Source organism: Methylophilus sp. 14, from assembly GCF_015354345.1.
Classification (GTDB): domain Bacteria; phylum Pseudomonadota; class Gammaproteobacteria; order Burkholderiales; family Methylophilaceae; genus Methylophilus.
Map to the genome: position 1 here is coordinate 1 of NZ_JADKYS010000008.1, position 57,671 is coordinate 57,671.

Below are 57,671 nucleotides of genomic sequence, written 5' to 3' on the forward strand. Positions count from 1 at the left end.
ATCAACTCGCTCCCGCAGAGTTTGAACGGCGGTATTTCGAGAGGCTCGAAAATATCTAGGCTAGCCGGGTCGATTCAAAGTTGTAGGGTCTTTTTATAAGTTAATTTATGATTTGGCCGAAAACGAATTAAAACAAACTCAATTCATTATTATAGATAACGAGTATGTTCCACCAAAATCTACTTTGTCAGTACCAATGAATGTAAGGCATATGATGAACGGAAGTGATGAGAATCCTCCGTTAATACCATATTTGTTTAGTGCTGTAGCTGATAATACCGACTGGGCTGATTTCTCCTAGTTTTTTCACGTTTTGTTGCCTTGTAAAAGCACTATGGTTCGTTAGATATTATTTAGTTTATTACTGTAGTCTCAGCAGATTAATGTCTATTTCATATTCGTGAAACCCCAGTCGTCCTCCTCACATATGCATCCACGTAATCTGCACCAAACTGGTTATGACTTCTCTGTGCTGATGCAAACACATCCAACACTCTCGCAATACGTCCGCCCAAATGCGTATGGCGATGCCTCAATAGACTTTGCTAATCCGCAAGCCGTCAAAGCCCTTAATCAGGCTTTGCTCAAGCAATACTACGGCGTGGCGGTATGGGATATTCCAAAGAATTACTTATGCCCGCCTATCCCTGGGCGGGCGGATTATGTGCATTACCTGGCGGATTTATTGGCTGAGAGCGGCATCACTCAACAAGTGCGCCTGCTGGACATTGGCACGGGTGCGAATCTGGTTTATCCGCTGATTGCTTCGCATGCTTATGGCTGGCAATGCGTGGGTGTGGATATTGATGCAAAAGCCTTGCGCAATGCGCAGCAGATCATTGAGGCGAATGGGTTGCAGCAGCAGATTAGTGTGCGTCAGCAGCCTAACCCCAGCTTAATTTTTAAAGGCATGATTTTGCCGGCCGAGCAATTTACCGTCACTTTATGTAACCCACCTTTTCATGCATCCGCTGAAGAAGCGTTGGCGGGTACGCAGCGCAAATGGCGTGGCTTGGGTAAAAAGCCACCGCAAGCGCTGAATTTTGGCGGGCAGTCTAATGAATTGTTCTGCGAGGGCGGTGAGGCGGCATTTTTAACCACGATGATTAACGAGAGTCGATTATTTGCCAAGCAGTGTGTGTGGTTTACCACGCTGGTTTCCAAGGCGAGTAATTTGCCGCTGGTCTATCGCCAGTTAAAGAAGGTGCAGGCGGTGACGGTGAAAACGGTGGAGATGGCGCAAGGGCAGAAGCAGAGCCGTTTTGTGGCGTGGACGTTTCAGGCGGCTTTGCCTGATTCTGCGCATAAAAGGGCCTGATGCGCCGTTAATTGGATTGCTGATATAAGTGATGCTGCTGTATGTAGAGCAGCACCTGTGGCGGTATTTCAGCGATTGTGGCCTGGTGGTTGTGGGCGAGTTGCTCGCGGATGCGGGTGGACGAAATGTCTGGCGGCGTGACGGGTAAAAAGCTGATGAGGCCGTTGGCTTGCTGCGCAAACGCAGTCGGTGCCGTGGAGATGTCGATTAACTTGCCTTCATGTTCTGCATGCAGCAATAAAGTTTTGTCACGGTCTGCCCGGTGTACAACCAGCAGGTGGCAATAGTCTAATAGCTCCAGCCAGCGGCGCCAGGTCGGCAGTTTCTGGTAGCTGTCTTGCCCCATCATTAAGCATAGCGCCTGGTCTGGGAAACGCTGGCGTAGCAGGTGCAGGGTTTCTATGCTGTATGAGGTGCCCTGGCGTTCTAACTCGCAGGTGTCTAGCACCAACTTCGGGTGATCTTGTATCGCCAGTTGTACCATCGCAGCACGGTGTTGTTCAGTGACGGCGGGGGTTTCTTTATGCGGCGGCACAGCCGCGGGGATAACGCGGATTTGCGTGCAGTGCAGGGTGTTGAGCACCGTTTGTGCGAGCACCAAATGCCCGTTGTGGATGGGGTTGAAGGTGCCGCCAAAGATACCTATGATTTCCATTCTGGCTTTAATAATTTTTTCGGCGGATCGCGGTGTTGCGCGGTGCTCGCAAACTCGCTGTACTAGCTAGTACTATCTCGTTTTCTGCGCTCCGTGCGCCTTGCGCTGCATCCGAAATGATCATTAAAGATTTATTAGGCGCGAACGTGGCCGTCGCCTAACACCACATATTTCAACGAAGTTAATCCCTCTAAACCGACCGGGCCGCGTGCATGCAATTTGTCGGTAGAAATACCGATTTCTGCGCCAAAGCCGTATTCAAAACCATCGGCGAAACGTGTAGAGGCGTTGACCATGACGCTGCTGGAATCGACCTCACGTAGAAACTGGCGTGCTTTGGTGTAGTTTTCGGTGACAATTGCCTCGGTGTGCTGGCTGGAGTGCTGGTTGATGTGCTCAATCGCTTCATCGACGCCGCTCACCACTTTGCAGGAGATAATCGCTGCCAGGTATTCGGTGTAGTAATCTTCTTCTGTCGCGGCAATCGCTTGAGGTACCAAAGCACGTGTTTCGTCGCAACCGCGGATTTCTATGCCTTTGCTGGTTAGCATTTCGGCCAGTTTAGGCAGGGCGGTGTTGGCGATGCTACGTGCAACCAGTAACGATTCGGCGGTGTTGCAGGTGCCCAGGCGTTGTGTTTTGGAATTTTCCAGGATACGCAGGGCTTTGTCCAAATCGGCTTCGTCATCCACATACACATGGCAGTTGCCATCCAGGTGTTTGATGACTGGAATACGCGCGTCGTTGCTGATGCGCTCAATCAGGCCTTTGCCACCGCGTGGCACGATGACATCGACATATTGCTTCATAGTAATGAGTTCACCCACGGCAGCGCGGTCTGTGGTCTCGACTACTAGCACGGCGGCTTGTGGCAAGCCCGCTTGTTGCAGGCCTTGATGCACGAGCTTGGCCAGCGCCTGGTTGCAATGAATGGCCTCAGAGCCACCACGCAAAATACAGGCGTTGCCAGATTTAATGCACAAGCCAGCGGCATCGACGGTCACATTCGGCCGTGCTTCGTAAATAATGCCGATGACACCCAGTGGCACACGCATCTGGCCAATCTGGATGCCGGAAGGGCGGTATTTGAAGTTGCTCATTTCGCCAATTGGGTCTGGCAGGCTGGCGATTTGCTCCAAGCCTTCTGCCATCGTCGCCACAGACTTTTCGCTCAAGGCGAGGCGGTCTAGCATGGCGGCTTCCATACCGTTGGCTTTGGCGGCATCCAGGTCTTGCTGGTTGGCGGCCAGCAGCGCTTTTTCGTGTTGACGAATCAAGGCGGCGATATTGCGCAGCGCCTGATTTTTGGTATTGGTGTCAGCTTTTGCCATCAAACGGGAGGCGGCGCGTGCCTGCTCACCAAGTTGTTTCATGTAGTGTTGAATGTCCATAACCATCATTCTATCTTAAAATCTTAACGAGACCTTGCGGCAGTTCTGTTGGATTTGTTGGCTGCCATGCGGGCAATGCCGCTGCATAAGCGCGAAAGCTCCAGCCAGGCATCACCATCGCCCACGCCTTTTGCCATGCGGTCTATGTCAGACAATTTCTGCAAAGCAGCTTCGATATGTTTTTGCGGCAAAAATTCCAGTGCGCGTTTGACTAATTGCTGGCGGTCACCAAATAACCTGGCCTGGCTCATGGCGGCCTGCACCGCCTGGCCGTTTTGCATGGCGAGCCGCACCTGCAATAAAGGGCGGAACAACCACACCAGCGGGTTCATCACCGCCACCGCCGTTTCGCCTTCTTCACGCAGGCCTTCAATAATACGCATAACACGGCTGGGGTCGCCTTGCAGCATGGCTTCGCCCAGTTGTGAGACATCAAAACGCGCCACATTGAGCACACATTGGCGGATGGCTTCTTCGGAAAGCTGGCCCGGCGGATACAGTAATCCTAGCTTCTGGATTTCCTGGTGCGCGGCGAGTAAGTTACCTTCTACCTGTTCGGCAATAAAACGGCGTGCGGCTTCATCGGCGGTTTGTTGCTGCATGCCGAGGCGTTGCGCAATCCACTCTGGTAGTTGCGCCAGCGGCACCTGGTTAAGCACCAACAGCACGCCATGTTGTAACAGCGCTTCATACCAGGCGCTGCTGGTCATGTCGCGGTCAGGCGTGGGCAGGGTAATGATAATGGTGGTATCCGCAGCAGGCAGTTCGGCCAGTTGTTGCAAAGCCTTAGCGCCTTCTACGCCGGGTTTGCCGGTCGGGATGTTGATTTCGAGGATACGTTGCTCGGCAAACAGCGAGAAACTTTGCAGAAACTGGCTGACTTGCCCCCAATTAAAATAACGCTCTACGCTAAAGCTGGCACGCTCTTGTGCGCCATGCTGACGGGCCGCGGCACGAATCTGGTCGATGGCTTCAGTGATGGACAGTGGCTCGTCACCCGCTAACACAAACAAGTGCTGTTTGGGCGGCAGGTGTTGAGCCAGTTGCGCAGCCTGGATGCGCATGGTTATTGCGCTTTTTTCAAGGCTGACAGGCGGCGCAGGATGCCATTAAGCACATCGGTGCGCATGGTTTGGGTCAGGCGCTTTTCTTCTGCCAGTTTGGCCAGCAAGTTAGAGTCATTGTAAGTATAGTCGCGGCGGCTTTCCATGATCAGAGGTAGGCCCCATGTTGGCTCATCGCTGGCTTTGGTGCGGTATTGCACACGATAATAAAGCTCGTATTCCCGTACCACACCGGTGCCGCTCAAGGACAAAATGCGTTTTTCATTTTCTTCATGGATCAGCTCCACTTGCAGCTCAGCTTCTTCTGCCGTTTCTACCAACTGAATATTTTGCTCTTTTAGGCTCTTTTTAAGCGCAGACGTAATCTGGGTATTGCCTTGCAGTTGAATCGATTTAAATGACACAGGGTTAGGTTGCCTGAGCTGGAAGCCACAGGAGGATAACGCTGCGATCAGCAATAGCCAGCCACTATTTTGCCAAAAGCGCTTTGGCAGAAATGGTGTCAGGTGTGAAAGCAGCATGGTCATCCTTTCTTTAAGCAACCACAATGTTAATCAGTTTGTTAGGCACTACAATAATCTTTTTCACGCTGCCTTCGTTGAGGAATTTTTGCACAAAATCCTGATTAACGGCAGTGGCTTCAATTTGCTCTTTGGCCATGCTTTTAGGGATGCTGATGCTGCCGCGCAGTTTGCCGTTTACTTGCACGACGTATTCCACTTCGTCTTGCACCAGGGCGGCATTGGCTGGCTCAGGCCATTTCGCCGTGAGGATATCTGCACCCAGTTTCAGGCTTTGCCACATGACTTGTGTCACGTGTGGCGCAATCGGTGACAGCACGCGCAACAGGATGCTGTAGCCTTCAAACGCCACGGCTTGCCAGTCCTTCTCGGCTTCTTTTTGCACTTTTTCCAATGTGTTGAGCATCTTCATACAGGCAGAGGCCACGGTATTGAATTGCAGTTTGGCCAAGTCTACATTGGCTTGTTTCAACACTGTGTGGATTTCGCGTCTGTGGTTGGCAAGTTCGCCGGTCAGCTTGTTTGGCAAATCGGTTGGCTGGATTTGAGACAGTGCGTAACCAAAATTCCACACACGTTTCAAGAAACGGTGTGAACCTTCGACACCACTATCTGACCATTCCAGCGTTTGCTCCGGTGGTGCGGCAAACATCATAAAGAAGCGCGCGGTATCAGCGCCGTATTGCTCGATCAGCGATTGCGGATCAACACCGTTGCGCTTGGACTTGGACATGGTGCCTATGCCTTGATAATCAATGGCAGAGCCATCTTTAAGCAATTTGGCGCCAGTCACTTTACCGTTCGCGTCTTGTACCAGTTCGACTTCTTCTGGCGCGAAGTATTCAATGCCGCCTTTGGCCGTGCGACGCGAGAAGATATGGTTGAGCACCATGCCTTGCGTCAGCAAGTTGGCAAACGGCTCGTCATAGTTGACCAGGCCGAGGTCACGCATGACCTTGCTCCAGAAGCGTGAATACAGCAGGTGCAAAATGGCGTGCTCAATGCCACCGATGTATTGATCGACAGGCATCCAGTGGTTAGTTTGTGCATCTACCATGGCGTCAGGGCTAAAGCCGGAAGCATAGCGCGCGTAATACCAACTGGAATCAACAAATGTATCCATGGTGTCGGTTTCGCGCTTGGCTGGCTGGCCACATTTCGGGCAGGCACAGTTCAGGAAGTCTTCGCGTTTGTTGAGCGGATTGCCTGAGCCATCGGGTACGCAGTCTTCCGGCAATTTGACCGGTAACTGGTCGTCCGGCACTGGCACATCGCCACAGCTGTCGCAGTGGACGATGGGAATCGGGCAGCCCCAGTAGCGTTGGCGAGAAACACCCCAGTCACGCAGGCGCCAGTTGGTTTGCTTGCCACCAAGCTCTTTGTCGGCCAAATCAGCGGCTACGGCATCTACAGCCTGTGTATAGGTCAGGTCATTATATTTGCCTGAATGGATACATACGCCTTTGGCTTTGTCGCCATACCATTCTTGCCATGCACCCAGGTCAAAGCTTTGATCGACGACGCTAATCACTTGCTTGATCGGCAAGCTATATTTTTTAGCAAAGCCAAAGTCACGTTCGTCATGCGCGGGCACGGCCATCACGGCACCTTCTCCGTAGGTCATGAGCACGTAGTTACCCACCCACACTGGTACTTGTTCACCGGTGATTGGGTGCGCTACTGTCAGGCCAGTGTCCATGCCTTCTTTTTCCATGGTTGCCATATCGGCTTCCATGACTGAGCCTTGCTTGCATTTCTCAATAAATGCTTGCAGCGCAGGATTGTGTTGTGCGGCATGCGTAGCTAATGGATGCTCGGCAGCCACGGCACAGAAGGTGACGCCCATGATGGTGTCAGCACGTGTAGTGAACACCCACAGTTTGCCGTCATCAATCAGGTTGCCATCGTTATTTTTGATCTCATGCGTAAAGGCAAAACGTACGCCTACGCTCTTGCCTATCCAGTTGGCTTGCATGGTTTTCACACGCTCAGGCCAACCTGGTAATTTGTCCAGGTCATCCAGCAATTGCTGGGCGTAGCCGGTGATGTGCAGGTAGTAGCCAGGAATCTCACGCTTTTCAACCACTGCGCCAGTACGCCAGCCGCGGCCATCAATCACCTGTTCGTTAGCCAACACAGTTTGGTCGACCGGATCCCAGTTCACCACTTGGGTTTTTTTGTAGGCAATGCCTTTTTCCAGCATACGCAAAAACAGCCACTGGTTCCATTTATAGTAATCTGGTTGGCAGGTGGCCAGTTCGCGTTGCCAGTCAATGGCAAAGCCTAGTGATTTCAACTGCTTGCGCATGTAGGCAATGTTGTCATACGTCCATTGCGCAGGCGGCACATTATTTTGAATCGCAGCATTTTCAGCAGGCAGGCCAAACGCATCCCAGCCCATCGGTTGCAAGACGTTAAAGCCTTTCATATGGTGATAACGGCTTAATACGTCACCAATAGTGTAGTTACGTACATGCCCCATATGCAATTTTCCACTGGGGTAGGGGAACATGGACAAGCAGTAGTATTTGGGCTTGTCGCTCTCGGCCTTGGCCTGAAAGCTCAGGTTGGATTCCCAATGTTGTTGTGCCTGTTGTTCGACTTCTTTGAATGGATACTGCTGTTGCATGTGCGTGGCTTGAAAGTAACTAAATGAAGCGACAATTATACCCGAGAACTGATAGGCATGTTTTGCGTTGCGATGTGTTGCCAACGGCATTCAGGCGTCATCTTGGTTTATATCAGCCAATATCATTCAAAGTGGGTTGATATGAACCGATTGCCGTCTTCTCAAATACACTGGAAATGGCATTATTATTTATATAAATATAATTTATGTAGTTAAAACAGCGAGATAACTGTTATCGTCATCTTTCTGGTATCAATATTGCAGCACCACTCTCTGTTTTTTATAACAACAGAAACAGAAGAGGGTGTGACACATGAAGAGAAAGAGTTTATTGATGGCTACCGTGCTGGCGTTTAACCCAGCCATGGAGGTGTTTGCTGAAGAAGACAAAGAGCGGCAGGATGCGACACTGAATATTGCGCCCGTGGTGGTCAAAGGCATTTTGCCTGACCGTTTGGAGTCAGTGCCTGGTTCTTATTACCTGGTGGATGAAAAAGCGCTGGAGGAAAGGCGCCCGTTCTCCATTCAGGAAGCATTGAATAATGTGCCTGGCGTGCATGTGGTGGGTGAAAACAGTTTTGGCCTGGGGGTGAATATTGGCGTGCGTGGCTTAAACCCGCGTAGAACGGCGCGCACTTTGCTCATGGAGGATGGCATGCCCTTGTTTTTGGCACCCTATGGTGACCCGGCGGCGCATTACACAACGCCTTTGGAGCGTGTGCAGCGCATTGAGGTCGTCAAGGGCTCTGGCCAGATTTTATATGGCCCACAAACCGTGGGCGGCATGATTAATTTTGTCACACGTCCGGTGCCGACGGATGGCCAGGTGCATGGTAATGTCACGGCCACGCTGGGTAACAATGACTTTACCAGCCTCTATGGCAATATTGGCGCCGGTGACGAGCGTGGCGGCTTGATGATTGATGCCTTGCATAAAAAAGGCGACGGCATTCGTGATAACCATGATTTCGAGATTCAGGAATACACTGCCAAAGGGCAATTAAATCTGTCTGACCGCCACACCCTGATTGCCAAGGCCAGTTATTTCCGTGAGAGCTCTCATGTGTCTGAAACCGGCTTGGGCCTGGTCGAATACCATGAAGACAAATACCAGGCGCCGACTGGTAAAAATGATGTATTCGAGCATGAGCGCACGACGTTTCAATTACAGCATCTGTTTCAGATTAATGCACAGGCAAAGCTGAGTACGCAAGCTTATTATGCCAAGTCTGAGCGGGCTTCATTCCGGCAAATTAACGACCCGGGTGGTTTGGGTGGGCGCTCGGTGATGGACCGCTGTACCGGCTTGGGCGTCGCCACCGAAGCCAATGCCGAGTTGTGCGGCGGCCGCTGGCGTCCACGTGAGTACGAATATTGGGGCATAGAGCCGCGCCTGGATTTGCAACACAGTTTGTTTGGCGTAGAAAGCAATGCCGTGCTTGGATTCCGCTATCACCGTGAAGATATTCAGCGTAACCAGTTCCGTGGTGGGGATCCTCGTATCCAAAACCAGGGCTATGCAGAAGCTTTTGGCGATCACCGCGAGCAGATTCATACGGATGTAGAGGCCAAGTCCTACTATGCACAAAACACCTTTTATGTAGGCGACTGGACATTCACGCCCGGTTTGCGCATAGAGGACTTGCGTATCAGGACCGATATTTTGCGCGCAGAAGGTGCGGTGCAGAATAACCCGCAATCCAAAGATACCAACCATCAGAGCAAAGTATTGCCTGGCTTTGGCCTCACCTGGAACGGCATAGCAAGAACCACTTTGTTTGCCGGTGTCCACAAAGGCTTTGCGCCACCGCGTCCAGACCGTGATATTCATGCACCCGGTGGCGCCAATACTGCCGTGGTGGTCAATACCAAGCCCGAAGAAAGCACCAATTGGGAGTTGGGCGCGCGTTCCAACTACATCAAGGGCGTGACATTTGAAACCACTTTGTTCCATACGATTTTTGACGATATTGTGGTGGCTGGCCCGACTTCCGGCTCGTTTATCAATGGCGGGCAATCGCAGCAAAGCGGGGTGGAGTTGGCTGGTCGCATTAACTTTGGCCAGATCTATGACTCTTCGCACAATATTTATCTCGCCGGGTCTTATACCAACCTGTTTACGGCCAAGTTCAAAAAAACCAATGCAGCAGCAGATGTATTCAGTGGCGACCGCTTGCCGTATGCGCCTAAGCATCTGGCATCACTGAGCTTGGGGTATGAGCATCCTGTCGGCTTTGATGCACGCATAGGTGTCGATTATGTCAGTGAGCAGCAGGAAGACGTCTCTTACCGCGTTGGCCGCTCAGAGGAAGATGTACTATCTGGGCGCACTGGTCGTATTCCGTCTTATGCACTGCTCAATGCCAGCTTGAATTACCGACCTGTCGGCAGCCAAGTGTCGTATTTTGTGAGCGCTTACAATCTGGCCGATAAAGAGTACCTGACTAGCCGCGTGGATGGCATGGTGGTAGGTCGTCAGCGCCAGGTATTTGGCGGCATCCGTTACAACTTCTAACCGTCATTAGCACCCATAAAAAAGCCCGCATGATGCGGGCTTTTTTGCTTGAGCGCGGTTATTTCAATGCGCTAAAAATCTCTTCTTTAATCGTATTCAGTTCACCTAGGCCGTTGACCTTGACGTATTGTGGCGCGCCGCTAACGCCAGATTTGGCCCAGTCGGAGTAATAGCCGATCAGTTGCTCGGTCTGATCATGGTATACATGCAGACGTTTTTGCACGACTTCTTCCTTGTCGTCATCACGTTGTACCAGGTCTTCCCCGGTGACATCGTCCTTACCTTCGGTTTTAGGTGGATTGAATTTGACATGATAAGTACGGCCAGAAGCCGGGTGGCTACGGCGACCGCTCATGCGCTCAACGATAGCTGCATCCGGCACGTCGATTTCGACCACGTAATCAATGGCCACACCCGCGTTTTTCATGGCTTCGGCTTGTGGAATGGTGCGTGGAAAACCGTCGAAGAGGAAACCATTGGCGCAATCAGCATCTTTAATGCGCTCTTTGACCAGGCCGATAATCACTTCATCGGGTACCAAACCGCCTGCATCCATGAATTTTTTGGCTTCTAAGCCCAATTGAGTGCCTGCTTTGACTGCTGCGCGCAACATATCGCCAGTGGAAATTTGCGGAATATTGAATTTTTCTTTAATAAAGGTGGCTTGTGTCCCTTTACCGGCACCGGGGGCGCCCAGCAGAATCAAACGCATAACATGCTCCAAAAGTTTGGGTTTTAGTGAAAACAGGATTATATCAGGCTAAACTTTAAATCAGGTTAAGCCCGCGCGGCTTTGCGCAAGTTCGGCTTAAGCCTCATTGACTTGTGACTGGTCCGCCAGGTAGTTGCTGATGGCGACAAACTCGGCCACGCTCAGGTTTTCGGCACGTAGCTGTGAGTCGATATTCAATGCAGTAAAACCGTCATCATCCAGCAGGCCTTTAAGCGTATTACGCAAGGTTTTGCGGCGCTGGCCAAAGGCCGCCGTGACCACTTTGGCAAACAAGGCTTCATCGGTGGCCGGGTAAGGCAGGGTGGCATAAGGCACGCAGCGTACAAAAGCAGATTCGATTTTAGGCGCCGGGTCAAACGCCTCAGGCGGCACAGTGACCATATATTCCATCTGCAAGCGGTATTGCAGCATGACAGACAAGCGGCCATATTCTGAGTTTGAAGGGTCGGCGACCATGCGCTCAACCACTTCTTTTTGCAGCATAAAGTGCATGTCTATGATCTGCGCGGTGTTTTCCAGCAGCTTGAATAGGATAGGGCTGGAAATGTTATATGGCAGGTTGCCCACCACGCGGATGCGTTCGCCTATGGTCGCGAAATCAAACTTCAACACATCTGAATTGTGGATGGTGATTTTCTTGGGCGGATAAAACCCCTGCATCCACTGGATAATGTCGCGGTCGATTTCGACTACGTGCAAATGATTTAGGTGTTTGATCAAAGGCTGCGTCATCGCGCCCAGTCCTGGTCCGATTTCAACCATCAGGTCATCCGCTTGCGGATGGATGGCATTGATCAGGCTTTGGATAATCGCTTGGTCAATTAAAAAGTTTTGACCGAATTTTTTCTTGGCAATGTGTTTCATGTATTTGAATGGTTGCGTGTTTTGGACAGCGTAATGGCCAGTTGTATGGCACTGAGCATGCTGCCGAGATCGGCTTTGCCGCTACCGGCGATATCCAGCGCCGTGCCATGATCGACTGAGGTACGGATAATCGGCAAGCCCAAGGTGACATTGACGCCTTCGCCAAAACTGGCGTGCTTGAGCACGGCCAGGCCCTGGTCATGATACATGGCCAGAAACGCATCAGCCTGCGACAGGTTTTTTTGCGAAAACATGGTGTCGGCAGGCAAGGCACCGATGAGTTGCATGCCTTCGGCGCGTAAATTTTCCAGCACCGGGTTGATGGTGTTGATTTCTTCCATACCAAGATAGCCGTTCTCACCTGCATGCGGGTTGAGCCCGGCGACAAAGATACGTGGTTGCGGAATACCAAACTTGTGCACCAGGTCATGATGCAGAATACGGATGGTAGTGGTGAGACTGTCAGCCGTAATGGCCGCACTGACCTGCGTGAGCGGTAAGTGGGTAGTGGCCAGCGCAACGCGCATGCCGCCACCGACCAGCATCATGACAACCTGTTCAGTATTGGTTTTTTCTGCCAGATATTCGGTATGACCGGTAAATGCAATGCCCGCATCATTAATCACCCCTTTATGTACCGGCGCGGTGACCATGGCATCAAACTCGCCGGATTGGCAACCAGCCAACGCACGGTCCAGCATAGATAATACGGCTGCGCTGTTGGCTGCGTTGAGAGTACCAGCGACAACGGGAGCAGCGGTTGGCACGGGCAGCACATACAGGCTGCCGTCACCTGCATGCGGTGCGAGTCTATCTGTAAGTCGGTCTGTATAGGTGTGCAGTACTAATGGCGTGCCTAACTGAGCGGCTCGGGCTTGTAACGCTGCTGGGTCTGCTAATACCACTAGCGCTGCAGGCATGGCGGTGTGGGCCAGTTTGACGCAGATGTCCAGCCCGATCCCGGCGGGTTCGCCAGCGGTAATGGCAATGCGTGGCAAGTGGCTCATGCGGTTAGAATTTGTCTTCTAAGCGCATTTCAACAAAGGCTTTGTCACGCAGCTCGTGGATCCAGTCGTTATAAGATTCTTCCGCTTTGCGGGCGCGGATTTCCTGGCGTGCTTTTAAACGTTTGGATTCTTTAGACATATCCTGTTTGCGGCGTTCCAGGACCTGGATAATATGCCAGCCAAACTGGCTGCGGATAGGCGCACTGACCTCGTTGACAGCCAGTTCGGCCATAGTTTTTTCAAACACCGGTACGGTGTCGCCGGGGCTGATCCAGCCCAGGTCGCCGCCGCTGGAGGCGCTGCCATCGTCTGAGTATTGACGTGCCATGTCCTGAAATGGCGTGCCGTGGTCTATGCGCTCCTTGATGCCATCAATTTTTTGCTTGGCTTCTTTGTCTGACAGTACTTCATTCGGTTTTAACAGGATATGGCGCACATGCGTTTGATCCACAATCAAGGTGCTGGCGCCTGCGCGTCTGTCGTTCAGTTTGAGAATATGCACCCCGGTGCCACTGCGGATAGGACGTGACACGCCGCCTGCTTGTAGGGGTTTAACCAGTTCCAGAAACTGCGCGGGCATTTGCTGGCCACTGCGCCAGCCCAAGCCGCCACCGTCCAGCGCATTCGGCGCGTCAGAAAAGTTGGCAGAGGCTTTTTCAAAGCTCATGCCTTCAGCCAGCGCTTTGGTCACTTGTTCAGTACGGGCTCTGGCCTTTTGAATATCTTCGGGTGAACTGTCTTCTGGCAAGCGAATCAGAATTTGCGAGATATTAAACTCATCCAGGTCGCCTTCTTTTTCTTGCGTCGCTAAATAGTTGTCAATTTCGGCTTCGGAAATATTCACCTTGTTGTCGACATCGCGTTCGCGCAAGCGGGCAATAATAATGTCATTGCGGATATCTTCACGAAATTTATAAAACTGAGTACCGTCTTCTTCGAGGGCTTTTTTGAAGGCAGGTAAAGTCAGGTTATTTTGTTCGGCAATCCGTTCTATGGTTTTATCCAGTTGCGCATCTTCTACCTTGATGCCGGTTTGAGCGGCCAGTTGCAGTTGCAGGCTATCGACAATCAAGCGTTCCAAAATCTGCTTTTGCAGGACCTCGTCAGGTGGGACTTCGACGCCTTTTTTAATCATTTGCGCCTTGACCGACTCCATGCGGTTAAGCATTTCCCGTTCTGTAATCACGGATTGGTCGACCACGGCGATGATACGGTCCATTTTTTCGATGGGGCGTTTGTCTGCGGCGAATAATACGGTGGAAGGTGATGCGCAAAACGCAAACACCATCGTGGATAACAACAGGTTGGATAAACGGTTCATCATTGCGAGTTCTGGTCTCTGTAAATTGCCGGGATGTCGTAGGTGCGCATATAGCTTGGAATATTACGCTTGATCACATTTAACGGGTTGGCACCAATGGAGGTCAACCCACCGAGTTCGAGTTGGAAAAACATGGCATAGTTCGCGTCCGCAGTCGCTGTTTGCACGCGTTGCATGACTGCGCGCGCCTGCCAGCATCCGGCATCGTATTCCAGCCCGCCCAAAAACTGCACAGCGTTGCCATCGCGGATGGAGTAGTTGAGGCGGCTGATACCATACCAGCCAGCGCCCAGTGGCCATTGGGCAGAAGTGTCGAATTGCTCAAGCGTGTTGGCGGTGTAACGGTAGCCAAAGCTGAACGACTTGCCTGGTTCCGGGTTGTAACGCAGCAAATAGTTGTTGCGTTCCATATTGCCGCGGTCTGGGTCATATTGCCAGAATGTGTCTAGGTTCAAGCGGCTGGAAAGACGGGCGGTAAACCCGGCCAAAATGTCAGAGGATTTGCGCGTGCTGGCTGACGTGTTTGGCAAAGATACTTTTTGGTCTTCGAAATAAAAACGTTGTCCTAATGTGGCACTTAAACGTTCAATGCCTGTTTCAGCGTCAATCAGGCGACTGGTAATTGCTACTGTGGTCTGATTGGCATTGTTGATGCGGTCGCCGCCAATAAATTGGTTCTCGGTAAAAATAGAGTCCTGGTTTAAGGTTGCCAGTGCAGTGTCAAAAATCGGTATTTTGCTTTGATCCCGGTAAGGGATGTAAACGTAATAAGCTCTGGGTTCCAAGGTATGGGTGTAGTTTGTCCCGAAAAAGTTAGATTCGCGATCAAAATACAGGCCTGAGTCCAGACTGAAAATGGGTAGCGTCCGGCTCAACTGGTTGTACTCCTCAGAATAGCCAGAGGGCACATTGTTACTCAGACTGTATTGGGTAGTATTGACGCCGAACTTGGGCGTGACAAAGCCGTAAGAGCTTTTCATCGGGTAAGACAAGGATGGATAAAAGTTTAGCCTGGAGCCCGTTGCGACCTTGCCCATCTCCTGCATGCTGTCAAAAAATACATATTGCGCCGCCGTTTGCGTTGTAAAGCCGTTCCAGCTGTTGTCATAATTAACGGTCAGTTGGGGCAGCCGCTGGTACACATAAGACTTGTTGTCCAAGTTTTGGTAGCGTTGCACTGAGCCATTGAACGTCCAATTGTCATCCTGGTAGTCGACAAAAGCAGTCTGTTGCAAGTTAACGCGGGAGGTGACCTGAATCCTGGTAGCCATTTCCGAGAAATACTTGTCATCAGATACTTTTTCGAGATTGTATCCGCCAGACCAGTGCTCACTAAACCGTTGAGCGTGCGACAGCTTTGCATAAAACCGTGTTTCACCGGTCAGGCTGTCTTTATCCAGATATTCAAAGTTGTTAATCCCTGAATAGTCTTCGCCCAGGTAGCGGAATTCACCTTGCAGTTGCGTACCGCGTTTACTCAGGAAGCGGGTGGCAATGGTAGCGTCCATATCCGGGCGGATATTAATGTAGTATGGCGTGAGTAACTCAAAGCCGCTTCTGGAGGTAGTTCCCCACAACGGTGCCAGCAAGCCACTTTTGCGCTGGTTGTTATAAGAAAAACTCATCCACGGCGTGTAAAGAATAGGCACGCCTTTAAACTCAACAAAGGCATTGGTTGCTTCACCCGTGCGCGTGTAATCATTGAGCTCAAGGTTGTTAGTTTTGATATACCAGTCGTCCACATCGGCAGCACAGGAGGTGTAACTGGCCTTTTTCAAACGCTTGATATTTTGGCCTTCAAACAGCACTTGCTTGGCCGTGGCGCGGATATTTTCAAACGAAGTATTGTTGCTTTGAGCGCTGTATGACTGGTCATCTTCCAGATAGCGTTTAGGGTCGCTGAGCAAAATCGCCTGGTCGCTTAATAGCGGGCTGCTGTCCTGGTTGCTGGGCGGCGGCGGGCTGCTTTTAAACTCAATGGTGACATCACGCATTTCACCAATATTTTCGCTCATGCGCATACGCAGCATGGGGCCGGTGATTTTGGTTTGTCCGGCGGTGATGACGGCATTGCCGTCTACTTGCAATTCGTCATTCTGGATGTCATAGCGGATATCATCGCCTGTGACCTGTTGGCCTTCTTTGCGAATGACTGCGTTGCCTATGGCGCGCATTTGTCTATCCATGCGCAGTTGCAGGGTATCCCCCTCGATTTCAATGGCGCCTGGCAAGGCGGCGTTTTCTGCGACGATCACCGCGGCCTCAGCTTGATCATCCGCGCGTGCATGCACAGGCGATAGCGTGCTGATGGCTATGATTGCCAGAATCAGACGGATGCCGCGGTCCTGAAAGGTGGATGAGTGAGCTTGCAAATTATTCAAAGAGTGATCGTTTCGGTAAGGCCTGCGAATGGCCGGCAGTTGTATGCACGCATCCTGAACCCTGCGGCCAGATGTCCCATTTCAATTGGGCTATATTATTCATGAAAATGCTTAAAAAGTCATTTTTCACTTAAAATGACAGCCGCATTTTAACAGTAATGCCCGTTAGTATGGGCTGATTCATTATTTGGGAACATTTGTGGATAGAACACAGCAACTAGACCTTTGGCTGCAGCAGGTGCTTGATCAGCCTTTCACACTCACGACGGCTTCGGCAGATGCTAGTTTCAGGCGTTATTTTCGCGTGCATTTGCCAACACACACCTTGATTGCCATGGATGCGCCGCCGCCACAGGAAGATTGTCGCCCGTTTGTGCGCGTGGCTGAGCAATTGCTGGCGGCCGGGCTGAATGTGCCAAAAATTATGGCGCAGGACATAGAACAAGGCTTTTTGCTGCTGAGTGACCTGGGCAATGATACCTATTTGTCACAGTTAAACCGCGATAATGCCAAAGCGTTGTATGGCGATGCTTGCCAGGCGCTGATCAACATGCAACTAGCCACGCAGCCAGATGCTTTGCCGCCTTATGATGCAGCGCTGCTGATGCGCGAGCTGCAACTGTTCCCTGAGTGGTATGTGGGCAAGCATCTGGGTAAAACATTGTCAGCCGAGCAGCAGGCTGTGGTGGATAAAACCTTTGCCTTGTTGATCAACAATATTTTACAGCAGCCACAAGTGTCGGTGCACAGAGATTATCACTCACGCAATTTGATGGTCACGCCTGACAATAATCCCGGCGTGCTGGATTTTCAGGATGCCGTGATTGGGGCGATTACTTACGACCTGGTGTCCTTATTCAAAGATGCTTACATCCGTTGGGATGAAGAGGATTTAATGGACTGGGTGGTCCGCTACTGGCAAGCGGCAAAAAAAGCCGGTTTGCCTGTCACGGCCGATTTTGGCGAGTTTTATAAAGACTTTGAATGGATGGGCGTACAGCGCCACATTAAAGTATTGGGTATTTTTGCCCGCTTGTATCACCGTGATGGCAAAGATGGCTACCTCAAGGATATGCCTTTGGTGATGCAATATTTGCAGGCGGCGTGTGAACGTTATGTCGAGTTACGCCCGTTTCTTAAATTGCTGTTGACGCTGGAAAAGGCAGATTAAGCCATGCGTGCGATGATTCTGGCCGCAGGCCGAGGTGAGCGCATGCGGCCGCTGACTGACTATACTCCCAAGCCATTATTAATGGCAGGCGGCAAACCTTTGATTGTGTGGCATATCGAGCGCCTGGCAGCGGCAGGCATCACCGAACTGGTCATTAATCATGCGCATCTGGGGCAGCAGATTGAGGATGCGCTGGGCGACGGTCAGCAATGGCAGGTGACGATTCGTTACAGTGCTGAAGGCACTGCGCTGGAAACGGCGGGCGGTATTGCCTATGCCTTGCCGTTATTGGGTGATGCGCCATTTTTGGTGGTGAATGGCGATGTATTTACCGATATTGATTATGCCAGCCTGGCATTGCCAACCGGCAAACTGGCGCATTTGGTCATGGTCGATAATCCGCCGCAGCATGCCGCCGGTGACTTTGCCCTGCAACATGGGCTGGTGCTTGAGTCTGCTGCGGACCGGTTGACGTTTTCGGGCGTGGGTGTTTATCATCCATCGCTATTCGACAGTGTACAGCACGGGCAGTCGGCCAAATTAGCGCCATTGTTAAAAGCTGCAATGCAACAGCAGCGTGTGACTGGACAACATCACCATGGATTGTGGCATGATATCGGCACGCCAGAACGTTTAGAACAGCTGGATCATTGGCTGAGTAAAAAGAACTAAAAGCTAAAAGAGTTAAAAGCAAAAAAGAATGAATCAGGGGGAAACATGAAGCCACCATATGAGCATCGCACCGATAAAATAGCGCACCAGGCATTGATGTGGATAGAGCGGTTGGGCTTGGGGCTGGTCACCATTGCGACCTTCTTTTCGCTAGCGCACGAGCTGGCACGCATGTGGGATGCCGGCATGGTCGGGCTGGGTGATTTATTGCAGCTGTTTTTATACCTGGAAGTGTTTTCCATGATTAACAGCTACTTCGGCACCGGTAAACTGCCTATGCGTTATCCGATTTATATCGCGATGGTGGCGTTAGCGCGTTATTTATTGCTGGACATGAAGGAAATGACCGAGACACATATGTTGGCAGTGTCTGCGGCAATCCTGATTTTAGCGATTTCAGTCCTGGTCATGCGTTTTGGTCATTCGCGTTATCCTTACGAGGATATCCCCGAGCAAAAACGCGATTTGCTATAGCACGTTGACAGGCCATCAGGCGGCGGCCAGTTCCCCGCTGAGCATGGTGACCTGGTTACGTCCTTGTGCTTTTGAGGTATACAACGCCTGGTCAGCCCGTGTGATAAAGCTGTCAGCAGATTCGCCTGGATGGTAAGCCGTCACCCCCATGGAAATGGTGATGTTGGAAATTAGCCGCTGGGTGACATTGTTTTTAATAGTGATGGCTGCCACCTGGCGACGAATGTTTTCCGCAATTTCGTGCGCAATATCCATGCTGGTGTGTGGCAGCAACAGTACAAACTCTTCACCGCCATAGCGCGCTGCGGTATATAAGTTGCCAGACACGGTTTTTAAGATTCTGGCCACGGCCTGAATCACTTTGTCACCAAACAAATGCCCGTAGCTGTCGTTCACTTTCTTAAAGAAATCAATATCGGCAATCATCAGGCAGGTTTCTTCTGCAGGCCCGGTGTCCAGGCATTGATGCAGGGCGCTATCAAATCCCTTGCGGTTCATCAGTCCGGTCAGGCCATCAGAGATCGCCTCCTGCTTGGCCTTCATAATCTCGTTTTTCAGCTCGGCAATTTCTTCCAGGCTGGATGAGAGCTGATGCTGCAAACCATGCATGGACGCTTGCATTTGCGCTGTATCCGAGAGTAAAGATCCCAGTTGAGCGCCTAGTTGTGGATACAGCTGTTGAATTTCATCGGACCAGGCGTCCAGTGACTTCCTGAACTGGGAGGTTTCATGCCCGGCCTTTTCGGTGGAGGAGGTGATACTGGTCACCACTTGGTTAAAACGTTCAACCAGTACCTTGGCGCTATCGACATCTGCGCCAGCGATGTGTTTGTTAAACAGGTGGGTCGTACTCTTCTCGTTGAGTCTTTTTTCTTTCTCAATCAAGTCATTGACTTCTTCAATCAGGCGCGCATGTTCGCCCGATGAGTATTCATACCAGACAGCGTAGCTGACAGGATGAAAAGCCGCATCCTGCATCGACATGTGATGGATGGCTTGTCGAAGGTATTCTGCACTTTTTTCTTTAGTGATTTCGTATTGCATCATGGCCTCTCGCGATGTTAAATTCAACGCAAAGAATCTTCTTATTGTTTAGTATTTGTACATACTCAAGGGGAATAACGGCAAGCCGGGGATTTTTTTAAGGGTAGACGCGAAAGAAAGTTAATAACCCATTATTTATATTGATATTTTTAATTAAATTGAATCCCATGGCTTATGAAAAGTGAAGATTTAATGCAACTGGTGACCCTGAAAATGCCTTATGGCAAATATCAGGGCAGGCTGATTGCTGACTTGCCCGGCCATTATCTGCACTGGTTTGCGCGTGAAGGCTTTCCACCGGGCGAGCTTGGCCGCTTGCTGCACCTGATGCGTGAAATTGACCATAACGGACTGTCTTCGTTACTGACGCCCTTGCGCACCGAGGCAAGCAAATATCATGATTAAGCTGATGCTGTTTTCCTGCTTGCTGGCCACGCAGGCTGTGCATGCTGATGAGGCATGGCAATCGCCTGACTACTTGCAGCAGGCATTTAATGAGGTGGCGCTACATAGTGAATATGTGGCGGGCGAGCAGGTCGTACGCAAATGGCAGCAGCCGGTCAAAGTGTGGTTGGTGCATCATGCCGATCGGGCAGATCAGCATATCTCGCTGACGACGGCGCATTTAAGACACCTGGCCCAGATCACTGGCCACCCGATCGGTTTGGCCGTCAGTGCGGCTGAAGCCAATATGACCGTGGTATTTAGCCAGTCTGCGCAATGGCGACAAGAAGTTGCACGCATCAGTGACAATAAAAGTCTGCCGCCACCTGCCGATGCCATATGCATGTTCGGCGTGACCCTGGATACCCAAAAAGCCATCAAGCGTGCCTGGGTGGTGATTCCTGTCGATCATGCACAAGAACATGGTGCACTGGTGTCTTGCATCGTCGAAGAAATCACCCAAGCCATGGGCTTGCCGAATGATTCAGAAAAAGTCTATCCCTCGGTGTTTAACGATAAAACGCCAGAGTCATTATTAACCGGCCTCGATGCCTTATTGCTGAAAATGCTGTATCTACCGGCGATTAAGCCTGGCATGCGCGCCGGGCAAGTGCAGCCTATCCTGGCGCGTCAATTGCAACAATGGCAAAGCGACGGCACCATACAATCTGCCGAAAAAAATGTCAGGCAATCCGAGTTATATGACATGATGGGCTTCTAACCAGCCTTCTGGCTGGAACCATTCCTGCAATTGCCAACCAAATACGCTACAATTCCCACCTATTCAGAATGTGCCTTGAGTGTTCCCATGCAAGAATTTTCCCGTCGTCGCCAGCAACTGATCAGCAGCATGCAAGCCGGTATCGCGGTGATTCCGACCGCGCCAGAAGTGACACGCAATCGTGATAGTCATTATCCTTACCGCTTTGACAGTTATTTTTATTACCTGACCGGGTTTAAAGAACCTGAGGCTGTACTGGTGTTGATTGCCGGACCAGCGCCGAAAAGTATTCTGTTTTGCCGTGACAAAGATGTGGACCGCGAAATCTGGGATGGTTTCCGCTATGGGCCGGAGGCGGCTAAAACAGAATTCGGTTTTGATGACGCTTACTCCATCACGCAGTTGGATGAACAGTTGCCCAAGCTGATGGCGAATCAGCCGGAATTGTTTTTTAGCCTGGGCAGTGATGCGGGCTGGGATGCCAAAGTCAGCCACTGGCTGAATGCCGTCAAGGCACAAGCCCGCACTGGCGTGCAGGCGCCTGCCAAGCTGGTTGATGTGCGTCAAACGCTGGATGCGATGCGTCTGCTTAAATCCCTCTACGAAATTGAAGTGATGCGCCGCTCAGCCAGTATTGCGGCCAGCGCGCATAACCGTGCCATGCAGGCGGTGATGCCGGGCAAGTGGGAATATGAAATCGAGGCCGAGTTCTTACATGCATTTTATAGCCAGGGCGCGCAGGCACCCGCTTATACCAGCATTGTGGCTGGCGGCGCGAATGCCTGCACCTTGCACTACAACGCGAATAATGCCCAGTTGCAAGTGGGCGATTTGTTGTTGATTGATGCCGGTTGCGAGCTGGATGGTTATGCCTCTGATATTACGCGTACTTTTCCGGTGAGCGGCCGTTTCAGCGGCCCGCAAAAAGATTTGTATGAATTGGTGCTGGCGTCACAGGCGGCAGCCATTGCCAGCGTGAGCCCGCAGCACCACTGGAATGCGCCGCATGAGGCTGCTTTAGACGTGCTGGTAGATGGCTTTATCCACTATGGTTTGTGCCAGGGTAGTCGTGAGGCCGTGCTGGAAACAGGCAGTTACCGCCAGTTTTACATGCACCGCACAGGTCACTGGCTGGGGCTGGATGTGCATGATGCAGGCGAATATAAAACCGCTGGTGGTGACTGGGTCATGCTGCAGCCAGGCAATGTGCTGACGGTAGAGCCAGGTTGCTATGTGCGCCCGGCAGGCAATGTGCCGGAACATTTCTGGAATATTGGCATTCGTATTGAAGATGATGTGCTGGTGACCGCCAATGGACATGAGGTGATCACCTCGGCAGCGGTGAAGACCGTGGATGATATTGAAGCGCTGATGCGTCAGCGTGCGTAAGCGATTTGAGTATAGATTGAGATGGAATCAAAGGCAGTCAGTGTGATGCAAACCATAAACCATCCGGTAGTGATAGGCGGCGGCCCGGTCGGGCTGGTGCTGGCGCTATCGTTGCAACAATCCGGTGTGCCGGTGACGGTGCTGGAGGCGCAATCGCCCGGTGCCATGTATGGCGATGGCCGCGCGTTGGCCTTGTCTTATGGCACCCGCCAGGTATTAGAGCAATTGGGCGTGTGGGCGCAGTTAGAAGCGGCCGTGACGGCGATTGAAACCATTCATGTCTCACAGCAAAAAGGCTTTGGCCGCACGCTGCTAAAAGCGCAGGAACATGATTTGCCTGCCTTGGGTTATGTGGTGTCTTATGGCGCCTTGATGCAGGCACTGGATGCGCGGCTTGAACAATCGCCAGCGGGCATCACCATGCAATACCAGGTGCCGGTGACGGGGTTGAATGTACATGCCAGCGCCACTGAGGTGGAATATCAGCCAGTTGATGGCGTCGTACAAAAGTTATCGACGCCTTTGGCCGTGATTGCCGATGGCGGCCGCAGCCTGGAGGCGATTCCTGGCCTGGTGCGTGAAACCAAGCATTATGGGCATGATGCGCTAGTCGGCCTGGTGCAGACCGAGCAGCCCCACCACAATATTGCCTATGAGCGTTTTACGCCGCGTGGGCCGATGGCATTGCTACCCAACGGGCCGCAGTTTTCACTGGTATGGACGGGTGAGCAGGCGTATCTGGATGAGATCGCCGCGCTGGATGATGACGCTTTCCTGCAAGCCTTGCATGAGGCTTTTGGTGACCGCGTGGGCAAATTTTTGCATGCAGGCAAACGATTCAGGTTTCCGCTCAAACTCAGTAAATTGGGCCAGACCTTTGCCACGCATTGCGTGGTCATCGGCAATGCCGCACAAACCATGCACCCGGTGGCCGGGCAAGGGTTTAATGTCGGCATCCGCGATGCTGTGGCCTTAGCCAAAAACGTGGCTGCGACACAAGCCAGCGAATGGGGCGCAGCATACCGCCTGGCGGAGTATCACCAGTCACGGCAGCGCGATACTGGCCGTGGCCTGCAATTTACCGACTTTTTGGTGAATGTGTTTTCTAATGACCTGGTCGGCGTCGGCCTGTTGCGTGGCGCGGGACTGGGTGCGTTGAGCCTGTTGCCGATGGCGCGCCGTTTCCTGGTGAACAAGATGAGTTATGGCAGTTGAGCATTCTTTGATTAAAACCGATGTCGCGATTGTGGGCGCTGGCCTGGTGGGTCTGACGGCGGCCATTGCCTTGTCTCGCCTGGGCAAAAAGGTGGTGTTGAGCGATGCCAAGCCTGCACAGTCATTGCCAGCAGACTGGGTAAGTGACGTGGCGCATTGGGATGCCCGTATTTATGCCTTGACCAATCAAACTGTCAATTGGCTGCGCGCGCTGGGCGTGTGGTCACGCCTGCCTGCCAGTCGTCTCAACCCGATTGCGGCCATGCATTTGTGGTCGCCCACACATCACCATGCCACGCCTAGCTTGAGCCTGAGTGCGGATGAGGCGCATCTGCCGGAAATGGGCTATATCGTTGAAAGCCAGGCATTGATAGATGCCTGCTGGCAGGTGTTGGCTGAATCTGAGGTGACTGTAATCACCGACGCTCCGGCACAGTCGTTGCAACATTGCGCTCATATGGTGCGGTTATCCTTGCCGCAGCATGAAATTGAAGCCTCCTTATTGTTAGGCGCGGATGGTGCGCGATCATGGGTGCGGGCGCAATGCGCAGTGGGTGTGCAGCAAGTGGATTTTGCCCAAACGGCGCTGGTGACGAATTTTAAAGCTGAACGTCCGCATGGCAATATTGCCAGGCAGTGGTTTGGCGAACATGAAACCCTGGCGTTGCTGCCCATGCCGCAACAACAGGTGTCACTGGTATGGGCATTGCCGCATGCGGTTGTCACGCAAAAACAGGCCTTGTCCGCCGAGGCTTTGGCTGTAGAGGTGGCTGAGCGTAGTGGTCAGCTACTTGGGCAGTTAACGCCGAGTGGCCCTGTGCTGGCTTTCCCGCTGATGCAGAACACAGCCGATACCATGGCGTTGCCGCAAGTGATGCTATTAGGTGACGCCGCGCATCAGGTGCATCCGATGGCCGGGCAGGGCGTTAACCTGGGCTTTCAGGATGTACAGGCGCTATGCGCGCAGATTGCCGAATTGCCTGCTGTCCGGCCGTTAGGCGATGCACGTTTTTTACGGCATGTGATGCGTACGCGGCAGCCGGATATTTTAAAGATGCATGCGCTGACACGCGGTCTGGATACCTTGTTTGCGCGTCCACAAGCCGTGTGGACACATGCTGCCCTGCTAGGCTTACGTGGGGTGGAAAACAGTGCTATGCTTAAACGTTTTTTAATTCGCGCAGCGACTCAAGGCTGATGTGGCAGAGAGCGATGGCGCATGTTTGAGAAAGAGTATGTCATGAAAAAATCTATCGGCCAGTGTGTGATGGGCAGCTTGATGGCCTTGGCCGCGCTATGGTCTTTTAGCAGTATTGCCGACGAAGCCACTCTGAAAAAACTGGTGGAAAGCGCTTATCCAAAATTCAAGGTCGACAGCGTGACCAAAACACCATACCCAGGCTTGTATGAAGTGTATATGGGCGGGCAAATTATTTACACCGACGACAAGTTCAGCTTCCTGATTGCCGAAGGCCGCCTGGTGGATCCCAAAAGCAAAAAAGATATTACCGGCGAACGCATGGATGAGTTGACCAAGATCGACTTTAATACCTTACCCCTGGATCAGGCGATTAAAGTGGTCAAAGGCAATGGCAGCCGTAAACTGGTGGTATTTTCTGATGTCGATTGCCCATTCTGCAAACGCCTGGAGCAGAAAGAGCTCAGCAATATCAATGATGTGACGATTTATACCTTCTTGTATCCGATTGAGCAATTGCACCCGGATGCGGCTAATAAATCACGCAGCATCTGGTGTGCGACCAACCGTGTTAAAGCCTGGCAGGACTGGATTTTGAATAACAAATTGCCGACGACAACAGCCAAGTGTGAAGTGCCGCTGGAAAAAGTCGGTGAGTTGGCACATAAAGTCGGTGTGAACAGCACACCAACGCTGTTTTTTGAAAACGGCAAGCGCATGTTAGGTGCCCAGCCATACGACGAAATTGAAAAGTCGTTACAGGCAGCTAAAAAGTAATTCCGATACCGAAATAAAAAAGGGGTTATGAATAGCCCCTTTTTTATTGTGCGCGCTGGATTAACCGCCGCCACTGACCACCTTGCCCATTTTGAAGATAGGCATATACATGGCGACGACCAAGCCGCCGATGAGCACGCCTAGCACCACCATAATCACGGGCTCCATCAGGCTGGAAATCGCGGCCACGGCGTCATCTACCTCGCCTTCGTAGAAGTCAGCCACCTTGGTCAGCATGCCGTCTAATGAGCCGGATTCTTCACCAATGGCAGTCATCTGGATCACCATGCTAGGAAATACATTGGCATTTTGCATGGCGACGGTGAGGCTGGTACCCGTACTGACTTCGCTTTGAATCTTTTTGGTCGCATCAAAATAAACCTTGTTGCCAGATGCTCCTGCGACAGAGTCCAAGGCTTCCACCAGCGGTACCCCGGCTGCAAACATAGTCGACAGTGTACGGGCAAAGCGGGCAATGGTCGCCTTGCGGATCAGCTCACCAAAAATAGGCAGGCGCAGCATTAAACGATCCATGGTCGCCTGCATTTTTTCTGAGCGTTTCCAGGTGTAGAAAAAGAACCAGAAACCAAAACCAATGGTGCCAAAAATAGCCCACCACCAGGCGACAAAGAAATTGGACAGGTTAATGACGATGACTGTAGGTGCAGGCAGATCGGCCCCAAAACTGCTAAACAAATCTTTAAAGGCGGGCACCACAAAAATCATAATCACTGCGGTAATAATAAAAGCGACGACAATGATGGAAACGGGATAGACCAGCGCAGACTTGATCTTGCTTTTAATGGCAAGAATCTTTTCCTTATACGTGGCCAGACGCTCTAGCAAGCTATCCAGAATACCGGCCTGCTCGCCAGCACCGACCAGGTTGCAGAACAGTTGGTCAAAATATAAAGGATATTTGCGGAATGCCGCACTTAGACTGCTACCGGTTTCCACGTCGGCTTTGATATCGCCCAGTAACTTGGATACCGCAGGGTTGTGATGGCCCTTGCCGACAATATCAAACGCCTGTAACAACGGCACGCCAGCTTTCATCATGGTGGCGAGTTGGCGTGTAAATAAGGTGATGTCTTTTTCAGTGACTTTGCCTTTGGCAGCCAGCGCGCTTTGTTTTTTGACCTTGAGTATCGTAATGCCCTGGCGGCGTAAGGTGGCATTCACCACGGCCTCGCCATTGGCGCGCATTTCGCCTTTGACCAGCTTGCCTTTGCGGTCTTTGCCTTCCCACTGATACACCGATTGTTTGATATTGCCAGTCGCCATAGTGTTTTCTTAAAAATGAGGTTGATTGAGTCACCAAGACTATTCGTTGGTGACGGCTTCGACTTCTTCAATCGAGGTTAAGCCCTGTTTCACCTTGAGCAAGCCGGATTCCCGCAGGTCTTTCACGCCTTCTTTTTTTGCTTGTGCCGCAATATCCAGCGCGTTGCCGTTAGACATAATAATCTGCGCCATGGCTTCACTGATAGGCATGACCTGGTAAATGCCGACGCGGCCTTTATATCCATTATTGCAGTGCTCACAGCCGCCTTCTTTCGCCCCATAGAGTTGCCAGTCGCCGTGCAGCATGGCTTCTGTGAAGCCCACTTTGAGCAGCGCTTCCTGCGGGACATCTAGCGGCACTTTGCAGTGCTTGCACAAGCGTCTGGCCAGACGTTGTGCAGTAATTAACGTCACGGCTGAGGCAATATTAAAGGGGGCGACGCCCATATTCAATAGCCGCGACAAGGTGGTTGGTGCATCATTAGTGTGCAGTGTGGACAACACCATGTGGCCGGTAGAGGCGGCTTTAATGGCCATGTCCGCGGTTTCCAGGTCACGAATCTCACCAATCATGATAATGTCTGGATCCTGGCGTAAAAAGGATTTTAGCGCGGCGGCAAAAGTCAGGCCTTGCTTGTCATTCACGTTGACCTGGTTAATGCCAGGCAACGGAATTTCTGCCGGGTCTTCAGCGGTGGAGATATTCACGCCTGGGTCGTTGAGCAGGTTCAGGCAAGTATACAGCGATACTGTTTTACCCGAGCCAGTTGGCCCGGTGACCAATACCAGACCATACGGACGGTGAATTGCCTTAAGTAAAGCCTCTTGTTGCTCAGACTCATAGCCCAGGGCTTCAATGCCTAGTGTGGCGCTGGTTGGGTCAAGAATCCGCATCACAATTTTTTCGCCGTGAATCAGCGGCAAGGTACTGACGCGGAAATCAATGGCACGCGTTTTACTCAGAATCAGCTTCATACGGCCATCTTGTGGAATTCTTTTTTTCAGCAATATCCAGGTTGGAAATCACTTTAATCCGCGAGGCCAGTTTTTCTTTAATGGCCAAGGGCGGTTGTGACATATCCCTCAACACGCCATCTATCCTGAAGCGGATACGATAAAACTTTTCATAGGGCTCAAAGTGTAGGTCAGAAGCGCCCATATTGATGGCATCCATCAGCACTTTTTGCAGGAACTTGACGACTGGCGCGTCATCTACCTCCTGCATCACTTCGACTTCCTGCGCTTCGCTGGTTTCCTCCAGCCCCAGGTCAAAGTCATCGCTGCCTGTATTCAGGCTAGACATGCTGGTGTCTTTGGATTCGACGACTCTATCTATCCATTTGCCCAGCTTGTCATCTTCCACCACCACCGGGAACAGGGTGGCGCCCATCTGGAACTGTATGGTGTCGAGTGAGTGCAGGTTGGTGGGGTCGGAAATCGCAATGTAAGCCACATTGCTTTTTTGTTGCAGCAGCAATACGCGGTGCGACTGCATGAGTTTGAGATCTATGGTTTTGTCAGGCAGGGAGTCCTGATCCAGCGCGTCCAGGTCTAGAAACGGAAAGCCGAAGGCATCTGAAGCGGTTTGTGCGATATCTTTAGCGGAAATCCTTTTTTGTGCCAGCGTCGCGGATAGAAAGCTGACCTTTTGTGCCAGGGATTTTTCCTGTAAAGCGGCGGCATCCTCTTCGCTCATGAGCGAAGATTGCACCAGCATGCGCGCCATGCCTCCCAGTTTCCGTGAACTTTCCAGTGTTGCCATAGATGTCTTTATGCGTGTCTTCTAAACAGTGAAATAGGTCAGTTAATGTACTGATACAACTATACTTTTTACTTCAGTATACGTGGACAATTCCTGATTCAAATCGTTGAAAAGACGGGCTCTCATGCAGCATTTATACAAATTTTAACTGGATTTTTTAGCTTTCATTGAAAGATACAAAAATACGCTTGACATTTAAATAATGCTAACTTATAAATCCTTAAGGCGTTTGGGTTCAGGTTTTTTGTAGCCGTCTTTAAGTAAAGCAAAGCTTGTTAATTGCGACTGGAGTACTTGAGACAAACTTTTGGGGCGCCTCCCTGTTAAGTAAAAAAGTAAGGAAGTAAAATGGCAACAGGTACCGTAAAGTGGTTTAACGACTCTAAGGGCTTTGGATTCATTACTCCCGATGACGGTGGTGACGATTTGTTCGCACACTTCTCCGCAATCGTTGAATCTGGTTATAAAAGCTTGAAAGAAGGTCAACGTGTATCCTTTGATGTGACTGAAGGTCCAAAAGGGAAACAGGCCTCCAACATACAAAAAGCATAATTTTTGTTTTAGGGGTAAAAAATACAAAACGGCTCGCAATTGCGAGCCGTTTTTTTTATGCCTGATGCTGGTGAGCCGGCAATCTATTAAGACATTTGCTTGATGATCTCGTCACCAAATTCAGCCGTACCAACTTGGGTAGCGCCTTCCATCTGGCTGCTAAAGTCACCGGTCACGCGTTTGCTCGCAATGGCTTTGGCTACGCCGTTGATGACCAGGTCTGCCGCTTCTACCCAGCCCATATGGCGCAGCATCATTTCCGCTGACAGAATCAGTGAGCTTGGGTTGGCCAGGTTTTTACCCGCAATTTTAGGTGCCGTGCCGTGCGTGGCTTCAAACATGGCCACGGTGTCGCTTAAGTTGGCACCAGGGGCAATGCCGATACCGCCAACTTGTGCCGCCAGCGCGTCACTCATGTAATCGCCATTGAGGTTCAAGGCAGCCACGACATCGTAATCTTCCGGATGCAACAGGATTTCTTGCAGGAAGGCATCGGCGATACAGTCTTTGATCACAATGCCATTTGGCAGTTTGCACCATGGGCCGCCATCAATCAGCTCGGCACCAAACTCCTCTTTGGCCAGTTGATAGCCCCAGTCACGGAAGCCCCCCTCGGTGAATTTCATGATGTTGCCTTTGTGGGTGATGGTCACCGATTTGCGGTTGTTATCAATCGCGTATTGAATCGCTTTACGGATCAGACGCTTGCTGCCGTCAATCGACACAGGTTTGATGCCAATCGCTGAGGCTTCCGGGAAGCGGATTTTCTTGCGGACGCCCATGTCGCTCAAGAAGTTAATCACTTTCTTCACTTCTTCAGTCCCGGCCGCCCATTCAATACCGGCGTAAATGTCTTCGGTGTTTTCCCTGAAAATCACCATGTCGGTTTTTTCTGGGTGTTTGACCGGGCTAGGCACGCCAGTGAAGTACTGGATAGGGCGCAGGCAAACGTATAAATCCAGTTCCTGGCGCAAGGTCACGTTCAATGAACGGATGCCGCCGCCCACAGGCGTGGTTAATGGGCCTTTGATCGAAATGACATAGTCTTTCAGCACCGCCATGGTTTCATCAGATAACCAGGTGTCTTTGTCATAGACCGTTGTAGATTTTTCACCGGCGTAGACTTCCATCCAGGAGATTTTGCGTTTGCCGCCATAGGCTTTTTCAACCGCAGTATCCACCACTTTGATCATGGGTGGCGTAATGTCGATACCAATGCCATCGCCCTCGATAAACGGGATAATAGGTTGGTCGGGAACATTTAGGGTATTATCAGCATTGACGGTGATTTTGCTGCCGGTCGCAGGCACCTTGATTTTAGACATAGCACTTTCCATGTTATTACTGTTTAACAAACCCTTTAACGTCGTTTGCCAGTTTACTGCTCATGAGAAGCACGCGACGCTCAAGGACTATATTCCGATTCCCAACGTATATGCCGCCGGGCGGTTAGATACCGATTCTGAGGGATTGCTTATTCTAACCGATGACGGCGGATTGCAACATCGTTTAAGTCATCCCAAGCATAAACAGGTCAAAACCTATTGGGCACAAGTCGAAGGTGCTCCTACACAAGCAGATTTGATGCCATTGCAACAGGGCGTAGACCTGGGTGACTTTGTAACGCAGCCTGCACAGGTCAAAATCATCGCTGAACCTGACCAATTGTGGCAACGGGAACCGCCGATTCGCGAGCGTAAGCATATTCCCACTACCTGGCTGGAGATTAAGATCAGTGAAGGCAAGAACCGCCAGGTGCGGCGAATGACCGCCCACGTGGGGTTTCCAACCTTGCGTTTGATCCGTTATGCGATTGGCCCGTACACGTTGGACGGAATCTTGCTTGGGCAATATGAGAAAGTCAGTTTAGTAAGGTAAATCATGAAACAAGTGGTGGTATTCAGACACGCTTGCTGCGAGGGTGCTGGTTATTTGGGCACTTTTTTAGCGCGGCATGCTATTCCGTGGTGCGAAGTGCGCATTGATAAAGGCGAAGCGGTACCGACTTCGGTCGACGATTACAGCGGAATCGTGCTCATGGGCGGCCCCATGAGTGTGAACGATGACTTGCCGTGGATTCCGCCGTTGCTGCAATTAATCCGGCAGGCGGTAGACAAAGATGTGCCCTTGCTTGGGCATTGCCTGGGTGGGCAGTTGATCAGTAAAGCACTGGGCGGTGTCGTCAGCAAGAATCCGGTCAAGGAGATCGGCTGGGGCCAAGTGCAGGTGGCTGATCATGCTGCCGCGCGCGACTGGTTTGGCGATCTGCAAGGGTTTAACAGCTTTCACTGGCACGGCGAGACATTTACGGTGCCAGCAGGGGCGACGCACGTGTTATCCAGCCCCTATTGCGCTAATCAGGCTTATGTCATGGGCAAGCATATAGGCTTGCAGTGCCATATTGAAATGACACCCGAGATGGTCAAAGTGTGGACCGAACAATGGAAGAATGACATCGCCAGTGCGGCGGCCAGCCCGGCGGTACAATCGGCGGATACCATGCTGGCAGAGGTGGCAGAAGATTGTGACGTGCTGCACCAGGTGGCGGATAAAGTGTACAGCCGCTGGATTCAGGGCCTGGCTTAATTTTTTACGTTCGGTCTACTCGCGCTCAGCCAGGTCTGGCTGGGCTTTTTCCAACTTGTGCATAGCATAGCGTCGTTGCTTGTGACGGTTATATTGCCATAAGTATTGCGCCGGACATTGTGCCACCTGACGTTCAATCGCCTGATTGAGCAGGGTGGGCGTGCTGATATCATCAACCCGTGTCAGATGGATATTGAATCCTTTGCCTGCGGGTAGCCGTTCACCAAAGGCCATGATCACCACCGCATCGGCCTTGCTGGCCAGCTTGCTGGCCAGCCCCATGGTGTAGGCAGGCTTGCCAAAAAAATCCGCCCATTCGCCTTCACCCTGTCTGGGGATCTGGTCTGGCAAGATGCCGATAGCCAGGCCAGACTTCAACGACTGCAGTAGCTTTTTCACACCGCTGGCATTGGCTGGCGCCATCTCTACCTTGCCTTTTTCCCTGCCTTTGACCACCAGTTCGCTCAACCACTCTAGTTTTGGCGGCCGGTACAAGACCGTAATCGGTGCGCGTTCGCCATAGTAAATTGAGGTGATTTCAAAGCAGCCCAGGTGCGGCGTGAGGAATATCAGTCCTCTCTTTTGTGCTTGCGCTGCGGTCACATGTTCCCAGCCATGCACTTGCTGTATCAGCGGCAGCAGCTTGGCAGCAGGGCTTCCCCAAATGAAAAATGTTTCCATCAGGGCCTTGCCCGCCTCGATGCGGCTGGTTTTGACCAGTTGCCGGGCTTGGGCATCATCAGCCGCCAGGCCACTTTGTTGGATATTGGCCAGGGCGATGCCATTGCTTTTTTTGTCCGTCAGGTAAGATAGCCAGCCGAAAAAAGCGCCCAGTTGATGTACCCAGGAGAGTGGCAGGCAGGCCACGGTTTTACAGAAAAACAGCAACATGAGACTAATTTATAAACGCATTCTGTTAAAATTCGGGATTAGCCCGTATGTTAACAAAATGTGGTTTAAAAACCCGCATCTGCACAATTTATTTCAACACTGCTTATTTTGAAACTCGTCCAGCCACATTACCAAGAGCCCACCTGCCAGGCGGCATTGCAACAGCATGGGCTGGATGCGTTTGATGACTGGTGGGTACGCGAGATTGACTGGTTTGAAGCGCCTAACCAACGCCGTGGTGGCTGGAGTGGTGTTGGTAAACTGGTATTGCCGTTGGCAGGACAGTCTGCACTCACCGTGTTTGTTAAAAAGCAGCAGAATCATGGTCGCCGTACCTGGCAGCATCCATTGACGGGTGAGCCTACTTTCAGGCGTGAGTTCCATCGTTTGCAGGCCTTGGCTGCCGCGGGTATCCCGTCGCCTAAGGTGCTGATGTATGCCGAGTCGCTACAGCCAGGCAACCAGCGCGCCATTTTAGTCACGGAAAATCTGCATGGATTTGTTGACCTGGAGCAGTGGCTACCAACGCTGCTGAAGCAATCCCAGGCCGTGCGCAGGCAATACTTGCGTGCGATTGCAAGGCAGATCCGCCGCTTTCATGATTTGGGCTGGGTGCACCGCGCTTTGTATCCCAAACATATTTTTGTACAAGCGGATGACATCACTGCGCAAGTGGCGTTGATTGACCTGGAAAAAGCCAGGAAAAGCCTGGGTGCCTGGCGTCGCGCACGATTCGATTTGGCCGCGCTGCACCGTCATACCGAGGGCTTGGCAGACCGCGATCGCCTGTATTTTTTTAAACAGTATTTGCACGGTGAGGCATTTGCGCGCCCTTTAAGCTGGTGCGATAAGCAGTTACTCAAACGCATTACCCAGCGTAGCAAGCGTTAATACACAAGTATGCCTATGGAACACACTTTACCAAGATTCAGTATCGGGCTGGTCAATTACAAAACCCTGGATTTGACCCGCACTTGTTTGAATTTCCTCAAAAGCCATTTTGACAGTGGCGCGCTGGATGCCAATCGGGTGGACGTGTGGGTGGTAGATAACGACTCCGCCGACGAAAGCACTGCCTATTTGCGCAGTCTGGACTGGATACACCTGATTGAGCGCCCGTCGCCTGGTAAGGAGCAGGGGTTTGCCGCGCATGGCGAAGGCCTGGACCTGATTTTGGGTGCCATCCAGTCGGACTATCTGTTTTTGATGCATACCGATACGTTTATTTATGAGCCGCAAATTTTTATTGAGTGTTTGCAGCGCATGCAACGTCAGCCTGCTATTGCCGCCATTGGTTGCTTGCATCAATTGAACCGCGGGCATCTACGTTTGTTCTGGCGCGCGTTTACCGGTTTTTTCAAATACCATAGCCGCCGCCTGAAACAACGTATGGGTTTGCCTGCACGCCAGGCCAGGCCTTATATCGAACCTTACATTAAAAGCTTTTTCGCTTTGTGGAACGTGGGTTTGATGAAGCAGCTGGGTTACCGTTTTTATATGGAACAGCAAATTCCAGGCTATGTGCTGCAAGACAAGCTGACAGCACAAGGCTATGTCATCGAGCGCATGTCGCCTGCCAGGTTGTTCCGCTATCTTGACCATGTCGAGGCCGGCACGGTGGGCCTTGTGAGCGGTTATACGGCGCAGAACCGCCGTTTGCAGCGCAAGCAGGCCATGCTTAAACAATTACAGTCACAGCAGGAACAGACAAAATGACGATCTCAGACGGGGTATTGCCGATTGAAATGGCGCATGGTTTTACGCTAGATGCGCAACAGGCCAAGGACATAGGGAGTCTGTTGTCTGAGGATTATGCGCAGGCGCAGCCTTTTCCACATGCTGTCATTGACGATATTTTTCCCACGGCGTTTACGCAGTTGCTGCTGGACCACTTTCCGCAAGACCCCAAAGCGCATGACAAAGTCTATGAAAAGGGTTATGGCGGCACGCATAAGCGGCAGATCTCGCCGTATGACTGTGACGAAACGCTGCGTGCGGCGTTTGCCTTATTCAATTCTGCCCCGATGCTGCAGTTTATTGAGGCGTTAACGGGCATGAAAGGGCTGTTGCCTGACCCGTATTTTGCCGGTGGTGGCCTACATGAGACCTCGGCAGGCGGTTTGCTGGGTATTCATGCCGATTTTCAGGTGAATGAAGGCTTGCAGCTTTACCGCCGCGTGAATATGCTGGTGTACCTGAATCAGGACTGGTTGCCGGAGTACGGCGGTAATTTAGAGCTATGGGACAGGCAAATGCAGGCCAAGCAGCAAACGGTGGCGCCTGTGTTTAACCGCTGTGTGATTTTTAATACCGATGCTGACAGTTTTCATGGGCATCCAGATCCGTTAACGACGCCGGACGGCGTGACGCGCCGCTCGATTGCACTGTATTACTACCAGGCCTTGCCTATTCCTAATGAGGAAGGCGAATCACGCCATACCTTGTATGTGGCGCGCCCGCATGACGATGCAGCGACCAAGTCGCAAGTCAGAAAAATGATGAAAAAACGCGATAAACGCGCGAAAAAGTTATTCTCTGGCCAATCAGGCTGGCTACAACAACTCACGCAGTGGTGGAAATCCCGCTAATGGGTGCAATGCCTGACGCGATCATCGCGCCTGACCTATGTGAAGTGGTGGATGCTGCCAGCGGCGCTATCCGGCTGGCTGACCAGACTGCGCTGACACAGTTGACGGCTGTGCGCGTGTTGCCGCAGCGGCGCTGGGTATTCCGTGCGCAATGGTCTGGCAAGGCCGTCTTTGCCAAGGTGTTTGTGGGTGCGCAAGCCGCGAAATACGCTGCGCGTGACGCGCAAGGGGTAGGTTGGCTCACACAGGCAGGCCTGGCGACCCCCGCCTTGCTATGGCAAGGCGAGTCTGCTGACCAGCGCGCCCGTGTGTTGATCTATGCGGCGATTGCGCCAGCCGATAATGCGGATGTGTTGTACCAATCGCTGCCATCTGCGCAAGGTTTGGCATTGCTCAAGCAACTGGTGCAAACCTTGGCGGCACAACATGCTGCCGGGCTGATACAAACCGACTTGCATCTGAAGAATTTCCTGCTGGCCGATGGTCAAGTGTGGTCGCTGGATGGCGATGGTATTCAGCAAGCGCGCTTGAGCAAGCGTCGTGCGTATCGCCAACTGGCTGAGTTGCTCTCTAAAATTCAAGTGCTGGATCAACATGCCTGGGTGGCGCCATTGCTGGCCGCCTACGATGCCGCGCGCGGCTGGCAGGCTACATTAGTCCCTGCGACATTATTGGCCTGGGCCAAGCAAATGAAAGCACAAGAAGTCGAGCGCTATGTGACGCGCAAGATTTTCCGTACCTGCAGCGATGTGACCTGGCAGCAAACTAGCCAGAGTGCGCAAGCGGTGAGTACCACAGGCGGTTTGCATGTGACCGACTTGCCTGCACTGGAAGTGGCCATGCATGTTGGTCAGGTATTAAAACCAGGCAACACCTGCACCGTCGTGCATACGCATCTGCAAGACCAGTCTGTGGTCATCAAGCGTTATAACATCAAGGATTGGCTGCATGGCCTGGGTCGCGCCTGGCGCCCTAGCCGTGCCGCGGCCTCGTGGCGCAATGCCCATCGTCTGCAGTATTACGGCATGCTGACGCCACAACCTTTGTTGATGTACGAGCGCCGTTATTGCGGCATGCGAGGACGGGCTTACTTTGTGTCTGCTTATAGCCCCTGGCCGGATGCGCAGGCTTTTTTTCAGCAGTGCCACGATCAAGCGCTACGTCAGCATGTGGTCCAGCAACTGGTGACATTGTGTTACCAGTGGTTTTTACTTAAGGTGTCACATGGCGACATGAAGGCCAGTAATCTGCAAGTGACGGATCGGGGCGATATTGTCGTCATTGACCTGGATAGCATGCAGCAGCATCGCCGCACGCAAATGGCCTTGCGCGCACATGCCAAAGACATCCGCCGCCTGTTGCAAAATTGGCAAGCCGATACTTCCCTGTATAATGCGCTGGTAAAGTCGTTTAGCCTGATTTATCAGGATCATACGCCACTCAAACTGGCGGGCATTTCCATTTAATTATTTAGTCATTACGCGAGTTTCTGCATGATTGTTTTAGGTTTATCCGGTGCCTTGGGGCATGACGCTTCTGCTGCCATTTTAGTGGACGGCAAGATTGTCGCTGCGGCGGAAGAAGAGCGTTTTATTCGCGACAAGCACGCCAAGAATCACTGGCCTTACGAAGCTGCCAAGTTCTGCCTGAAACAGGCAGGCATTACACCGGATCAGGTGGATGTCGTCGCTTTCCCGTATGGTGAAATCCCACTGACATCGGCTGCGCGCTGGCATTACGCCAAACGCTACTGGTATGCGCCGGACCGTGCACTGGATGCGATTTTTAACGGTAACCGCCGTTTCCGTCGCAACCGCGACAAGTCGCTCAAACTCATGCAGGATATGGGCCTGAAAAATGCTAAATATGTGCCGGTCGAGCACCATCTGGCGCATGCCTCCAGTGCTTACCATTTGAGTGGCTTTAAAGAAAAAACAGCGATCGTCGGCATTGATGGCAAGGGCGAATACGCCACTACCTTTTTTGGTTATGGCGAAAATGGCAAGATCCACAAAATAAAAGAATTCTATGACCCAGACTCGCTAGGCGGCTTGTATGGCGCGATCACGGAGTTTCTGGGCTTTGAAATGCTCGATGGCGAATTTAAAGTCATGGGCATGGCCCCGTACGGCGACCCGAAAAAGTATGACTTGAGCCGTCTGGCCAAGTTTGAAAACGGCGAACTCATCATCAATACCGAATACGTCAATGTGGTTGGTTTGCGCCGCTACAAAGAAACCAGCCCAGATGGTAAATCTAAAGGCTTTTACTTCACGCCCAAACTCATTGAGTGGTTAGGCCCGAAACGGGAAGGCGATGAAATTGACGACCCGTACATTCATTATGCGGCCAGCGTACAGCAATTGCTGGAAGACCTGGCGCTACAGATGATTGAGTATTACCTGGGCGATATCATCCGTGAGACCGGCAAAATTGTGATGGCGGGTGGCGTTGCGCTCAACGTAAAACTGAACCAGCGCATTATCTCCTTGCCGCACGTCAAAGAGTTATTTGTACAACCTGCTTCTGGTGATAATGGCACCAGCCTGGGCGCCGCCACGTACGCTGCCCATCTGGCAGGCGAAACCATTCATAAAATGGAGCACGCTTACCTCGGCCCGGCTTATAGCAACGATGAATGTATTGCCGCTTGTGAAGCACATCCGGCAAAACCGGTGTTTACCCGTGTGGAGGATGGTCCACGCAAGGCTGCCGAATTGCTGGCTGCCGGCAATCCGCTGGCCTGGTTCCAGGGCCGTATGGAGTTTGGTCCGCGTGCTTTGGGCTGCCGCAGTATTTTGGGTGATCCTAGCTTTCCGGGTGTGGCTGACCGCATCAATGCGCAAATTAAATACCGTGAGCGCTGGCGGCCATTCTGCCCCAGCATGCTGGACCGTATTGCGGCGGATATCCTGCAAACCGAGCATCCGGCGCCTTACATGACATTCACCTTTGATGTGAACCCGGCCTGGAAAGCGCGGATTCCGGAAGTGGTACATGAAGATGGCACTGCACGTGCGCAGATTGTGACTAAAGCCACCAATCCGCGCTACTACGCGCTGATTGAGCATCTGGAGCAGTTGCGTGGCAATGGCGTGGTACTCAATACCTCGCTCAATCGCCGCGGCGAGCCGATGATTTGCAGTCCGACCGATGCCTTGAACATGTTCTATGGCTGCGATCTCGAGTATCTCATGCTGGAAGATATCCTAGTCACCAAATCTGCCTGAAGACTGGCTTGAAGCGTGTCGCTTCAAGCTGGTTTTGCCAAACGGTGTATATTGTTTTAAGTCATTGAATCCTCTAAAAAAACCATCAAATTTGGTAATTCAGTTTGACGTCTTGCACCAGTTTGGCGATAATCGCAGGTAGGGAACCTGTTTGGATTCATATATATTACGACCCTAAACTGTGACTAAATAGCAAGTTCAAAGCAGTTCATCAGGATAGTTCATCAGGTAGTTAAAACACAGTTGAGCGATAGTCAATGAAACAATCTCACATTGAAGTAACAGAACGCATCATCGAGCGTAGCCGTCCGACCCGTAAGGCGTATTTGCAGCGTATTGATGATTACCTGAACCGTGAAAAAGGCCCGGATCGTCTGGGCTGTGCCAACGTGGCGCACGCGTTTGCGGCGATGCCACAAAACGACAAGTTCAAGATTTATGCCGAGAAACCAACCCATATTGGGATCGTCACGGCTTACAACGAAATGCTGTCTGCACACCAGCCTTACGTGAATTATCCGGATATTATCCGTGATGAAGCCCGTAAGCATGGTGCAACCGTGCAGGTGGCAGGGGGCGTGCCAGCCATGTGTGATGGCATTACCCAGGGCGAACCAGGCATGGAGCTGAGCCTGTTTAGTCGCGACACCATTGCTATGAGTACTGCGGTTGCTTTGTCACATGATGTATTTGATGCCTCTTTGTTGCTTGGCGTCTGTGACAAGATCGTGCCAGGCCTGTTGATCGGCGCACTGCATTTTGGTCATTTGCCATGCGTGTTTGTACCTGCGGGCCCGATGAGCACCGGGATTGATAACACCTCCAAATCCAAAGTGCGTGAAAAATACGCGCAAGGGCTGTGTGACCGCGAAGAGTTGCTGGCGAGTGAGTCTGCGGCTTATCACGGTGCGGGTACCTGTACCTTCTACGGCACGGCCAACAGTAACCAGATGTTGCTGGAAGCCATGGGTCTGCATGTGCCAGGCGCAGCTTTTATCCATCCCCATGATGGCATGCGTGAAGATTTGACGCGTGAAGCCGTGCGCATGGTGATTCAGAACACCAAGAAGGATAGATTTGTGCCAATTGGCCGTTTGGTCGACGAGCATGTCATTGTCAATGCCATGGTGGCTTTGCTGGCCACTGGTGGTTCTACCAACCACTTGATCCACTGGGTAGCAGTGGCGCGTGCGGCCGGTATTATTATTGACTGGACCGATTTCCACTACCTGGCCAAGGCGACGCCTTTGCTGGCAAGTGTTTACCCTAATGGTAAGGCTGACGTTAATGAATTCCAGACCGCTGGCGGCCCTGGTTTCGTGATCCGTGAGCTGATCGAAGGTGGTTATATGTATCCGGATGTCTACACCGTGAGCGGTGGTGGCATGCGTGATTACGGTAAAAAGCCTGAGAAAACAGCGGATAAACTGGTGTGGACCGATTACCCGGCAGAAAGCGGCGATGAAACCATCGTACGTACGGCCGCGCATCCATTTAACGAATCTGGTGGCTTGCGTTTGCTCAAAGGTAATTTAGGTCGCAGCGTGATCAAGATTTCTGCCGTACCTGAAGACCGTCACATCATTGAAGCCCCAGCCATTGTGTTTGATGCACAAGAAGAGTTGCTGGCAGCCTTTGACCGTGGCGAGCTGGAAAGAGATTTTATTGCTGTCGTGCGCTTCCAGGGCCCTAAAGCCAACGGTATGCCTGAGTTACATAAACTGACACCGCCATTGGCAGTGTTGCAGAATAAAGGCTTCCGCGTAGCGATTGTGACCGATGGCCGTATGAGTGGCGCGTCTGGCAAGATTCCAGCCGCGATTCACCTGAGTCCAGAAGCCAGTGCCGGTGGTGCGATTGCCAAAATCCGCAATGGCGACATTATCCGTTTGAACGGTACGGTCGGCCAGTTGAACGTGCTGGTAGACGAAGATACCTGGGCTGAACGTGAAGCTGAAGAGCTTAGCGATGCCAAGCGTCATTACAATGCGCATGGCCTGGGCCGTGAGTTGTTTGGTGGTATGCGCCGCAATGTGCTGTCTGCCGAAGAAGGTGCGGTTACCTGGTTGTAAATTAAAAGTGCGTCGCAAGACGTCGTTGCAGATCGCTTGCCGTACTATTCGTACTGTCTGCGCTCCTGCGCCTAGTCTTGCTTAGCACTTTTAATTCACAGTGAAGCCCAGCGATTAGAAAACAATTTTTTTATTTTTTAGGTCAATATTCATAACATGAGCACATTAGAGTTAGCTAACCATGGCCCGGTAATCCCGGTTATTGTCATCAACAAAGTAGAAGATGCTGTGCCGATGGCAGAAGCATTGCTTGAAGGTGGCGTTAAAGTGCTGGAAGTGACTTTGCGTTCACCAGTTGCCCTGCAAGCCATGGAGCAAATTGCCAAGCACGTGCCTGACGCGATTTTGGGTTCAGGTACCGTACGTAACTTGAAAGATGCGCAAGCGTCTAAAGATGTTGGTTGCCAGTTTGCAGTGAGCCCAGGCTACACCACTGAGTTGGGTCAATTTGCCCGTAAAATCGGCCTGCCATTGTTGCCAGGCGTGTCTACCGGCTCTGAAATCATGATGGCGAATGCCGATGATTACTACTTCTTGAAACTGTTCCCAGCGGTGGCTGTGGGCGGTATCAACCTGCTCAAGGGCTTTGCTGGCCCGTTTGCTGACGTGAAATTCTGCCCAACCGGTGGTGTCAGCGTAGAGAGCGCGCCTAACTTCCTGGCATTGCCTAACGTGGTTGTGTGTGGCGGTACCTGGTTAACGCCTGCAGATGCAGTCGCAAACAAAGACTGGACGCACATCACTAAATTGGCGAAAGAAGCCTCAGCGATTGTGGCGGCTAAATAAGCAAGCAAATCACTGACGCAAATCGACTATAATGAAGGCTTGTAGCAATACAAGCCTTTTTTATTATCTAGCCTATGTCACAGCGCCCAGACCTTACACGATACAAAACCATTGTGCTTGATTGCGACGGTGTCGTCCTCAACAGCAACCAGACCAAAATCGATGCCTACTACAATACGGCCAAACGTATGGGTGGCACTGATGCGCAAGCGCAAGCCTTTGTCGATTACCACATCAAGCTGGGCAGTATTCCGCGTAACGACAAAATCCGTTATTACATTACCGAGATCATCAAGCAACCTCTGACCCCTGAGCTATTTCAGGCGTTTATGGATACGTTTACCGTCATTCTTGATGAAACCCTGATGCAATGTGAAGTAGCGCCTGCCTTGCACGACCTGAAGCAGAAAACGGCACAAGCGCAATGGATGCTGATGTCAGGCGGTGATCAGGAAGAGCTCAGGAGTATTTTTCCACGCCGTGGCCTGGATACTTTGTTCGAGCTGGGCATCTATGGTGGCCCGACCAAAAAGAACGAGCATCTGGCGCAGCTGATTGCCGATGGCAGCATACAGTTCCCGGCCTTGTTTATTGGCGACAGCCGCTTTGATCATCAGGCATCCACAGGGGCAGGGCTGGATTTTATTTTTGTGGCTGACTGGACGGATATGCCGGATTGGAAAGCTTACTGTAAGGAACATCAGGTTGTGGTGTGTCATCATCTCGAACTGCAGCCTTATGAGGCTTTTGTCTAACTTCTCTGTGTTTGCCCGATGAAACCATCTAATCATGCCGTGTTCCGGCTTTTTTTATTACTGACGACCTTACATATGCTGTGGGTGACTTGGGGATTTTTCTCTGAGGGTGTCGCTGCGGCTACTCATATTTCCTGGTTGTTTCATCTGACTGCCTGGGGATTTTATGCGTTTCTCTACAGCCTGATTGTGGTGTTACCAGCTTGGCTGAGCAGCATATTTCTTAAACGTCATTCACGATTATTGGCAGCATTGGCTGTTGGCCTGACAAGTGCGGGCTTGATGTTTATCAAGTCAGACCTGATGATTTATGACTTGTACCGTTTTCACTTTAACGGTTTTGTCTGGAACTTGATGACGACCAAAGGCGGCATGGCCTCTCTCGGCACCAGTGGCGCGACTTATATTGCCATTGCCTGGTCTGTGCTGCTGGTGATTTCGCTGCAACTTTTGTTCTGGTTCATGAGCTTACGCCTTGAGCAAGTAACACTAGCTAGACGTTCTGCAGTTGCGGTATGGCTGGTTGCACCACTCATGTTTGCAACCCAAGGCTTGATTTATGGCATTAGTGATGTCAAAAATATAGGCGCAGTATTGGATACGGCAGAGGTTTATCCATTTTATCAGCAGATATTAATGCGTAAGCTGGCTGCCAGGTTTGGCATGGAGATCGAGCGTAATCGTAGTCATAACCATCGTTTATCAGTAGATACTGCGAGATTGCATTATCCTTTGCAGCCACTGAATTACCAGGCAGTTGATCATCCACCTAATATTATTATCTTCGCTGCCGAATCGTTGCGTTGGGACAGGTTGACGCCGGAAATCATGCCGAATGCATGGCAGCTTGGCCAAGAGGGCGCGTTGTTTACCCAGCATTATTCCAGTGGTAATGGTACGCGGGAAGGGCTGTTTGGCATGTTCTACGGCTTATATGGCTCATATTGGGCGAGTTTTCTACATGCCCAGCAATCGCCATTGCTGATGGATAGATTGCTGTCACTGGACTATCAGTTTGATTTGCGTACCAGTGCTAAATTCTCTTATCCGGAGTTTAATAAAACCTTATTCGCCAAGTTTCCATTAACTGATTTGCATGAGGCCGATGAGGGCATGAATCCCTGGCGTCGTGATGAGTGGAATGCCAGTCAGCAAATTGCTTTTCTAAAGCAGCGGGACCGTAGCAAACCATTCATGAGTTTCTTCTTTTTTGAGTCTACACATGCCAGATATGACTTTCCGGATCAGGCAGTGGTGGCTTCGCCGTATTTGGGGGATGTGAATTACTGGGGGATGTCACGTGCCTCACTGCAACCACGCATTGGTGAATTTAAAAACCGTTACTCCAACGCCGCACATTGGATTGATATGCAAATTGGCCGTGTGCTGCAAGAGTTACGTGCGCAGGGCTTATTGGAAAATACCATCATTATCATTACTGGTGATCATGGAGAAGAGTTTCTGGAGAAGGGCAACTGGGGGCATAACTCTACGTTTGTTGAAGAGCAAACCCATGTGCCTATGGTGATGTGGATGCCTGGTCAGCCGCACGCTGAGGTTAAAAGTGTCACCAGCCACCTGGATATTTCACCGACTCTGTTGCAAGCGTTAGGGGCGCCAGCGGATGCATCGACTTATTCGTTGGGACGCAATATTTTCTCGACGCAGCAACGGGACTTTATCGTTGTGAGTGATTGGAGAACGATAGGCGTCATGACGGATAATATGAAGTATCGGATTGCTTATCAGCAAAACGGTATGAAGCACTATGTGCCAACCGGGCGCGATGATGCTGTGCTGAATGCTGAGCAGCAGACTGCTCGCACAGAAGAGCATCAGCCGCAATTATTGCAGGCGATCAAGAATTGTTCGCGTTTTCTGGCCAGCTTTAAAGACTGACAAATGAAACAAGTTGTAGAATTTTGTGCTGAGAATGAGATGCCGCCAGAAATTCTGGCGCGCCCCGATCTATTTGAATACCTGATGCAAGTTGAAGGGCAGGTGTTCCGTGCAGTGGCGACCAGGCAGACGGTCAAAGTGAAGTTCGGACAGCGCTATTATTTTATCAAGCGCCACCATGGTGTGGGCTGGCTGGAGATTTTTAAAAACTGGATGACCTTCAAACGCCCAGTGGTCAGTGCCCGTAATGAAGTAGCGGCGATTCAAGCGCTGACTGACCTGAATATTCCAACAACCCCATATGTCGCCCATGGAGTGCAAGGCTGTTTGCCAGCAAGCTTACGCTCTTTTGTCATGACCGAAGATCTGGGGGATATTGTCACGCTGGAGGATGTTGCCATCAATTGGCAGACACAGCGGCCACGGTTGCAGTATAAACGGGCGCTGATTCGACAGGTGGCTGAAATTGCCGGTAAGCTACATGCACATGGCATTTATCACCGTGATTTTTACATTTGCCATTTTTGCTTCAAACGTCAAGACGATGGGCAATGGCCCCCTGCATTATATGTGCTCGATTTGCACCGGGTTGAAATACATCGTCCGCCTTCTGTGCCTATGCAAATCAAAGACTTGGCTGCTTTGTATTTCTCGGCTATGGATGCGCGGTTAAGTCGTGGCGACTGGCTGACTTTTTTCAAGCATTACTATTCGGCATGGCCAGGTCAGGATTGGCGTGCCCAGATGGGGGCTTCAGTATGGCAAGCCGTGCGTGCCCGGGCACAAAAGCTGTATATCAAATATCAGAGGAAATTACGTAGTGGCGTAGCCATGTAAGCGCCGCCACTACGATTTGGCTATTAGATAGTACCGTGCAGCTTGGTATAAATCATCCCGGCCAGTTCGAAGTCTTCATGGTAATCAATATCTACCACCATATGGTTAGTTTCAAACAGATATGGGTTCACGCCAATATGGTAGTGAAAACGGTTGACGGTTTCACGTTTGAGAATAAACAGACTCCACAGCACAGAATACAGCTTAGGTAAGTCTTGCGATACTTTGTGCCAGTAGCCAAAGCCATAGTTCACAGGATTACCTTTGGCGTCCAGCAAATGACCTTTAAATGGCTTTACAGCCACTAGGGAGTCATAGTCATTACGCACGGTTTTCCAAGCCTCCAGCGCTTCTTTAAACTGATTAAATAGCGGGGAGGTGACCTGTATCCACATGATGTCATCATCACCTGGCAGCGGGTCGGTCAACGCTTTCACCAAATCGGGCTGATAGATTTTGTTGCCTGTCAGTGAATCATCGCGCTGCATGAAATGAAAACCATATTTATCACACAAAGGTTTGACCAGCTCTGCACTTTCAGAAGACACATAGACATTCTCAGGTGACTCAAATGTCAATATTTGCTTGGCTTTGATATCAAACAGGGAGTCGTCTTTATAAAATGGACGAATGTTCTTATGTGGTATGCGGGTTGAGCAGGTTTGTAATGGAATAATAATTTTCATAATGTGTTCATTTCAAAGAGGATGTTTCCTCGTTTATCTGCTGCAAAGCCTCGGTAAAGGCAATTTTGGGAATGATAGCTGCTGGTAAGGCACTATTTAGGGACAGATTATATAACTTAACACCCGTTTTTTCACTGGCTTGACGTGCCAGTTCAAAGCAACCACGGATATGTGGTTCGTAATAGCGTAAAAAGTCGGGAGCAGGATTGTTCTTGTCAGCGTAAAAATGCGCTTTGCCTGTGCCACCCAAGTCCATGCCTACGATGTAAATGGCGCGATAGCCCAAACCAAATGCCAGTTGTACCGCCCAGGTGGCGACTGTTTTGCCTGCAAACACCCCTTTTTGCAGGTTGTGGCTAAAACCAATCGCCCGGCAATATGGCAGCAGATCCTCGGCCAATGCGATGTCCGGGTCTTGTTGAAATTGTTGCAGGCATTGCTTAATACTCCATCGCGCAATGCCATATTTTCTGGTTGCGGATTCGATTAAGTAAATATTGCCTTGCTGCAATAGTTCCGGTGCGCGTTCGGCAATAATACTCAAGCCTTCAAAGCTGAAAAAACAGTTTGCACCAGAGTGAATAGCGGCAGTCACACACTCCCATTGCCGTTCAAATACGCGATGATCGACAATGATTGTATGCGTAGGTGTCAGTCCACTATCTACAAACTTCTTGATGGCGCAGTTGAGGCTGATCGTAGGGTAGGTCGCTATTTTGTGCAGATCAACCTCGGCCAGGGAAGGGCCAGATGCCACGATCCAACAAGGCCCCTGCATGGATTTACTCAAGATATGGCTAAACGGAATGCGGGCTAGCGGTTGCTGCTGCCACAAGAGTGTGCAGTGTGTGTCATCACGTATGAGGTCAAAGTCAGGGTGACAGTTATACTGGTGTTTGAACTGTTGACCCAAACGCAAGCGGCGCAACCCCGCACGCCACTTTTTAGAAAGTTTCCCGATCAGAGACATGAGTACCTGCACCCCAAATAGATACGCTTAGTTTTTATCAGTGTTTTTATATTATTTTTCAGTGGTGGCCGGAGCAACAGCACTGTCAGCATTTATCTTATCAGACTTGATAAAGATATACGCTTTGGATTTTTTGCGCCAGCCGTAGAGTGTTTGCGTTAACACAAAATGGTGGGTGTGCAGCAATTTTGTCGCATACGACTCATAGGCAGGAATGTCATGATGAGGGCTGATGACATAAATGTCATAGGCATCAATTTGTCCGTTCGCTTCCGTTTGTTTAAGTAGTTTATAGCCATCTATGCGATCGAGAAATGGCTGTTTGGCATAAAACCTGGCGTTTTCGGTGTCATAAAACACGCGCGAGTCAGCTGCATTGATTTTTTTAACCGCATTCACCGCATCGCGGTCCAAATCAATCGCCTGATGGTCCCACACATTGTTAAGTGCCATCAGTGCCATGATCAGCATCCATAAACGGATCACCCAGCGTGGCCAGCACCGCTCAAAATGGCTGATGGCAAAGGCGGCCATGCATAGCATGACAATTCCGCTGGCGATCACGTAGCGGCTGGATAAGACAAAAGTGTTCAGAATAATCACAGTGCTGACCACCAGGCCAGTAATGAGTGTGAGCGCAATCAGCCTTTGCATGTGGATGTTGATGCTGCCCCACCATGCGCGTTTGGGCCAGGCGAGTAATATCAACGTTGGGTAGCCCGCAACTTTGACTGTTTTGAGTAGGATGATGAGTAGCAGGGAACACCACAAACTGATACTTGCATAGTCATCCAGTAAGTTGCCTAATACTTGTTGGCCGAGTATTTCGGCTTTTTGATGAATGAAGTCTAAACGGTAAGTAAACAAATTAGTTAGTTGCAACAATACCTCTTGTAATCTGCCTAATTGTTGAGACTTGATGGTGCCTGACAATATAGCAATGAACAGGGTTGTCACGATGGAAATCAGCAGCAAGTTAGTGATCAGCCATCGGCGGATTTTCTGGCGCAAGTCTGTTGCCGGCGCAATAAAATTCAGCAGTGGAATCGCGACCAGATATGCAATGGCTTCAATTCTAAACAGCGTAGCAATTGCCATGCATGCCTGAAATGCGAGCGCTTGTTTGAGTTGATGCGACTCTGCGTATCGACACCAATAGACCAATCCCCAGGTATAAGCTGCCCAGAATCCTTCATCCCGCAGCAGCATGCCTAAAATATCACCGACGAGATAGGTGGTAGAGAATAATAACCACACTCCCCAATGTAGGGTGCGGTGCTTGGCCCCGGCGACCATCAGCAACTGTTGAAAGCCAGCGACAAATAAAACAAAACAGGCAGCATTCAGACACTGGGCCGCTGTTTGGATTTCCAGCTCAGTGAGCGTATGAATGAGTGCCACCAGAGCTGCATATAATGGCCATTGGAATAATTTAAAAGCGGCTGCCCAGTCTTTGGCGGCCAACAGTCTTGCTTGTTCAAAATACAACAAGGAGTCATTGTTCACCCAGCCGTGCTGGTTAGCCATCACTTTTATCGCGATCAGCAGTGCTAGCAACAAATAGAACCAGCGCCATACACGGAGGCTGATTGGCTTGCTATACGTGATTAAAGGGAGTCTGGCAAACATCGCTAGTGACTTTCGCTGTGGGCAGGAAACAGCTGCATAATAATTTTTTCCGGGTGCATTTGTCGTAAGCAATTCAAATGCCCCAGTGGGCACACGCGCTCAAAACAGGGGCTGCACGATAGCCCCAGGTATTGCACCACCGCGGCAGGGTGCATGGGCGGTGTATGTTTGGGATCGGACGAGCCGTAAATGGCAATGAGTTTTTTATCGAGTGCCGCGGCTACGTGCATGAGGCCGGAATCGTTGCTGATCACAGTGTGGCAAAGCGACATGAGGTCGATCGCTTCGCCCAGTTTTGTGCGGCCAGCCAGATCCACGCAACGTTGTTGAGTCTGTTGCTGGATGCTAGCTGTCACGGGTTTATCTTTGTCTGAGCCAAATAACCAGACTTGCCAGCCTTGCTGCAAGGCGTGATTGGCCACTTCTGCATAGTATTCCGCAGGCCAGCGTTTAGCTTCGCCGTATTCCGCCCCTGGACACAGGCCGAGTACTGGCTGTTGTGTATCGGGGATGTTGAGTTTGGCTAACAGGGTGTTTGCATGCTTGGGGTCTGCCAGCAAGGCTGGTTGCGGTAATGAACCAGGTAGCACAGCATTCTTGGGTAAGCCAAGGGCAACAAAGCGCTCTACCGTTTTTTTGAGCACGCTTTTGTCAAGCGCGCGCATATCATTGACCAGGCCATAGCGCATTTCACCTTTAAAACCGGTACGCACCGGAATCTTGGCGGCCCACGGCAAAATGGCGGATTTCAGGCTATTGGTTAATAGAATCGCCTGAGTGAATCCTTGCTTGGCGAGTTCTCGCCCCAGTTTAAAACGCTCACGCAATGCCAGGTCGCCATGTTTAAACGGCAGGGCAATCGCGTTTGAGACTTCTGGCATTCTTTCCAGCAAGGGCAGCGTCCAGGCGGGTGCGGCGACAGTGATCTGGCAATCTGGCTGCTCGATTTTCAGTTGCTTGAACAGGCTTTGTGCCAACACCATGTCGCCCACCCAGGACGGGCCCATCACCAAAATCTTGTTCATGCGTGCATTTTTTTAATCAGGTTAGTGGTGCTGCGACCTTCGACCAAGTCAATCAGGGCAATTTCGCCGCCCCATGACAAGACTTCTTTGCCGCCAACCACCTGGTCAGCCGTGTAGTCGCTGCCTTTGGCAATGACATTAGGTTGAATGGCATTGATCAGGGTAAGCGGTGTGTCTTCATCGAACAAAATCACCGCGTCGACGGATTCTAAGGCAGCCAATACGCGGGCACGGTCTTTTTCATTGACCACCGGCCGGGTTGGGCCTTTGAGTGCTGAGACTGATCGGTCGGTATTCAAGCCTAAAATCAGCTTGTCACCGCGTTTTTTCGCGCCTTCGAGATAGGTCACATGCCCGGCATGCAGCAGGTCGAAGCAGCCATTGGTAAACACAATTTTTTGGCCTTGTTGTTTCCAGTTGGCGACTTTATGCAACAACTCCGGCAGCTCACTCACTTTATGCGCTTGCTCGCTGCCTTGGGCGGTGGCAATCGCATCGATCAGGTCAGCTTTGGTGATCGGCACCGTGCCCACTTTGCCGACGACCACACCAGCAGCGATATTGGCCAGAGACAGGCTATCCAGTGCGCTTAAACCATGCATCAGACCTGCAGCCAGCGTGGCAATCACTGTGTCACCTGCGCCTGAAACATCGAATACCTGTTTGGCGGTGGCACTTAAGTGATCAGTCTGTTCTGTGATCAGCGTAATGCCTTCTTCGCCACGGGTGACGGCCAGAAAATCCAGTGCCAGGCTGACTTTAAGTGCGCGCGCCTTGGCTATCAATGCCGGATCATTAGTATGCGTGTCGCAAGCTTCTGCGGTCTCTTTTTTGTTAGGCGTCAGGGCCGTCGCACCACGGTATTTGTCGTAGTTGCGTCCTTTCGGGTCAACCAACACAGGAATATTGTGCGCGCGACCGTAGTGAATCACTTGCTGGCACACTTGTTCTGTCAGCAGCCCTTTGGCATAGTCTGACAAAATAATCAGCGCAGGTTGTTGTTGCAACGCCGTCTGTATGGCTTGCGTGACTTGCTCAGCCTCTGCGTCAGATAAGGCACCAGTGACCTCCTGATCCAGCCGCATCATTTGCTGATGCCCGCCGAGAATGCGGGTTTTGGCGATGGTCGGGCGCGTGGGCGTCGTCAGCATGGCTTGCGTATCAATGCCATACTCTGACATCGCGGCCATTAAACGCTGGCCTTCATGGTCATTGCCAATCAAACCTATCATGCGCGTGTGTATGCCCAGCAATGCCAGGTTGGCTGCCACGTTGGCTGCACCGCCGGCACGCTGTTGTTCAGACTTGATCAGCACCACAGGCACCGGCGCTTCAGGTGAAATGCGGTTCACTTCGCCCATCAGGTAGCGATCCAGCATCACATCGCCGATCACCAGCGCGTGTTGTGGATGCTCGCCAAAATGGGCAACCAGGTTTGCAATGCTAGGATTCATCAGGATTCCAGAATTTCACACAGGCAATGGCCGATAAAGATATGCGCTTCCTGGATGCGCGCCGTGACGCTGGAAGGCACCACGATATTGTGTGTGCAAAGCGTATTCATTTTGCCGCCGCTACCGCCCGTTAAACCAATAGTCGTTGCGCCGATCTCGTTTGCCGTTTCAATCGCACGTACCACGTTGGCACTGTTGCCGCTGGTGGTGAGGCCAATCAAGACGTCTTCCGGGCGGCACAAGGCTTCTACCTGGCGCGCAAAAATATAGTCATAGCCATAATCGTTGCCGACCGAAGTCAGAATAGAGGTATCTGTAGTCAGCGCGATAGACGGCAAGCCTTTACGCTCTTTCTTAAAGCGGCCGACGATCTCGGCAGCAATATGCTGGCTATCTGCCGCGCTACCGCCGTTACCGCACAGCAGCACCTTGCCACCACGCTGAATGCAATCACGCAACAAGTTACCCACATCGCTAATGAGCGGGAACAGGGGTTCCAGCGCCTGGAACATGGCTACATGGGCGGCGTGCTCGCCTTTAAGGTATTCAATATGGTTCATATCGCTCACAGTGTTTGATGGCAGTTATGCGTAAGGGTCTTCTTGCATCAAATAGTTCTGTACATAATCTTTCACGCCTTCTTCCAGCGTGGTGAAAGGCTTTTTATAGCCTGCCTGGCGCAGCTTTTGCATCTCGGCCTGGGTGAAGTACTGATACTTGCCTTGTAAATCTTGTGGCATGTCGATATACGTGATGTTAGGCTCGCGCGTCATGCTGGTCATCACATTCGTCGCCAGGTCTTTAAAACTGCGCGCCTGGCCAGTGCCAATATTGTAGATTGCGCTGGCAACCGGTTTGTTTTTGAGTGCAGCCTCTAAAAAGAAGCCCATCACATCCGCCACGTCTTTCACATAAACAAAGTCACGCAATTGCATGCCGTCTTCCACGCCAGCTTTGGTGCCTTTAAACAGGCGCATGGTGCCAGTTTCTTTAAACTGGTTAAAAGTGTGGTAAGCCACGCTGGCCATGCGCTCTTTATGGTATTCGTTTGGCCCGTAGACATTAAAAAACTTGAATCCCGCCCAGGCCGGTGGCGTGACATGTTTCTGCGCGACTTGCTGTAACACCCACTGGTCAAAAAAGTGTTTGGAGTAACCATAGCCATTTAATGGGCGCAGGTTCTCAATGCTGGCATCGTCGTAGCCTTGCTCGCCGCCGCCATACGTCGCCGCAGAGCTGGCATAAAAGAAGGGGACTTCATACTCGGCACACCAGGACCATAAGTCCTGTGAATAATGCATGTTATCTGCCACCAGTTTGTTAAAGTCACGCTCAGTGGTTGCGCTGATGGCACCCATATGAATCACCGCAGTGATGTCATCGTTATCTTCGAGAAATTCAAACAATTGGTCTTTATCCAGGTATTCGGCATAGTGCCTGTGTACCAAGTTTTGCCACTGATTCTCGTGCGTGATGCGGTCAACAATCACCAGGTCTTGCCGACCCAGTTTGTTGTTCAAATGCCAGGCCATGATAGAACCAATCATGCCGGCGCCACCGGTGATAACGATCATAAGGAAACGATAAAAACGTTAAAACGCGATTATAACGCGTAATCGGTGTGGGCTGGCAGTGGAATGAAGCGGTGGCTGCCTGCACGCCAGACATTACTCGTATGTGAAAGTCATTCTGCGGGCAGTCGTCAGGCGTGTGAGGTGCATTCGTTAGATCATGTGAGGCTTGCCTTGCAAGACTTTTTATGGATGTATTTGCTAAATAACTCGAGGTGCCGGACGATTTAGCTACTGATTAAAGAGTCTCTTCATCAAATGGCTGATGAAATCTCTTTTTGTGCTGATAAACATGTGAATCAGAATGAAATAGCCATCAATCTCATAAATAATCCTTGTCTGTCTGACCAGCCTGTATTGGATGTGATTAATTCCGAGTTCTTTTAATTCTTCAATTGGGCTCCCAGATTGAGGGTTGCTTTTAATGAGAGTGAAGGCCGTTTTATATTCATGATTGACCTCATTCCATATCATGTCGCCAAATTCTCTTTTCACATACTGCTTGATCTCTTTAAATTCTTCCTTGGCGCTATCAAGAATCACAAAATGACGAGACACGATTAGTCATCCATTTCATTAAGGAACTGTTCTGCATCGCTGAATTTTCCTGCTTGAAACTCTTTTCTCCCTAGCGCAAGCAGCTTGAGCAGCGCCATCGTTTCCTTCTGCTTCTCATACTCATGAATGTCCATCACCACCATCTTGGCTTCACCATTCTGGGTGATGATGATGGGCTCAGGATTTTCAGCGAACTCTTTGACGATGTCTGCCGCACTGGTTTTCAGATAGGTGATGGGCCTAATGTGTTCAGCGAGTGGCATGGAAACTCCTTAACTATTTTAAGGGTAGAATAAGGACTAAATTTTGTCCTGTCAACGGTGATGGCGTTTCTTGGGCTAGGTGTAATGCTTGTGCGGCCTCAGGGGGGTGTGCATTTTATGTTTTTATTTGGGTGGGTCTAGGCTTTAACGCGGATTCTTGTGCTTCAAGGACAAATCGTGAAGTAGGGCATAACCGCTTCTGTTGTACCCATTGGACTGATTATGTATCAATGATTGGAAGTGTTCGATAGTTTAAATATGTCGGACTGTATCGAGTCCGACCTACGCGTAATTTAATTATTTAGTTGAACTTATTGCTTAAGTTCTTGGCTAGGCGACTAGCGCCCGCAGCAGCTCCTAATCCTCCAATAATACTCCCAATTAGAGTCCCGACTCCTGGAAGTATTGCGCTACCGATAGCCGCACCAGCTACAGCTCCGCCTAAGCCACCTGCATTCGTTGCAGCACTTTCTGCAGTTCGTCGCTTAACTTCACTTAAATCAATGTCTCCTTTCGAGTACTTGTATACAGTGTAACCTGTCTCAGCAATAAATATTGCTGCAGTAACAGGTGCGCCACCTCTAAGAATGCTAGTTGTTTGACTTACACTGGTGCGAGCAGCTAAAGCTGCTCCGGACGTTGTTGAAGCTGAATAGGTGGCAGCTTTTGCCGTTTCAATTCCCGCTTTAGCTGCAACTGCCTGAGGGACTTGAAGGTTATAACGCGTAAAATCAGAGACAATAATCTTTGCCCAAGTGTTGTTGCGATCTGTTGCGGCGATTTTGCCAGCTCTCACTAGTGCATCTGCAGTTCGACTAGCCTGTCGATAAACCTGCTTAGCCAATTCGTTGTTCATTTGTCCTGCAGATGTCATGATCATGTATTTCTCTTTCTTTAACTGTGGAAGTTAAACATTTTTACAGCTATTATAAAACGGTTTAAGTCTTTGAAACGACTTTAATTTTTTAAGTTTAGAGTTATTGTTTAGCTCTCATTTCATTCGCAAGTTGTTTACTCGCTTGTGCCTCAGCTTCAGCCTTTACATGGTCGAACTCATTACTCACCCAACCCTGTAAATGCTCTAGCGTAATATCGCGCATGGCTTCAATCCAAACTGCCTCGCTATTGAGTGCAGGAATATAGTGGTAATCACCGCCACCCACAGATTGAAATAAATGTTTGCCTTCCATGGCGATTTCTTCCAGGGTTTCCAGGCAGTCGCTGCTAAAGCCAGGGCAGACGACGTCTATGCGTTTAAGTTGTTGTTTGCCCAGGGCATCCAACGTATTGGCGAGGTAAGGCTGTAGCCATTCTTGGCGGCCAAAGCGGGATTGGAAGGCGATTTGGTATTGCTCTTTGCTCAAGCCTAAGGCTTCGGCCAGCAAGCGGCCGGTTTTATGGCATTCGCAGTGGTAGGGGTCGCCTTTGAGCAAGTGAAATTTAGGCACGCCGTGAAAGCTCATGACCAGTTTTTCGGGTTTGCCGTTTAATTTCCAGTAGGCCTGAATATGGCTCGCCAGCGCTTGAATATAGCGCGGATGGTCGTGGTAATGCTTGATGGTGCGAATAGCAGGCACATTGCGCATTTTAAGCAGTACGCGCCACACGGCATCTAACGCGGCGGCGGTGCTACTGGCCGCATATTGCGGATACAGCGGGAACACCAGAATACGGTCACAGCCTTGTGCTTTAAGTGACTCTATGGCGCTTTGCATGCTGGGGTTGCCGTAGGTCATGCCGAGTTCGACGGCAAAGGGCGAATTGATTTTTTGTGACAGGTAACCTTGCAGCAACTTCTTCTGTTGCTGGGCGTAGACCATGAGTGGCGAGCCTTGGTCTGTCCAGACACTGGCGTATTTTTCAGCTGATTTTTTCGGGCGAATCACCAGGATGATGCAGTGCAAAATCCAGCACCAGATGAAGCGTGGGATTTCGACCACGCGTCTATCCATTAAGAATTGCTGCAGATAAGGCCTGAGGGCCTTTGCCGTTGGGGCTTCAGGCGTCCCCAGGTTGGCTAAAAGTATCCCCACTTTTGCTTGGCTGCCGTGGGTGTAAGCAGGCTCTGGTTTGTAATAGCTCATACGGGCATTTTAAGCGAATAAAAGCCCGTATGACGTTTGCCGGTTAAAAAAGTGCCGTGCGCCTGTGAGTAGGCGCACGCTAAGCATTATTTTTTGTCGATCTGGTTACCGATCACGCCACCGATGGCTGCACCGCCGACCGTACCAATCGCGCTACCACCCGTTAACACGGCACCACCAACCGCACCGATACCAGCACCTAAGGCGGTACTTTTGCCACGCGTACTCATGGAGCCACAGGCAGTCGTGCTCAGGCACAGCACTAACAAGGCTGTCCAGATCAGGGATTTATGCAAAGATTTTTGATGGGCGCTGTTCATTTGATCTCTCCACAGTGAATAAATAGTGGGGTCAGTGTAAGCATGCGAACATTTCTGTTGTAGCAGGTTAAAGCTGATAGTATTGTCAGAACCCTCTGACAAATGTAAAGAAGCAGGCTACTGGTTGGATAGGGCGTTTGACAGCAGTTTGGCCGTCACGTCTACAATCGGGATAATGCGCTCGTAAGCCATGCGCGTTGGGCCAATGACGCCCAGTGTGCCAACGACCTGGCCATCGACTTCATAGGGGGAGGTCACCAGGCTGCATTCGTCCAGCGGCAGGTAGCCGCTCTCGCCGCCGATAAAAATCTGTACGCCATCCGCGCGCTGGCTATGGTCCAGCAATTGCATCAGGGCCGTGCGGCGTTCAAAAATCTCAAACAGTTTGCGCAGGCTGCCGACGTTGGTCGAGAGTTCATCGACTTGCAGCAGGTTGCGTTCGCCCGCAATCACCACGGTTTCCTGCTCAGAGGATTCTGGCTGGCTGGCGGCTTCAAGCGCGGCGGACATCAGGCGGTTAATGTCCACTTGCATTTGCTGTAGTTCTTGCTTGAGTTTGGCTTGTACTTCTTCCAGCGAAAGCCCGCGGCAATGGCTGTTAAAGTAATTGCTGGCAGCAGTCAGTTCGCTGGCGCTAAAGGCTTTGTCAGTGAGCAAAATACGGTTTTGTACCTGGCCATCTTCAGTGACCAGGATGACCAGGATTTTTTTATCATTTAAATGCAGAAACTCCAGGTGTTTCAACACGTTACGTGTACGCTTGGGAATCATCACCAATCCGGCAAACTGCGTCAGTTGAGATAGCATGTCGGCTGCGCTGTTAATCAGTGCTTGCGGATTGGGTGAGGTCAGCCCGGTTTTGAGTTGCGCCACGGCGCGCTGGTCTATCGGCTGTACGGTCATGAGCGAGTCTACAAACAGGCGATACCCTTTTTTGGTCGGCACGCGGCCAGAAGAGGTGTGCGGACTGGTGATAAACCCTAATTGTTCGAGGTCGCTCATGACGTTGCGTATGGTCGCCGGACTGACATCCAGGCCTGAATGCTGGAGCAGGGTACGTGAGCCTATGGGTTGACCTTCGCTGATGTAATGTTCGACCAGCGTTTTTAGCAAAATTTGCGCGCGTTTATCCACTTTTAACCACCTTGTTGCCGTGTTTGAAATTTTGCACCATTTACGCTCAGGATAACAGCCCCTTGCGCTTTGCAGTTGTGGGCTTCTATGCTTTAATGCGGCCATGCAATCTACATTCCGCTCAGTCGCCATTGTTGGAAAATACATGGACGCCACCGCCTTGCAGCACATGCAAAGTGATTTGACCCGTTTGGCGCATCATCTGCTGTCGCACGGCTTACATGTTTGCATTGAAGAGCGCACGGCACAGTTTGTAGATGATGAAGGCTTTGAACTGGCGAGCCTGGAAGATATTGGCACCAAAGCTGACCTGGTGATTGTGATGGGTGGCGATGGCACCATGCTCAGTGTCGGACGTGCCTTGCGTGATACCGGCGTGCCGCTGGTCGGCATTAACCGTGGTCGCCTGGGCTTTTTGACCGATTTGCAAACAGACCATATGCTGGTTGAGATTGATAAAATCCTGCAGGGTGAGCATCAGCTTGAGTCGCGCATGTTGCTGCAATCTGTGGTTACCCGTGCCGGAGTAGCCATAGAGCACACTGTTGCCTTGAATGATGTGGTGATTAAAAGCGCCTTTCGCCTGATTGAGCTGGAGGTGCATGTGGATGGGCAGTTCGTGTCGCGCCAGCGCTCAGATGGCCTGATTTTAACCACGCCAACGGGTACCACTGCTTATGGGTTGTCTGCCGGTGGCCCGATTATGCACCCTGACCTCGAAGCGATTTCGATTGTGCCAATTAGCCCACATACCCTGAGCTATCGGCCGATTACGGTGCCTGCTTGCAGCGTGATTGAGGTCATCGTGGTCAACGCAGCCGATGCCCAGATCAGTTATGACGGGCAAGGGCAATATCCATTGATGGTGGGTGACCATGTGCGCATTGAACGTGCGCCACAGCAAATCCAACTGGTGCATCCACAAGATTATTGCTATTTTGATATGTTGCGTAACAAATTAAACTGGGGCTAACCAAGCCCGCGCTGATAACCCATGCTACAAGCCCTTTCTATCCGAGATTTTGTCATTGTTGATACGCTGGAACTCGAGTTCTCAGCAGGATATACCGCCCTTACCGGTGAAACCGGTGCGGGTAAATCCATCTTGATTGATGCTTTGTCGTTAAGCCTGGGCGCGCGGAATGAGGGTGACGTGACGCGTAAAGATTGCGACAAGGCAGAGATTTCTACTACCTTTGATATTTCAAATAATTTAGCAGCGCGCGAATGG

53 protein-coding genes and 1 pseudogene (1 of these 54 running past the window's edge) are annotated in these 57,671 nt (G+C 51.1%); 26 read left to right on the forward strand and 28 right to left on the reverse strand.

Features of this window, described 5'->3' with window-relative positions:
• Nucleotides 1-427 precede the first annotated feature (427 nt).
• Nucleotides 428-1,318, forward strand: coding sequence for a 23S rRNA (adenine(1618)-N(6))-methyltransferase RlmF (gene rlmF / locus INP78_RS13600; protein WP_228522908.1), 891 nt, complete (start codon nt 428-430; stop codon nt 1,316-1,318).
• Nucleotides 1,319-1,325: 7 nt separating this feature from the next.
• Here the strand turns inward: rlmF and nadD are convergent, their stop codons facing one another.
• The 5 genes from nadD to leuS form a co-directional block, all read right to left on the reverse strand.
• Nucleotides 1,326-1,973 carry a nicotinate-nucleotide adenylyltransferase gene (nadD, locus tag INP78_RS13605; RefSeq protein ID WP_194742745.1) on the reverse strand — a complete coding sequence of 216 codons (648 nt, stop codon included), beginning with the start codon at nt 1,971-1,973 and terminating at the stop codon, nt 1,326-1,328.
• Nucleotides 1,974-2,107: 134 nt separating this feature from the next.
• Nucleotides 2,108-3,364, reverse strand: a complete 1,257-nt coding sequence (locus INP78_RS13610) for a glutamate-5-semialdehyde dehydrogenase (protein WP_194742746.1) — start codon at nt 3,362-3,364, stop codon at nt 2,108-2,110.
• A gap of 23 nt (nt 3,365-3,387) precedes the next feature.
• Nucleotides 3,388-4,428, reverse strand: coding sequence for a DNA polymerase III subunit delta (gene holA, locus INP78_RS13615; protein WP_194742747.1), 1,041 nt, complete (start codon nt 4,426-4,428; stop codon nt 3,388-3,390).
• A 2-nt stretch (nt 4,429-4,430) separates the two neighbouring features.
• Nucleotides 4,431-4,949, reverse strand: coding sequence for an LPS assembly lipoprotein LptE (gene lptE / locus INP78_RS13620; RefSeq protein ID WP_194742748.1), 519 nt, complete (start codon nt 4,947-4,949; stop codon nt 4,431-4,433).
• Nucleotides 4,950-4,962: 13 nt separating this feature from the next.
• A complete protein-coding gene (leuS, locus tag INP78_RS13625; protein WP_194742749.1) occupies nt 4,963-7,578 on the reverse strand; it encodes a leucine--tRNA ligase in 2,616 nt (871 codons plus the stop codon).
• A gap of 313 nt (nt 7,579-7,891) precedes the next feature.
• Here leuS and INP78_RS13630 point away from each other — a divergent pair, with 313 nt between their 5' ends.
• Nucleotides 7,892-10,093, forward strand: a complete 2,202-nt coding sequence (locus tag INP78_RS13630) for a TonB-dependent receptor (RefSeq protein WP_194742750.1) — start codon at nt 7,892-7,894, stop codon at nt 10,091-10,093.
• Nucleotides 10,094-10,151: 58 nt separating this feature from the next.
• Here the strand turns inward: INP78_RS13630 and adk are convergent, their stop codons facing one another.
• From adk to INP78_RS13655, 5 genes are all read right to left on the reverse strand, one after another.
• Nucleotides 10,152-10,805 carry an adenylate kinase gene (gene adk, locus INP78_RS13635; protein ID WP_194742751.1) on the reverse strand — a complete coding sequence of 218 codons (654 nt, stop codon included), beginning with the start codon at nt 10,803-10,805 and terminating at the stop codon, nt 10,152-10,154.
• A gap of 96 nt (nt 10,806-10,901) precedes the next feature.
• Nucleotides 10,902-11,690, reverse strand: coding sequence for a 16S rRNA (adenine(1518)-N(6)/adenine(1519)-N(6))-dimethyltransferase RsmA (rsmA, locus tag INP78_RS13640; protein ID WP_194742752.1), 789 nt, complete (start codon nt 11,688-11,690; stop codon nt 10,902-10,904).
• Complete coding sequence (gene pdxA, locus INP78_RS13645) at nt 11,687-12,697, reverse strand: 4-hydroxythreonine-4-phosphate dehydrogenase PdxA (RefSeq protein ID WP_194742753.1); 1,011 nt, start codon at nt 12,695-12,697, stop codon at nt 11,687-11,689. The genes rsmA and pdxA overlap by 4 nt, the downstream gene beginning before the upstream one ends.
• A 4-nt stretch (nt 12,698-12,701) precedes the next feature.
• The gene (locus tag INP78_RS13650) at nt 12,702-13,985 is read right to left on the reverse strand and encodes a peptidylprolyl isomerase (protein WP_194742812.1); all 1,284 of its coding nucleotides are present in this window, start codon (nt 13,983-13,985) and stop codon (nt 12,702-12,704) included.
• Between the two features lie 32 nt (nt 13,986-14,017).
• Nucleotides 14,018-16,399, reverse strand: coding sequence for an LPS-assembly protein LptD (locus INP78_RS13655; protein ID WP_194742754.1), 2,382 nt, complete (start codon nt 16,397-16,399; stop codon nt 14,018-14,020).
• A 199-nt stretch (nt 16,400-16,598) separates the two neighbouring features.
• On the opposite strand from INP78_RS13655, the gene INP78_RS13660 reads away from it, so the two are divergent.
• The 3 genes from INP78_RS13660 to INP78_RS13670 are packed head-to-tail and all read left to right on the forward strand — an operon-like array spanning nt 16,599 to nt 18,716.
• Complete coding sequence (locus tag INP78_RS13660) at nt 16,599-17,570, forward strand: phosphotransferase (RefSeq protein WP_194742755.1); 972 nt, start codon at nt 16,599-16,601, stop codon at nt 17,568-17,570.
• A 3-nt stretch (nt 17,571-17,573) separates the two neighbouring features.
• Entirely contained in the window at nt 17,574-18,242 is a 669-nt protein-coding gene (gene murU / locus INP78_RS13665) for an N-acetylmuramate alpha-1-phosphate uridylyltransferase MurU (RefSeq protein WP_194742756.1), read from the forward strand.
• Between the two features lie 45 nt (nt 18,243-18,287).
• Entirely contained in the window at nt 18,288-18,716 is a 429-nt protein-coding gene (locus tag INP78_RS13670) for a phosphate-starvation-inducible protein PsiE (protein ID WP_019882820.1), read from the forward strand.
• Between the two features lie 15 nt (nt 18,717-18,731).
• On the opposite strand, the gene INP78_RS13675 is transcribed toward INP78_RS13670, so the two are convergent.
• Nucleotides 18,732-19,763: a GGDEF domain-containing protein gene (locus INP78_RS13675; RefSeq protein ID WP_194742757.1), complete on the reverse strand. Its 1,032-nt coding sequence runs from the start codon at nt 19,761-19,763 to the stop codon at nt 18,732-18,734.
• Between the two features lie 171 nt (nt 19,764-19,934).
• On the opposite strand from INP78_RS13675, the gene INP78_RS13680 reads away from it, so the two are divergent.
• From INP78_RS13680 to INP78_RS13705, 6 genes are all read left to right on the forward strand, one after another.
• On the forward strand, nt 19,935-20,165 hold the full coding sequence (locus INP78_RS13680; RefSeq protein ID WP_194742758.1) for a DUF3820 family protein: 231 nt from the start codon (nt 19,935-19,937) through the stop codon (nt 20,163-20,165).
• Nucleotides 20,158-20,925 (forward strand): DUF2927 domain-containing protein, encoded by a 768-nt coding sequence (locus INP78_RS13685; protein WP_194742759.1) that lies wholly within the window; start codon nt 20,158-20,160, stop codon nt 20,923-20,925. The genes INP78_RS13680 and INP78_RS13685 overlap by 8 nt, the downstream gene beginning before the upstream one ends.
• A gap of 87 nt (nt 20,926-21,012) precedes the next feature.
• Entirely contained in the window at nt 21,013-22,314 is a 1,302-nt protein-coding gene (locus tag INP78_RS13690; RefSeq protein ID WP_194742760.1) for an aminopeptidase P N-terminal domain-containing protein, read from the forward strand.
• Nucleotides 22,315-22,359: 45 nt separating this feature from the next.
• Nucleotides 22,360-23,529: an FAD-dependent monooxygenase gene (locus INP78_RS13695; protein ID WP_194742761.1), complete on the forward strand. Its 1,170-nt coding sequence runs from the start codon at nt 22,360-22,362 to the stop codon at nt 23,527-23,529.
• The gene (locus INP78_RS13700) at nt 23,519-24,727 is read left to right on the forward strand and encodes an FAD-dependent monooxygenase (RefSeq protein ID WP_194742762.1); all 1,209 of its coding nucleotides are present in this window, start codon (nt 23,519-23,521) and stop codon (nt 24,725-24,727) included. The genes INP78_RS13695 and INP78_RS13700 overlap by 11 nt, the downstream gene beginning before the upstream one ends.
• Before the next feature lie 42 nt (nt 24,728-24,769).
• Nucleotides 24,770-25,504 (forward strand): DsbC family protein, encoded by a 735-nt coding sequence (locus INP78_RS13705; protein WP_228522909.1) that lies wholly within the window; start codon nt 24,770-24,772, stop codon nt 25,502-25,504.
• A 60-nt stretch (nt 25,505-25,564) separates the two neighbouring features.
• Here the strand turns inward: INP78_RS13705 and INP78_RS13710 are convergent, their stop codons facing one another.
• Both INP78_RS13710 and pilB read right to left on the reverse strand, forming a co-directional pair.
• Nucleotides 25,565-26,788, reverse strand: coding sequence for a type II secretion system F family protein (locus tag INP78_RS13710; protein WP_194742764.1), 1,224 nt, complete (start codon nt 26,786-26,788; stop codon nt 25,565-25,567).
• Nucleotides 26,789-26,827: 39 nt separating this feature from the next.
• A pseudogene (gene pilB, locus INP78_RS13715) lies at nt 26,828-28,550 on the reverse strand (type IV-A pilus assembly ATPase PilB).
• 348 nt (nt 28,551-28,898) lie between these two features.
• On the opposite strand from pilB, the gene INP78_RS13720 reads away from it, so the two are divergent.
• On the forward strand, nt 28,899-29,102 hold the full coding sequence (locus INP78_RS13720) for a cold-shock protein (RefSeq protein WP_013441419.1): 204 nt from the start codon (nt 28,899-28,901) through the stop codon (nt 29,100-29,102).
• 86 nt (nt 29,103-29,188) lie between these two features.
• Here the strand turns inward: INP78_RS13720 and icd are convergent, their stop codons facing one another.
• The gene (gene icd / locus INP78_RS13725) at nt 29,189-30,439 is read right to left on the reverse strand and encodes an NADP-dependent isocitrate dehydrogenase (protein ID WP_194742765.1); all 1,251 of its coding nucleotides are present in this window, start codon (nt 30,437-30,439) and stop codon (nt 29,189-29,191) included.
• Here icd and INP78_RS13730 point away from each other — a divergent pair.
• Nucleotides 30,438-30,980, forward strand: a complete 543-nt coding sequence (locus INP78_RS13730; protein ID WP_194742766.1) for an rRNA large subunit pseudouridine synthase E — start codon at nt 30,438-30,440, stop codon at nt 30,978-30,980. The two genes, icd and INP78_RS13730, sit on opposite strands and share 2 nt — an antisense overlap.
• A 3-nt stretch (nt 30,981-30,983) precedes the next feature.
• Complete coding sequence (locus INP78_RS13735; RefSeq protein WP_194742767.1) at nt 30,984-31,688, forward strand: type 1 glutamine amidotransferase; 705 nt, start codon at nt 30,984-30,986, stop codon at nt 31,686-31,688.
• A 15-nt stretch (nt 31,689-31,703) separates the two neighbouring features.
• Here the strand turns inward: INP78_RS13735 and INP78_RS13740 are convergent, their stop codons facing one another.
• Nucleotides 31,704-32,579 carry a lysophospholipid acyltransferase family protein gene (locus tag INP78_RS13740; RefSeq protein WP_194742768.1) on the reverse strand — a complete coding sequence of 292 codons (876 nt, stop codon included), beginning with the start codon at nt 32,577-32,579 and terminating at the stop codon, nt 31,704-31,706.
• Between the two features lie 108 nt (nt 32,580-32,687).
• Between INP78_RS13740 and INP78_RS13745 the strand changes: the two genes are divergently transcribed.
• The 10 genes from INP78_RS13745 (at nt 32,688) to rfaP (ending at nt 44,746) form a co-directional block, all read left to right on the forward strand.
• Nucleotides 32,688-33,470, forward strand: a complete 783-nt coding sequence (locus tag INP78_RS13745; RefSeq protein ID WP_194742769.1) for a lipopolysaccharide kinase InaA family protein — start codon at nt 32,688-32,690, stop codon at nt 33,468-33,470.
• A gap of 15 nt (nt 33,471-33,485) precedes the next feature.
• On the forward strand, nt 33,486-34,295 hold the full coding sequence (locus INP78_RS13750) for a glycosyltransferase (RefSeq protein WP_228522910.1): 810 nt from the start codon (nt 33,486-33,488) through the stop codon (nt 34,293-34,295).
• Nucleotides 34,292-35,167, forward strand: a complete 876-nt coding sequence (locus INP78_RS13755; RefSeq protein ID WP_194742771.1) for a 2OG-Fe(II) oxygenase — start codon at nt 34,292-34,294, stop codon at nt 35,165-35,167. The genes INP78_RS13750 and INP78_RS13755 overlap by 4 nt, the downstream gene beginning before the upstream one ends.
• A gap of 8 nt (nt 35,168-35,175) precedes the next feature.
• Entirely contained in the window at nt 35,176-36,633 is a 1,458-nt protein-coding gene (locus tag INP78_RS13760; protein ID WP_228522911.1) for a lipopolysaccharide kinase InaA family protein, read from the forward strand.
• A 27-nt stretch (nt 36,634-36,660) separates the two neighbouring features.
• On the forward strand, nt 36,661-38,397 hold the full coding sequence (locus tag INP78_RS13765; protein WP_194742773.1) for a carbamoyltransferase: 1,737 nt from the start codon (nt 36,661-36,663) through the stop codon (nt 38,395-38,397).
• Nucleotides 38,398-38,654: 257 nt separating this feature from the next.
• Nucleotides 38,655-40,469 (forward strand): phosphogluconate dehydratase, encoded by a 1,815-nt coding sequence (gene edd / locus INP78_RS13770; protein ID WP_194742774.1) that lies wholly within the window; start codon nt 38,655-38,657, stop codon nt 40,467-40,469.
• A gap of 156 nt (nt 40,470-40,625) precedes the next feature.
• Nucleotides 40,626-41,255: a bifunctional 4-hydroxy-2-oxoglutarate aldolase/2-dehydro-3-deoxy-phosphogluconate aldolase gene (gene eda, locus INP78_RS13775; protein ID WP_194742775.1), complete on the forward strand. Its 630-nt coding sequence runs from the start codon at nt 40,626-40,628 to the stop codon at nt 41,253-41,255.
• A 74-nt stretch (nt 41,256-41,329) separates the two neighbouring features.
• Complete coding sequence (locus INP78_RS13780; protein WP_194742776.1) at nt 41,330-42,010, forward strand: HAD family hydrolase; 681 nt, start codon at nt 41,330-41,332, stop codon at nt 42,008-42,010.
• 18 nt (nt 42,011-42,028) lie between these two features.
• On the forward strand, nt 42,029-43,909 hold the full coding sequence (locus tag INP78_RS13785; protein WP_194742777.1) for a sulfatase-like hydrolase/transferase: 1,881 nt from the start codon (nt 42,029-42,031) through the stop codon (nt 43,907-43,909).
• Between the two features lie 3 nt (nt 43,910-43,912).
• The gene (gene rfaP / locus INP78_RS13790) at nt 43,913-44,746 is read left to right on the forward strand and encodes a lipopolysaccharide core heptose(I) kinase RfaP (RefSeq protein ID WP_194742778.1); all 834 of its coding nucleotides are present in this window, start codon (nt 43,913-43,915) and stop codon (nt 44,744-44,746) included.
• Between the two features lie 23 nt (nt 44,747-44,769).
• Here the strand turns inward: rfaP and INP78_RS13795 are convergent, their stop codons facing one another.
• From INP78_RS13795 to hrcA, 13 genes are all read right to left on the reverse strand, one after another.
• The gene (locus INP78_RS13795) at nt 44,770-45,432 is read right to left on the reverse strand and encodes a CMP-N-acetylneuraminic acid synthetase (protein WP_194742779.1); all 663 of its coding nucleotides are present in this window, start codon (nt 45,430-45,432) and stop codon (nt 44,770-44,772) included.
• A 7-nt stretch (nt 45,433-45,439) separates the two neighbouring features.
• Nucleotides 45,440-46,402 (reverse strand): 6-hydroxymethylpterin diphosphokinase MptE-like protein, encoded by a 963-nt coding sequence (locus INP78_RS13800; RefSeq protein ID WP_194742780.1) that lies wholly within the window; start codon nt 46,400-46,402, stop codon nt 45,440-45,442.
• Nucleotides 46,403-46,453: 51 nt separating this feature from the next.
• The gene (locus INP78_RS13805; protein ID WP_194742781.1) at nt 46,454-47,962 is read right to left on the reverse strand and encodes a hypothetical protein; all 1,509 of its coding nucleotides are present in this window, start codon (nt 47,960-47,962) and stop codon (nt 46,454-46,456) included.
• 71 nt (nt 47,963-48,033) lie between these two features.
• The gene (gene waaF, locus INP78_RS13810) at nt 48,034-49,056 is read right to left on the reverse strand and encodes a lipopolysaccharide heptosyltransferase II (protein WP_194742782.1); all 1,023 of its coding nucleotides are present in this window, start codon (nt 49,054-49,056) and stop codon (nt 48,034-48,036) included.
• On the reverse strand, nt 49,053-50,510 hold the full coding sequence (hldE, locus tag INP78_RS13815; RefSeq protein WP_194742783.1) for a bifunctional D-glycero-beta-D-manno-heptose-7-phosphate kinase/D-glycero-beta-D-manno-heptose 1-phosphate adenylyltransferase HldE: 1,458 nt from the start codon (nt 50,508-50,510) through the stop codon (nt 49,053-49,055). The genes waaF and hldE overlap by 4 nt, the downstream gene beginning before the upstream one ends.
• On the reverse strand, nt 50,510-51,070 hold the full coding sequence (locus tag INP78_RS13820) for an SIS domain-containing protein (RefSeq protein WP_194742784.1): 561 nt from the start codon (nt 51,068-51,070) through the stop codon (nt 50,510-50,512). Before INP78_RS13820 ends, hldE begins: the two co-directional genes overlap by 1 nt.
• A 24-nt stretch (nt 51,071-51,094) precedes the next feature.
• Nucleotides 51,095-52,084, reverse strand: a complete 990-nt coding sequence (rfaD, locus tag INP78_RS13825; protein WP_194742785.1) for an ADP-glyceromanno-heptose 6-epimerase — start codon at nt 52,082-52,084, stop codon at nt 51,095-51,097.
• A gap of 228 nt (nt 52,085-52,312) precedes the next feature.
• Nucleotides 52,313-52,639, reverse strand: coding sequence for a type II toxin-antitoxin system RelE/ParE family toxin (locus INP78_RS13830; protein ID WP_194742786.1), 327 nt, complete (start codon nt 52,637-52,639; stop codon nt 52,313-52,315).
• Nucleotides 52,640-52,641: 2 nt separating this feature from the next.
• A complete protein-coding gene (locus INP78_RS13835) occupies nt 52,642-52,902 on the reverse strand; it encodes a type II toxin-antitoxin system Phd/YefM family antitoxin (protein ID WP_194742787.1) in 261 nt (86 codons plus the stop codon).
• A gap of 301 nt (nt 52,903-53,203) precedes the next feature.
• A complete protein-coding gene (locus tag INP78_RS13840) occupies nt 53,204-53,782 on the reverse strand; it encodes a hypothetical protein (RefSeq protein ID WP_194742813.1) in 579 nt (192 codons plus the stop codon).
• A 97-nt stretch (nt 53,783-53,879) separates the two neighbouring features.
• Nucleotides 53,880-54,986, reverse strand: a complete 1,107-nt coding sequence (gene hemH, locus INP78_RS13845; RefSeq protein ID WP_194742788.1) for a ferrochelatase — start codon at nt 54,984-54,986, stop codon at nt 53,880-53,882.
• An 86-nt stretch (nt 54,987-55,072) separates the two neighbouring features.
• Nucleotides 55,073-55,306 carry a glycine zipper 2TM domain-containing protein gene (locus INP78_RS13850; protein WP_194742789.1) on the reverse strand — a complete coding sequence of 78 codons (234 nt, stop codon included), beginning with the start codon at nt 55,304-55,306 and terminating at the stop codon, nt 55,073-55,075.
• Nucleotides 55,307-55,423: 117 nt separating this feature from the next.
• Complete coding sequence (gene hrcA, locus INP78_RS13855) at nt 55,424-56,440, reverse strand: heat-inducible transcriptional repressor HrcA (protein WP_194742790.1); 1,017 nt, start codon at nt 56,438-56,440, stop codon at nt 55,424-55,426.
• 103 nt (nt 56,441-56,543) lie between these two features.
• Between hrcA and INP78_RS13860 the strand changes: the two genes are divergently transcribed.
• Together INP78_RS13860 and recN are read left to right on the forward strand one after the other, a co-directional pair.
• Nucleotides 56,544-57,413, forward strand: a complete 870-nt coding sequence (locus tag INP78_RS13860; RefSeq protein WP_194742791.1) for an NAD(+) kinase — start codon at nt 56,544-56,546, stop codon at nt 57,411-57,413.
• 21 nt (nt 57,414-57,434) lie between these two features.
• On the forward strand, nt 57,435-57,671 hold the beginning of the coding sequence (gene recN / locus INP78_RS13865; protein WP_194742792.1) for a DNA repair protein RecN. The gene runs 1,425 nt beyond the window's last position; the window shows 237 of its 1,662 coding nt (coding positions 1-237); its start codon is at nt 57,435-57,437; the stop codon falls past the right edge of the window.

What these genes read in the sequence shown, in the direction of transcription:
- rlmF (WP_228522908.1), top strand. Translation starts at nt 428, where the DNA reads ATGCATCCACGTAATCTGCACCAAACTGGTTATGACTTCTCTGTGCTG.
- nadD (WP_194742745.1), bottom strand. Translation starts at nt 1,973, where the DNA reads ATGGAAATCATAGGTATCTTTGGCGGCACCTTCAACCCCATCCACAAC.
- INP78_RS13610 (WP_194742746.1), bottom strand. Translation starts at nt 3,364, where the DNA reads ATGGACATTCAACACTACATGAAACAACTTGGTGAGCAGGCACGCGCC.
- holA (WP_194742747.1), bottom strand. Translation starts at nt 4,428, where the DNA reads ATGCGCATCCAGGCTGCGCAACTGGCTCAACACCTGCCGCCCAAACAG.
- lptE (WP_194742748.1), bottom strand. Translation starts at nt 4,949, where the DNA reads ATGCTGCTTTCACACCTGACACCATTTCTGCCAAAGCGCTTTTGGCAA.
- leuS (WP_194742749.1), bottom strand. Translation starts at nt 7,578, where the DNA reads ATGCAACAGCAGTATCCATTCAAAGAAGTCGAACAACAGGCACAACAA.
- INP78_RS13630 (WP_194742750.1), top strand. Translation starts at nt 7,892, where the DNA reads ATGAAGAGAAAGAGTTTATTGATGGCTACCGTGCTGGCGTTTAACCCA.
- adk (WP_194742751.1), bottom strand. Translation starts at nt 10,805, where the DNA reads ATGCGTTTGATTCTGCTGGGCGCCCCCGGTGCCGGTAAAGGGACACAA.
- rsmA (WP_194742752.1), bottom strand. Translation starts at nt 11,690, where the DNA reads ATGAAACACATTGCCAAGAAAAAATTCGGTCAAAACTTTTTAATTGAC.
- pdxA (WP_194742753.1), bottom strand. Translation starts at nt 12,697, where the DNA reads ATGAGCCACTTGCCACGCATTGCCATTACCGCTGGCGAACCCGCCGGG.
- INP78_RS13650 (WP_194742812.1), bottom strand. Translation starts at nt 13,985, where the DNA reads ATGGTGTTTGCGTTTTGCGCATCACCTTCCACCGTATTATTCGCCGCA.
- murU (WP_194742756.1), top strand. Translation starts at nt 17,574, where the DNA reads ATGCGTGCGATGATTCTGGCCGCAGGCCGAGGTGAGCGCATGCGGCCG.
- INP78_RS13670 (WP_019882820.1), top strand. Translation starts at nt 18,288, where the DNA reads ATGAAGCCACCATATGAGCATCGCACCGATAAAATAGCGCACCAGGCA.
- INP78_RS13675 (WP_194742757.1), bottom strand. Translation starts at nt 19,763, where the DNA reads ATGATGCAATACGAAATCACTAAAGAAAAAAGTGCAGAATACCTTCGA.
- INP78_RS13680 (WP_194742758.1), top strand. Translation starts at nt 19,935, where the DNA reads ATGAAAAGTGAAGATTTAATGCAACTGGTGACCCTGAAAATGCCTTAT.
- INP78_RS13685 (WP_194742759.1), top strand. Translation starts at nt 20,158, where the DNA reads ATGATTAAGCTGATGCTGTTTTCCTGCTTGCTGGCCACGCAGGCTGTG.
- INP78_RS13690 (WP_194742760.1), top strand. Translation starts at nt 21,013, where the DNA reads ATGCAAGAATTTTCCCGTCGTCGCCAGCAACTGATCAGCAGCATGCAA.
- INP78_RS13695 (WP_194742761.1), top strand. Translation starts at nt 22,360, where the DNA reads ATGCAAACCATAAACCATCCGGTAGTGATAGGCGGCGGCCCGGTCGGG.
- INP78_RS13700 (WP_194742762.1), top strand. Translation starts at nt 23,519, where the DNA reads ATGGCAGTTGAGCATTCTTTGATTAAAACCGATGTCGCGATTGTGGGC.
- INP78_RS13705 (WP_228522909.1), top strand. Translation starts at nt 24,770, where the DNA reads ATGAAAAAATCTATCGGCCAGTGTGTGATGGGCAGCTTGATGGCCTTG.
- INP78_RS13710 (WP_194742764.1), bottom strand. Translation starts at nt 26,788, where the DNA reads ATGGCGACTGGCAATATCAAACAATCGGTGTATCAGTGGGAAGGCAAA.
- INP78_RS13720 (WP_013441419.1), top strand. Translation starts at nt 28,899, where the DNA reads ATGGCAACAGGTACCGTAAAGTGGTTTAACGACTCTAAGGGCTTTGGA.
- INP78_RS13730 (WP_194742766.1), top strand. Translation starts at nt 30,438, where the DNA reads ATGTTATTACTGTTTAACAAACCCTTTAACGTCGTTTGCCAGTTTACT.
- icd (WP_194742765.1), bottom strand. Translation starts at nt 30,439, where the DNA reads ATGGAAAGTGCTATGTCTAAAATCAAGGTGCCTGCGACCGGCAGCAAA.
- INP78_RS13735 (WP_194742767.1), top strand. Translation starts at nt 30,984, where the DNA reads ATGAAACAAGTGGTGGTATTCAGACACGCTTGCTGCGAGGGTGCTGGT.
- INP78_RS13740 (WP_194742768.1), bottom strand. Translation starts at nt 32,579, where the DNA reads ATGTTGCTGTTTTTCTGTAAAACCGTGGCCTGCCTGCCACTCTCCTGG.
- INP78_RS13750 (WP_228522910.1), top strand. Translation starts at nt 33,486, where the DNA reads ATGGAACACACTTTACCAAGATTCAGTATCGGGCTGGTCAATTACAAA.
- INP78_RS13755 (WP_194742771.1), top strand. Translation starts at nt 34,292, where the DNA reads ATGACGATCTCAGACGGGGTATTGCCGATTGAAATGGCGCATGGTTTT.
- INP78_RS13760 (WP_228522911.1), top strand. Translation starts at nt 35,176, where the DNA reads ATGCCTGACGCGATCATCGCGCCTGACCTATGTGAAGTGGTGGATGCT.
- INP78_RS13765 (WP_194742773.1), top strand. Translation starts at nt 36,661, where the DNA reads ATGATTGTTTTAGGTTTATCCGGTGCCTTGGGGCATGACGCTTCTGCT.
- edd (WP_194742774.1), top strand. Translation starts at nt 38,655, where the DNA reads ATGAAACAATCTCACATTGAAGTAACAGAACGCATCATCGAGCGTAGC.
- eda (WP_194742775.1), top strand. Translation starts at nt 40,626, where the DNA reads ATGAGCACATTAGAGTTAGCTAACCATGGCCCGGTAATCCCGGTTATT.
- INP78_RS13780 (WP_194742776.1), top strand. Translation starts at nt 41,330, where the DNA reads ATGTCACAGCGCCCAGACCTTACACGATACAAAACCATTGTGCTTGAT.
- INP78_RS13785 (WP_194742777.1), top strand. Translation starts at nt 42,029, where the DNA reads ATGAAACCATCTAATCATGCCGTGTTCCGGCTTTTTTTATTACTGACG.
- rfaP (WP_194742778.1), top strand. Translation starts at nt 43,913, where the DNA reads ATGAAACAAGTTGTAGAATTTTGTGCTGAGAATGAGATGCCGCCAGAA.
- INP78_RS13795 (WP_194742779.1), bottom strand. Translation starts at nt 45,432, where the DNA reads ATGAAAATTATTATTCCATTACAAACCTGCTCAACCCGCATACCACAT.
- INP78_RS13800 (WP_194742780.1), bottom strand. Translation starts at nt 46,402, where the DNA reads ATGTCTCTGATCGGGAAACTTTCTAAAAAGTGGCGTGCGGGGTTGCGC.
- waaF (WP_194742782.1), bottom strand. Translation starts at nt 49,056, where the DNA reads ATGAACAAGATTTTGGTGATGGGCCCGTCCTGGGTGGGCGACATGGTG.
- hldE (WP_194742783.1), bottom strand. Translation starts at nt 50,510, where the DNA reads ATGAATCCTAGCATTGCAAACCTGGTTGCCCATTTTGGCGAGCATCCA.
- INP78_RS13820 (WP_194742784.1), bottom strand. Translation starts at nt 51,070, where the DNA reads ATGAACCATATTGAATACCTTAAAGGCGAGCACGCCGCCCATGTAGCC.
- rfaD (WP_194742785.1), bottom strand. Translation starts at nt 52,084, where the DNA reads ATGATCGTTATCACCGGTGGCGCCGGCATGATTGGTTCTATCATGGCC.
- INP78_RS13835 (WP_194742787.1), bottom strand. Translation starts at nt 52,902, where the DNA reads ATGCCACTCGCTGAACACATTAGGCCCATCACCTATCTGAAAACCAGT.
- INP78_RS13840 (WP_194742813.1), bottom strand. Translation starts at nt 53,782, where the DNA reads ATGATCATGACATCTGCAGGACAAATGAACAACGAATTGGCTAAGCAG.
- hemH (WP_194742788.1), bottom strand. Translation starts at nt 54,986, where the DNA reads ATGAGCTATTACAAACCAGAGCCTGCTTACACCCACGGCAGCCAAGCA.
- INP78_RS13850 (WP_194742789.1), bottom strand. Translation starts at nt 55,306, where the DNA reads ATGAACAGCGCCCATCAAAAATCTTTGCATAAATCCCTGATCTGGACA.
- INP78_RS13860 (WP_194742791.1), top strand. Translation starts at nt 56,544, where the DNA reads ATGCAATCTACATTCCGCTCAGTCGCCATTGTTGGAAAATACATGGAC.